This is a genomic window from Nostoc sp. NMS2 (assembly GCF_017115105.1).
Classification (GTDB): Bacteria; Cyanobacteriota; Cyanobacteriia; order Cyanobacteriales; family Nostocaceae; genus Nostoc.
Window position 1 is genome coordinate 57,672 of the sequence record NZ_JABXKH010000137.1, and the last position, 57,671, is coordinate 115,342.

The window sequence follows — 57,671 nt, forward strand, 5'->3', positions numbered from 1 at the left end:
CGGGTAACGTTGGCGGTGATGAACAATCTGGTCAGTTGCGGGTGAATAATTTTCCGGTGCAACTACTGAATAATGTTGTCAAACTGCCAGTTGGAATTACAGGGAATCTTAACGGTACAGCAGCTTTAGCAGGCAGCATTGCTAATCCCCAAGCTAGAGGGGAATTGCAAATCACAGAAGGATTATTGAATCAGAAAACAATAGAATCAGCAAGGGCAAGTTTTAGCTATGCCAACGGACGCTTAAACTTTGGCAGTACTGTAGCAGTTGCCGGGCCAAAACCTGTTGATATTACTGGCAGTATCCCTTATAAATTGCCTTTTGCAACCGTAGCACCAGACAGTGAGCAAATCAGTTTGGATATGAAGTTAGAAAACGAGGGATTGGGACTGTTAAACGCATTGACTAATCAAGTGGTATTTGAAAAAGGTGAAGGAGAAGTAGACCTGAAGGTACGCGGAACATTGCAAAAACCCCAAGTAGAGGGAATTGCTACTGTCAATAATGCTACTTTTTCAGCCCAGGCTTTACCAGGTAAGCTGAGAGATGTCACAGGTAGAGTGTTGTTTAATTTTGACAGCATCTTAGTAGAAAATCTTCAGGGTAGATTTAGCCGTGGGAAGGTGGAGGCTGCTGGAGAAATTCCCATTTTTAACAATGAGAACGCAACTATCAACAATCCTTTAACCGTTAACCTCGATAAGCTTGCGTTGAATCTCAAGGGACTTTACCTGGGAGGCGCTAGCGGCAATTTGCAGATTACTGGTTCTGCCCTTAGCCCGGTAATTGGCGGTAAAGTAAGTTTATTTGATGGTCAGGTATTGCTGGCAGAATCTACCGATGCGACTTCATCTGCAAATAGTAGTCTCGGTGTATCACCCACAAAAGAGAATAAGCAGAGTAAAGCTGAAATTGGAAATGGATTGGCTCAAGGCTTGCCGTCAGGTATTGCTAGATTTAATAATCTAGATTTAGAACTCGGTAAAAACGTCCAAATTACCCGTCCTCCTATTCTCAACTTCCGCGCCACTGGTAATCTCATCGTTAACGGCTCGATCAATCAGCCTGTACCCGATGGTACTATCCAGTTAGAACAAGGAGGGGTGAATTTATTTACTACCCAATTTAACCTTGCTCGTGGCTATAAACACACCGCAACTTTTAGTCCCTCTGAACCCCGCGACCCCAACTTAGATATTCGGCTATTTGCCAAAGTACTGGACGTAACTCAAAGTAATGACTTTGGTAAAGTAAATTCCACAGGTTTATCAGCCTTAGAGAGTGTTCGAGTCGAAGCCACTATCAACGGTCTAGCCAGCAAACTAAATGAAAATCTAGAATTAACAAGCAGTCCGTCACGTAGTCAAACCGAAATTGTTGCTCTTTTAGGAGGTGGATTTGTAGACACCCAAGGACGTGGTGACAGTACTTTGGGACTGATTAACATCGCAGGTTCGGCTGTGTTCAATAATTTTCAGTCTGCTTTTAACCAGATTGGCAGTACCTTTGGCTTAAGTGAACTGCGAATATTCCCTACCGTTATTTCTGAGAATCCCGAAGCTGGAAGGAGCAGTTCAACTTTGGAATTAGCAGCCGAGGCTGGGGTCGATATTTCTACCAAAATATCTGTTTCTAGTATTAAGATTTTGACAACAAATGACCCCTTTCAATGGGGTGTTAATTACCGAATAAATGATGAATTTCGGGTGCGTGCTTCTACTAATTTAACTGATGACAGTCGTGCAGTAGTGGAGTATCAAACGCGGTTTTAAATTTCTCAGGCAGAATTTTGGCGCAGCAAATACCAGATGCGTAAGTCATATAGCTATTTTCAATCTGGTGAGGTACGGGTATGCAAATAGACCGGGAGCATCCCAAATGTGCAAGTGTATTTTTATAGGGTATTTGGAATTAGACTAGGAATGAAATAACGAACCGCCAAGGACGCAAAGAACGCAAAGGAAAGATGTTTGTACAGGGTTTTTGTGCCAGTCCTGTGCCTTTTAGCAAAATTGGGATGCTCCCAATAGACCTAACCTCCAACCCGTTGCGGGAAGGGGGAACAATTCAAAGCCTCTCTCCTTTTAGGCTATGGTGTACACACAAGTCTTCTAACATTGCCCTACAATCTTTTGATCCCCCCAACCCCCCGATAAATTGGGGGGCAAAAGTCCTTCAAAGTCCCCCAATTTATCGGGGGATTTAGGGGGATCTTTAACGATTTTGGTAGCCTTTTAGGAGAGAGGAATGGAAGTGAGGTCAAAATTGTACTTCACTAGACCGAAAACCACTATCTCTTAAAAAGAATAAAGGCTTTGAAGAGCCGTAATGACATTTTTATATTCACTTTCTAGGTGATTAATCAGCCCAGAAATCTGATCTAATGATTGAGTTCTAGCAGCATTTTCTAAGGTTTCACAGATATTTCCCAGCTTAATGGCACCAATACTAACACTGGGCGATCGCAAAGCATGAGCTGCTTTTTGCAACTTTGCTAGGTCTTCAGCAGCAATGGCCTCTTTAATCGTCTGTATTCTAATAGCAGCATCTTCTAAGTAAATTTGGATCAGTTCAGCGACTAGATGCTCATCATCACTGCCTCCCATGTTTTGTATTTCTTGCAGAAAACGTTGGTCGATTGCCTCTTCTAGATAGGGATCTGAAGATGCAGAGAGGAATGCAGACTTAGGTAAATCAATCAGATCGGGAGACTCGGAATCTTGACATTGCTGAATATCAAACTTTTTCAGAACCGCTTCCAGCGCCTCAATCCGAATCGGCTTACTAATATAATCATCCATCCCGACCCTTAAGCACTCCTGACGATCTTCTAGGCGGGCATGGGCAGTCATGGCAGTTATCCAGGGTTGAGCATTAGGAGAGAATTCTTGGCGAATCCGAATAGTTGTTTCCCAGCCATCCATTTCCGGCATTTGGATATCCATAAACACAATATCGTAGCGTTGCCGTTGCAAGGCTTCTAGAGCTTCACCCCCATTATTAGCCACATCCGCCCGAAAACCCAACCGTTGCAGCATCTTCAGAGCAATTTTCTGGTTTACCAACACATCCTCAACTAAGAGAATCTTGAGTGACAAACTTTGGGCAAGCTGGACATCAATTGTTGGGAGATTTGGTGTAGGCAAACGGGAGTAAGAAGCAATGCTAATTTTAGAATCAACTCGTTGGGTAGACCAACTACCACGCACAATTTGTAAGAGCGTATTGTGTAACTGATACTGTCGCACAGGCTTATGCAAAAAGGCAGTAAACTCAGAGGCTAACTGCCTTACCTCTAAAGTTTGCTTGCCTTTAAAACTCAACATCACCAAAGGTAAATCCTGATGTCTGGGTATAGCCCGAATTTGAGCCGTCAAATCGAGGATATCCAGGTGGGGGCTATCGATATCCAATATAATTACGTCAAAGGCATGTTGTATTAAGCATGGGACGGCAGCACTTAATTCTACAGGTTGGACATTTACTCCCCAACTCTGAAGTTTGCCGGTTAAGCATTTTCTCAAATTGACGTTATCTGCTGCTAGCAGTAATCTCTTGCCGACAAGCTCTGGATAAGTACTCAAAGAATTATCAATGGCAGAAGAATCAATTTGCAACATTAGTGTGAAATAGAAAGTAGAACCTTTAACAGTTGAACTTTCCACCCACATTCTGCCCCCCATAATTTCGCTCAGGCGCTTGCTGATCGCTAATCCTAAGCCAGTACCGCCATAACGTCGAGTCATGGAGGCATCGACCTGGCTAAAGGGCTTAAACAGTCTATCTAGGCGATCGCTAGGTATACCAATACCTGTATCGCTCACCGCAAATAGAAATTCGTAATATACACAATCGGCAGTTGTGGCTTCCTGCTTGAGAACTTGCTGCTGTACAGCGATCGTCACAACGACTTCTCCAACATTCGTGAACTTGACAGCATTGCTCACTAAATTCCAGAGAATCTGGCGCAAGCGGGTAATATCACCAACGATCAGAGTTGGTGTATGTGGTTGCAATTCGTACATCAGTTCGATGCCTTTCAAAGCTGCTTGCGGAGCGAGCAAATCCAGAGCTTCTTCCACACAAACTTGCAAGTCAAAGGGTTGTTCTTCCAACTCTAAATTACCAGACTCAATCTTAGAAAAGTCGAGAATATCATTGATAATAGTCAATAATGCATCGCCACTGTTACGGATAGTCTCTACATAGTCGAGTTGCTCAGGTTTAAGGGGAGTATCCAAAAGTAATCCAGTCATGCCGATGACCGCATTCATCGGAGTCCGAATTTCATGGCTCATGGTGGCGAGGAAATTACTCTTAGCCATATTGGCAGCTTCGGCTGCTTGCTTGGCAAGGTTAAGCTCTTCATTTTGCTGTGCTAACAAATCGGCTTGACGGGTTTCCTTAGCCAGCAATTGTGCTTGAGTGAGAGCAATACCCATTTGATCTGCTAGGTGTTTAAGCAGATCCATTTCTAATTCAGTCCATTGCCTGGGGCAATTGTGCTGATGGAGAATTAATAATCCCCACAAATCTTTCCGCACCAAAATTGGTACGATCAGATTGGATTTTACCTGACACTGCTCCATTTCGCAGGGTTTAAATTCTGTTAGCCCTAAATCTGAAATGGCTGTAATCCGTCTGTCACGATACAAATCTAAGTATCTATCCTGAAGACAATCATCACAAATATCCTTGTTTAAAATCACTGACCATTCCGGGACTACTGCTTCCTGAACAACTTCACCAGAACCATCAGGTTTAATTTGGAAAATGAGAACGCGATCGGCTTGCAAAATACGCTTAACTTCCGTTACCGTTGTCTGGAGAATTTTGTCCAGTTGCAGAGACTGACGAATTTCTTCAGTAATTTGCTTGAGAAGAAGAGCGCGTTGGTACTGCTCCTGTAAAGCTTCTTCCGCTTTTTTGCGTTCGGTAATATCCAAATGAGTTCCTACTATTCTCAAGAATTTTCCTTGGGAATCACGGTTTACCAACTTACCGCGATCCAAAATCCACTTCCATTTTCCTGATTTTGTCAGAAAGCGTGCCTGCACCTCATAGTAAGGTGTTTTGCCCTTGAGGTGAGCTATCAGTCGTTGTTGCACCAAGCGTCGGTCATCTGGATGGATCAACTTATTAATAATTTTAATATTGTCGTCCAGTTCCTCTGGGTCATAACCCAGCATTGTGTACCAGCGTGGGCTACGATAAACTTCTCCAGTTGCTAAACTCCAGTCCCAAAGCCCTTCGTCTACTGCATCTAGCGCCAATTTTAACTGTTCTTCACTCGATCTCAGGGCATTTTCTGATTGTTTTCTGAGGGTAATGTCACGATATTTCCACAAATGACCGTAAAATTTCTGCTCAACCACAATAGGTACATAGTCTTGTTCAAAGATTCGTCCATCTTGAAGTTGCCATTCCTGATTGAGAACTATTTGTCCTTGGCTCAATATTTCATCTAAGCGCTGGATAAATCGTTCTGGCTCAACAAAAAGTTGTTTACTCAATCGGGATGCTTCCCGACAATCCAGTCGCTGTAAAGCTTCTGGAGCAGGGTGAATACCAAATAGGTTACAGAACTCTTGATTTGCCAAAACAACGTGTTGGTTCTCGTCTTCTAACAAAATACCAACCTGTAAACTTTCAATCAGCTTTGTCAGTCGAGAAGCTGTGGTTCTTAATTCTACCCGTTGTTCTGTGAGTTTCGCGGTTAGTTTTTTGGCATCTGCAAGAGCTGAATTTTTAGCTTGTAAGAGAAACAGATAATCTGAAACTGAATCATATAGAGGAAAATCATTAATGCTTAGTTCTAGCTTTTTGAGAGCGGTAATATCAGTAATCCAGGGAGAGCCAAGAAATACCAAATGATTGCCGTCCTCTAAATACACTATCTGTCCCTTTAGCTGCATTTCTTTGTGGTGGGATTGCAGGAGAAAGAGCGATCGCGTTTGCTGACAAATAGCTTCAAAACTAACTAGACAGTTGGGGCGATTGATGCGGAAATGTTCTTCTAAGGAACTATTGAGGATGTTAATAGGTTCTAAAATGCGCTGAAGCACTTCACCCGCCTGGACAATCTTCATCTCTCGATCGATGACCAGATGGAAGGGAAACAATGCTGCAAATTGGTCAGCACTAAGACTGAATTGCCTTGACCAGATAGCATTATTATTTGTCATCAGACTGAGAATCTTTATATTTAATAGAGAATATATCGTGAGTATCTCCCTGTTCACGAAAACTAATTTGGGTAACATCCACCTTTGTATCAAAGCGTTTTGCCAATCCGTGGAGTAGACCAATCACCATTGGAGATAATCCTTTCCGAGTAGATTGGTAGTGGAGATCCATAGATTTATCACTGTTGTGTTCACACTCAAAAGATGGGGGACGAAGTTCCGAAAAACTCAAACCCACCCGAGCATGAAGGTTGTCAAGATTCTCTATAAACTGGGGTAAGGAGTTTCCGGCGCTGGCTAAAAGCTCTCCATAGCCTTCTTCGGCAGTATAGGTAAGCCAATATTCTCCAAAGGCTTTCAGAATGTCGTGTGCGGGTATACTCAATACCTCACAAGCGGCTTCAACTAAACAATAGGTAACATCGTCAGGATAACCATCCATCCCAATAAAAAAGTCAATATCCTCAAGTGCAGCCTTTTGTTTAATAGTTTCCCAAGTATCCTCACCGTGGTATTTGCAAATCATGTCTTGAATTGCTTTGTTGACTAGACCGTACATCCTCTTAGCTCCTGTGTACAGAGAAAACAGCAAGTTACTTAGATATCCTTTTGATATTAAAAGTATTTTTATCAGATAAAAATTGAATATAGCCTATAATAAGCAATTTCTTAAAATTTATAACTTTTGCTCTTATGGTATAAAGAAAATTTTTTAAAGAGTTGTCAAGTTTCCTTTTGTCGGTTCGCGGACTAATTGAAATGTTTGTCTAACCCTAATTTTTTCGTAGTAAATTGCGATGGGCTACGCCCCACCGTAGCCCATCGCGTCCTAAACAAGTATTTTACTCAAGTCCAATCCAGTATGGATTTCGCGCCTTTTATCCCCAATTTGGTAGAAAATGTCAATTAGTCTTGATGCGCGTCGTTATGTGTATTGAATAGACTGGGCAGATGACAATTCAACAAGTATATTGTGTCACTTTCGTTTTTGCCACTTTAATATTTATCGGCGTTGCTGAATTAAGGGATGATTCTTGTAGGGTGGGCATCCTGCCCGCCCGGAAATACAAGGGACGCTCATGTTGCCCATCCCACAAAATAGTAAAATCATCCCGCAAATATGCAACGCCTATTTATCAAAACAGAATATATGCGTCATGCGTCAGTCGCCAGAATAATGCCTCCGACATCCGCGAACAGAATGAATTTTGAACGAAAAAGCGGATGAATCAAGGGGTTTAAGACCCCCACTAAAATAACTAAGAATGTAAATTTTTGTATCAGCTTTCAATATTTCTGAAATTAAGTAAATATCAGATTGTGATATTATCTCCCCCCTCTTGATTGATAACTAATCGCAAAATTGATAACCCTAAAATTATCAAAAATAGCACTAAACCAATTGTGCAAGCATAGCTAATTGCCAAGTTACCAAAAGCTTGCTCATATAGGTAATAAACAATCGTTTTTGAGCTACTGAGTGGCCCCCCTTGGGTCATAATGTATACTTCTTCAAAAACTTTGGTGGCAGAAATAGCCGAAATCACCGCTACTAATGCTAAATATGGCTTCATCAAAGGTATGGTAATATCCCAATGTTTGCTGATACCATCAGAACCATCGATCGCAGCAGCTTCATACACATCCGCAGGAATTGATTGCAACCCCGCTAAATAAATCACCATGTAGTAGCCTAGTCCCTTCCACACGGTGACAGCCATGACGCTGGCAAGAGAAATTGGTATAATTCCAAAAATTTTCGCTGGGCTAGTTAGCCAAGGAATCCCTTCTGGAAAAAGCCCCAAAGCTTTTAGTAGCTGATTCAGTAATCCGTTTTCTGCATACAGCCATTTCCAAGCTATTCCTGCAACCACCATTGAAATTACCACTGGGGTGTAGTAGGCTGCTCTAAACCAATTCATCCCCCGCAGTTTCTGATTTACCAAAATTGCCAGCAATAAGGGAGCAATTACTAAAATTGGGACTACACCTACAAGATATAAAAAAGTGTTTTCTAAGGTTTTCCAAAAAACTGCATCTTTCCAAAGTTTAAGAAAGTTGGCGAAACCTATCCATTGTGGCGGCTGGGCGATATCTTCATAGCTAGTAAAGCTGAGGTAAAATGCTTGCAGTGCAGGCAAAAAGACAGTTAACCCCAAAAGAACCAAGGCGGGTAGTAAAAATAGATAAGGGGTAAGGCGCTGTTTGATGAATATCCAATTTTTAGGTGTCAATTGATTCATATAAGGTCTAATAGTTGTTTTCGCTTTGTCAGCAAGAATTTGGGGATGTGAGTAGATTTAAGCTTCAATATTCTAAAGGCATATATTTGCGTAGCGCTAATTAATAACTCAGAGATAAACGACGATGGAAACTCAGCATAACCCGCCAATTGAACATCAAAATGTCCCCATAAACCACCGTGGACTACATGAATTTTTGTATAGTTCTGACGACGAACACAGCGCCATTGAGGTGAGTATAACTCCTGAACTGGCAAACGATGGTACTCAAATCATTGACCTTGAGGCTTGGAGTACATCTGCTCAGAACGCTAAAATTGCAGGTGTTTACGCAGTATTAGATGCAGAACGCCGCACACAGTACATCGGCTATTCCCGGAATGTATTACTTTCCCTAAACAGCCATGTCACCCAAAATGGTGGGCAAAAGTGTGCTTTTGTGCGCGTGCAAGCATTCAAGTTCCCCAAGCGTCAAGAAATGGAAGATTTGCGAGATGCGTGGATAGCAGAACTCGAAACCACACCACCTGGAAATGCTTCCAAAAGCGAAATGTGGGCTAGCACAGTAGGCGATGCTGCGAAGGCGGTAATGTCTGAGACGGAACGTCAAGCCTACGAGGAGAAAAAGCTAAAACTGCGGAAAGCAATGGCTGACACAACCCTCTCTAAAGAGTTAGAAACAATAGATGCGAGTATAGCCGAACGTCAGCGTCAACTTGAAGCTGCTGTGACAAATGATGACTGGAGTGTAATTATCGACGCGCAGACGCAAGAAACCAAGTCTTAGGATGAGTGTTCAGTCCTCTCGATATTTCCTACTTGGATAGCCCATCCTTTTACAGAATGGGCTATCCAAGTGTTTAGATGAATGTTTTTGCTGGCGCAGCTTTCGGGATCTAAAAGCGCAAACGCTGGTCAGACAAGTAATTGAGCCATCATGATACAGCAGAAATTGCACAAACTTGTAAACCCACAGGTGTGTGAATAATCACAGATTCTACACCAAATACTTGGGCGATCGCACTTGGTGTCAGAACTTCTTCAGGTTTGCCAACTTCCCAAAGATGACCTTGTTTTAATAAAGCAATGCGAGAACTATATCGTGCCGCTAGATTCAGTTCGTGTAGAACCGTAACAATAGTTAATTTTTGCTGTTGATTCAGATTTTTCAGTAGTTCTAATAGTTGTAATTGATAGTTGATATCTAAAAAAGTTGTAGGTTCATCTAATAGTAAAACTTTTGGTTCTTGTGCCAGTGCTAAAGCCAAAAAAGCGCGTTGCCTTTCACCACCGGAAAGTTCTTCAATTAAACGATCGCTCAATTTTTCTAGTTGCGTCTTTTTAATTGCAGCTTCTACTTTAACCCAATCTTGGGTATTTAATTCCCATTGCCACCAAGATTGATGTGGTGTGCGTCCTAAACTTACTAATTGTCGCACTGTTAAGCCCACGGGAACGGTTTGTTGTTGCGGTAATAATGCGAGTTTCTGGGCAACTAGATTTGGGGGTTGAGAGTGAATTGCTTTGCCATCAAGTAGAACTGTTCCCTGCTGTGGGGAGAGAATACGACTCAGCAATTTTAGTAAAGTAGATTTACCTGAGCCATTAGCACCAACTAAACTCAACCATTCTCCTGTTTGCAGAGTGAGGTTAATGTCTTGAACAATTGGGGCTGTGGTGTAACCGCCTGTGAGGTTTTGCAGTTCGAGTGGCATTTGCTGAAATTTAACAATAAGAAACTTAATTTTATAAGGTTTCCCCGATATCTGCATTAGAATTTACAAGCTTTGCGATCGCTAAACTCTCTCATCATACTTGCTGCGATCGCTCCAAATCTCCTATTAAGTATCATGATGCATCACTAGGAACATCTACTTTAATGCTCCTAGATTACATCTTTTTGCTGAAGTGGAATTCTACTTATTGCCGCACAATAAGCCAAACCGAATTAACCCACGCTCATAACCGCGACGCATTAATCCCAGTGATAATGCCCCTTGAATAGTAGTCCAACCAGCATTTAGTAAGCCCCAAAGCGCTTGGGGAGTGAATGCAGAATCAATTACCACATTCCAAAAGGGGGCGACAGCAGTTGACCAATCAGCAGTGCGGATATTATGTAATGGTAGTTGATGTGCGATCGCTTCATACTCTGGCAAAGAAATCACATAAGGCAAACAATATACTCGATAAATATCCTGCAAATGCTTTTCCTCATCTGCCGTTAGTGGAGACTCATCAGTTGGTCGATGACACCATGTCACCATAATTAACTTGCCACCAGGCTTCAATACTCGATAGCACTCCTGAAGAAACTTGGTTTTATCTGGCATGTGTTCACCGCTTTCCAGCGACCAAACCAAGTCAAAAGAATCGTCAGCAAAGGGCATTGCTTGAGCATTGGCGACTTGAAACTGTGTTCTCAGACTCAAATTAGCTTCCAAAGCGCGTTCCGTTGCTCTTGCGGCTTGTACAGGACTTAATGTAATCCCTGTAGCCTTAGCATTAAACTTTTGTGCAAGGTATAAAGAACTACCGCCAATTCCACAACCCACATCTAGGATATTTTCTGCTGCTTGTACCCCTGCCCAATTAAGCAATTCTTCAATTAAATCAATTTGAGCCTGACGGCGGTCTTTTGTCTGGGTACCATCAGCGCCGTAATAGCCGTGGTGCATGTGTTCGCCCCAAATCTGTTCCCACAGACTAGACGAAGCATCGTAAAATTGCTGAATTTGCTGGTAAAGTGTTGCACTCATGAAAAAAGTAGTATTGAGACGAAGTAGAATTCAAAAAAAAACATACTGGTAGACTACCATGTATGTTTTTAAGTGAACTATCCCGCCGTGTAGACGGACGGGACTTCCCACATCGGGAATAGCCTCCAGGACTCCGTAGTTCTATTGGTCTAACATCCCCTCCAAGGGCAGAAGTCCTGGTTCCCAAGACCGTACATTGTTCGCGTCATCGGACGCACCAGAAGGTGGGGACTTCCGCAATCCGTTGAATAAAGGTATTTTTGTTTCTATGGAAGACCAACCATGATGTATAATCCTTGGAAAAATTTCTCAGTTTTACCTTAATAAACTATTCTTACTGAAATTTATACCAATTCTCTCAAAAAGCATACATATACAAGAGTTAGAAACCCAGATAAAATCTAACTTTCCTAATTACGAATTACGAATTACGAACTACGAATTAATTATGACTGTTGCTCGTACAATTTGTTTGGGATTTTTGGCTGTAATTGCTGTAGGTACTATCCTGTTGATGATGCCTTTTTCAACTAGCAATGGTACTGCATGGAATAACCTGATTGTGGCACTATTCACCTCGACATCCGCAGTTTGCGTCACAGGTTTATCAGTAGTTGATCCTGGTATCTATTTTTCCTTTTGGGGTCAATTGTTTATTGCACTATTAGCTCAGATTGGTGGATTGGGCTACATGACAACTACCACATTTCTGATTTTGCTCATTGGCCGTAAGTTTGATATGCGACAAAAAATAGCAATTCAACAAGCTTTAGATCGACCGGGAATGAGTGGTAGTACCCAAGTGATCCGTTCAATTATTGCCACAACTTTAATTTTTGAAATTACAGGCACATTCTTACTTCTACCAGCTTTTGTTCCTGATTATGGATGGAGTAAAGGGCTTTGGTTAGCCATCTTTCATAGTATCAATGCTTGGAATAATGCTGGTTTTAGTTTATTTAAAGATAATTTAATTGGTTATCAGTCCTCTTTCTTAGTAGTTTTTACCATCACAACGTTAATTATCTTTGGGGGAATTGGCTATCAGGTAATTTTGGAAATGTACCTTTGGTTGCGCGGAGGCACAAAGCGACTTTTCGATAGACATCGACTTTTCAAAAGAACTCATAACCAAATATTTTCTCTAGATTTTAAAGTTGCAACCAGTACAACTATTATATTGTTAGTAATAGGGCTAATTGCCTTTTTTTGTATAGAGATCAGAAACCCGGAAACATTTGGCTCTCTAAATTTTCGTGACCAGATATTAGTAGCTTGGTTTCAATCAGTTACTCCTAGAACTGCTGGTTTTAATACCATCGATATTGGCAAAATGACCACTGCCGGTCTATTTATTACGATTGCACTAATGTTTATTGGTGCAAGTCCAGGTGGTACGGGAGGAGGGATGAAAACAACAACTCTCCGAGTTTTGACCAGTTGCACCAAAGCGATTCTCCAGGGGAAGGAAGAAGTTTTATTGTACGATCGCAAGATAGCAATATCTTTAATTTTGAAAGCCGTGGGTGTGTTGGTGGCTTCAGTAGCAACCGTGATTTTAGCTACGATTTTAATCAGCCTCACAGATCCAAAGTTAGATTTTATTCAAATTTTGTTTGAAGTGGTATCAGCCTTTGCCACCGTGGGTCTTTCTACAGGTATTACAGGAAGTATCTCTATAACAGCAAAGCTCATTTTAATTGTCACGATGTACGTTGGACGAGTAGGTGTTTTACTACTGATGTCCGCAGTACTAGGAGATCCACGTCCTACCAGAATTCACTATCCTGAAGAAAATCTCCTCGTGGGATAGTTAGGGAGTGGGGGAGGCAGGGGAGGCAGGGGAGGCAGGGGGAGAATAACTAATGACAAATGACAAATGACTAAACTGATAAAATATACATTGAAAGGCAAAAAATAAGATTTTTAATTCAAGCGGCATAACCGTTTTTTGCCCTAAATACAGGGAGCAATTATAAGGATAAAAAGGGTGAATCTGTCATCATTAAGTTTTTTTCGCAGTTTACGTAAAGATAACCAACAATTTGCTGTAGTTGGATTAGGTCGTTTTGGTAGATCCGTCTGTTCTACACTTCATAATTTCGGTTATCAGGTGCTGGCAACAGATATTGATGAAAAACGAGTTTCCGAAGCATTAACTGAGGGAATAGTTGGTCATGCTTTGCAATTAGATTCTACAGAACCAGCTGCACTAAAAGAAGCTGGGATTTTTGAATTTGATACTGTAATTGTAGCAATTGGCAACTACGTTCAAGAAAGCATTATAACCACCCTAAATGTTAAAGAGGCTGGTGTACCTCATGTAATCGCCAAAGCTTCTAGTGAAGTTCATCGTAAACTATTGCGGCGAGTAGGAGCAGATCATGTTGTTTTTCCTGAGTATGAAGCAGGTTGCGCCCTAGCGCGTACACTTACTAAACCAGCAATCTTAGATCGATTTGATCTAGACCCGGATAACAGTATTGTAGAGTTGATTGTGCCTGATGAATTTCACGGCAGAACAATCACCGAGCTTCAACTTCGTAACCGCTATGGTTTAAATTTGCTAGCGGTGAGCCAGGATGGTAGATTTCAAATTAATCCTGACCCTACCAAGCGTTTAGAACGTGGTTCTGCAATGGTAGTTATTGGCTGCAATAAAGATATCAATCGTTTGCCGATTTAAAAAATTTAAAAGCCATTCAATTTTAGATTTTAGATTTTGGATTTTAGATTTTTCTTTCAACGAAGAGGCAGGGGCAGGGGGCATGGAGAAGAAGCAGGGGAGCTCTTAGCTGGGGGCAAGGGAGAGAATACAAAATTACATGCTTTCTCCTCTGCCTCTTCCTTATCCCCCTCATCCCCCCTTTGCTTCTTGCTCCCTTGCCTCTTTTTCAATTTCCGGGACTCGTTGAAGTAGATTGTGGTTCAACTAAGACAGGGTTTTCTAGTTGATTTGGCGTTTGTGGCTCAGGTGTTTGTACTACATTACTTGTTTTGTCTGGAGTCTGAGAGGGAGTAGCTGTTTGAATGGCTTGAGGCTGTTGTTGCCCACTTTTCTGGGCAATTTGCTGCATTAGCTGTTCAATTTTTTCCGCTTGCTCAATGTTCCCTTGCTCACGATACTCGGTATGGGCACGTTTCAAGACTCCATTAGCTTTCTTGATATCGCCTTGATTATATAAAGTGACTCCCAAATTATAGTAAGCTGAAGGGTTTTTAGGATTTAGGCGAATAGCTTGCCGATAAACAGAAATAGCCTCAGAAGCTTGGCCTTGAATTGCTAGCAAATTTGCCATGTTGTTATAGGCTGTGGCATTTTGAGGATCTAGCTGCAAGGCTTGACGATAAGTTGCGATCGCTTGTTCTGTTTGACCATGTTGTTGCAAGGCGATCGCTAAGTTAAAATAAGCGTTGGCATTGCTGCTATCCAAATTAATTGCTTGCTGGTATGTTGCGATCGCATCCTCAAGCTGTCCTTGTTCATACAGCACCAAACCCAGATTATACAGCGCTGCTACCCTTGTCGGCTCTATCACAAGGCTTTGACGATAAGCCGTAATCGCTGCATCTTTTTCTCCTTGCCGATGCAACACTAACCCTAAGTTGTAATAAGCTTCACTAAAATTAGGATTAATCCTAATCGCCTCTGTATATTCTTGTAAAGCTACATCTAGGCGATTTTGCTCCATGAATATATTACCTAGATAATTTAGCGCAGCCCCAAGACTAGGATCTCGCTGCAATGCTTGACGAAAGGCATATTCCGCACCCTGTAAGTCTTTGCGGTTATAGCGGGTGACTCCCTGCTGGAAAAAGCTAGCTGCTTCAAGATTCTGAGAAATTGCGGTTTCTGCTAGCAGCTTACTTTCTGGAAAATTAGTAATTGTTGGTGCAGCTAAGACCAAAAACGCAGAACAGACACCGAGTGTCATCTGACAAAATAAATTTAAACAATGAGAAAATAGATATTTTTCAGACATAAATCACAGACCCGTACTTATTTTTTAACTCCTCATAAGTCAGAGTACCCATCACGAAAGAAAAAATTCCAAATTCTCAACTTTTAACTCTGCCAATTTTGGATTTTGGACTTCGGCTTACTTCGACTTCGCTCAGTACAAGTCACTCAGTCGAACGATTTTTAATTTTCGATTGAAGGAAAAATCTCAAATCTCAAATTGCATTACTCCCCACTCCCACAGCTTCCGGCAAAATTAGCATAGCATCACCAAAGGAATAGAAACGATACCCTGAAGCGATCGCTTCAGAGTATATATTCAATAACCTCTGTCTGCCAATTAGCGCACTTACCAACATCAGCAAACTGGAACGCGGTAGATGAAAATTGGTAATTAAACCATCCACCACCCGCCATTGGTAGCCAGGATAAATAAACAAGTCTGTTTTACCGCAAAATGGTTGTAAATTCCCAGATTTAGCCGCCCCTTCTAAAGCTCGTACTGCCGTTGTTCCCACAGCAATAATTCGACCGCCAGCAGCTTTGGTGGTGCGGATTTGCTCTACTGTGGCGGCGGGAACTTCAATCCATTCTTCATGCATCTGGTGGGTAGTTACGTCTTCCACTTCCACAGGGCGAAAAGTGCCGACACCAACGTGTAGCGTTACAAAAGCTTGATTGATATTGCGATCGCGCAGCTTTTGTAATAATTCTGGGGTAAAGTGTAATCCTGCCGTCGGTGCTGCGATCGCTCCTGGCTGTTCGGCATAAACTGTCTGATATTGCTCATCAGCAGCTGAAGAGGCAGTAATGTACGGTGGTAGCGGTACTTCACCAAATACCTCTAAAAGTTGCACCAAAGGCTTTCCCTCTGGCACATCAAATTGCAACAAACGTCCCCCGGTTGCTGTGTCTGTTTCTAAAACTGTAGCTGTGAGGGGATGAGGGGATGAGGGGGATGAGGAAGAATTTACTCCCTCATTTCCCCCTGCTCCCTTATCTCCCTCTGCTCCCTTCGCTTCAAAAATAATCTTCATTCCCTGTTTGAAGCTTTTTCCTGGCTTAACTAAAGCTAACCAACAGTTATACTGCCGTTCTTCCAACAGCAACACCTGGATTTTAGCACCAGTGGATTTATGACCATAAAGCCGCGCTGGAATAACTTTTGTATTGTTCATGACCAACAAATCACCAGAGCGTAGTAATGCAGGCAAATCATGGAAAATATGGTGACATGGTTCTGTTTTAGTGCCTGTAATCGGAGAATCAACTACCAGTAACCGGGAACTATCTCTAGGAACTGCTGGGTTTTGGGCAATGAGTTCTGGAGGTAATTTGTAGTCATAGCCTGCTACCGAGCAATCTAATTCAAAATCTTTTTCTTTGGGGCTAGATGTATCTTTCAACTTGGCTAGTACTAGTTTTTGCTTTATTTAGTATTTATACTCTCTTACAAAAAGCTGGTTTGCGCTTTCCCTTATATTGGAACTTTAAGGCATCTTTACTCAATTTTGTCGCTAGGCTATAAGATTGTTACTATTAAGTAACACGGAAAAGTTAACATAAAAATTGGGTAAACCTCCCCATCTAAAAACGGGGGCTTTTACCCTACCGGGAACAGGCACTGATTGACGAATATAGATATGTAGGATTGGCTTTGATCCCAAGCACCAACAAACATGGAATACTTGTACTATCTGGCAAACGCCAGTCTAACCCTGAGGGTCGTTCAACACCTGCATGCTAGACCCCAGACACCAGTTTCGTTCGTCACCGTAATTCATCAAATTGATGGCTGGGTGGTTAGGATCAAACTCAGAGGTCAAGTCTCGCCGCAAGAAGATGGCGACTTTCGCGCTTTTCTAAATGAATTAGGAATTAGCTACGAGCCACCAATGAGGGTGCAAATGGCACTTTGGAGTTTAGAAGCGGGACAATGCCCTGTGGACGTGATGCGTCGCTATCAAGTAGCGATCGTTTCTCATGGTAGCCCAGAGAGAGACGAAATCGAAGCTTTCCGACAACAGTTTGTTCGGGGCTTAGGCTACTGTCCAGAAACTTTGGCGTAATACCGTTTGGTTGTAACGCCAGTACAAAATTATCAAGAAAGAATTCAGGAGTCAGGAAGAGGTAGTGCGGTCTTGGGGTCTCCCCAAGTAGAGCAACTACCGTTCAGAATTCAGAATAAATCTATGAATTTTGTCCGACTGGCTAATGAATAAAGGGGTTTAACACCCCCACTAAAATATACTTTCTTTAGTGTTCTACCCTACGGGAACGCCAAGGGCGAACAATTAAGTGGCGGGTTTAAATCCCAACTAATTGATTATGACTGCTGAATTCTGTTAGCGGATAGCTAGGGTTTAGCCCCTTTTGAATTCTTCAACCATTACCAATTAACCATTATCAATTGAAGAGTCGAAAGCTGCCGGAATGTATTCTTGCAGCTTAAACTTGTATTCGGCTACTGATGAAGTAGCAAGAGCTTCCTGAGTTGCTATAATCGCAGTCTGATTTTTTGATATTCTTTGACAGTAGACAATAGCAACATCAAATCGGCAAGAATAATCTGCCTTCTCAGGGTACTGGGCTAGGAATATTCCAGCTGTCCGTGAGATTTTTGCTTGCTTTTGTAGGGTGATGGCGCTTCTTCCCCCTGCATCCCAACTCCCTGAACTGCGGGTTTTGACTTCAACAAATATCAGCATTGAGTGGGGAGTGGGGAAGGTGGGGCCCCCTCTGGGGATAAGGGGTAATGGGGAGTGGGGAGTGGGGTATTCTCCCGTGCTTTCCTGCTCTTTCCCCGTTACTCCATGATGTTGGGCGATGATATCGATTTCTCCATAACGGCTAGAAAAGCGACGATGCAGAATTATCCAACCTGTAGATTGCAACCATTGGGCAACTAGGTCTTCTCCAAAATGACCAATATCTGGATAATGAGAGGGAGGAAGGTTAGCCATTAACGAAAAATAGCATAAATTTTATGAATTCTAGGTTAAGCGATGCCTGCGGCGGGCTACGCCTACGCACAGCAGGTTCTAAACTCGACTCATCCCGAACACAATTCGGGTTGAAGCGTAAGACAGACTATCACTTTTGGACAAATATACTCAGCTTATTCTTGTGGGGAATAATTGGCATCACCGCAACGCTCGGTTTTGCTCCAACAGCTTTGGCACTCGAATATAACAAAGAGATTTTGGTCGAGGCTGATTTCTCAGGACGTGATTTAACAGACTCTAGCTTTACCAAAGCCAATCTGCGCCAGAGTAACTTCAGTCATGCTAATTTGAACGGTGTCAGTTTTTTTGCAGCAAATTTAGAGTCTGCAAATTTAGAGAGTTCTGATTTAAGAAATTCCACTTTAGACTCGGCTCGTTTAGTTAGAGCAAATTTGACAAATGCACTATTAGAGGGTGCGTTTGCCGCTAATGCCAGATTTGATGGTGCAATCATTGATGGAGCAGATTTTACCGATACGCTGCTGCGTTCCGATGAGCAAAAAAAATTGTGCAAACTTGCCAAAGGGACTAATCCAATCACAGGACGAGAGACGCGTGACACGTTGTTTTGTCCATAAGGAGTAGGGAGTGGGGAGTGGGGAGATGAGGGGGATGGGGAGCAGGGAGCAAGGGAGAAGAGTTTTCCCCCTGCCCCCTGCCCCCTGCCCCCTGCCCCTCTGCCTCTTTTCAATGCCCAATTCCCCATTCCCCACTTAACCTACCAACCAAGGGCCCCAATCTTTTGACAAACAATTTTCATCCCTTTGCCTGGTGAAGAATTTGCGACAAAAGGTATTTCTCCTTTCTCCTTATCCTCTTGAATTAGCTGTCCCTCTGAACCGTAAATGGCAATGCGATTCAGAAAAAGCCGCGATTCTGAACATGATGCATCGAATGTAGTCTCGAAGATGCCATCTCCGTACATTCCGTAAAGCTTGTATGTTGTGCCCTTAATAGTTTTTGTGTCCAGAGCTACGCTGTTTCCTAATTTATCATGCCCCACAGTAATATATCTTTGTGCATCTTCAGCAATTGCACCACCACTGCTCAATAAAATAGCGATCGCTCCCACTATACCGCCGATTTTAAAATACATACGCTTTCAAAATATCAGATTTCATATATTTTTACCCGCAATCAAAGTGGTTCTGACACGGTATAAGCACTTAAATAAATATATAGCAAGATTTTATAATAATTCGTAATTAAGACACCCAGCAATAACCCGACGACTTTCTCAAACTTGTCCAACAACAAAGTGCGAATTGTTTCTAGGGTGTCAATATCTGGACAGGTTTCAATTCTTCTGATGAGTTTGACACCTGGTATCGCTCTGAAATAGATGGGCATACTAAGTAGGGCTTGCTGAAAGATCGGCTAAGAAGCTCATGACCACCTCCCAGCAACTCTACCAAGTAACGGCATATCAACCCACTCAGCCGATGTCGTCCCGTGAGCAAGAGAAAGTCAATCGCAAGGAAAGTTTGCGATCGCTCTTAATTGTCTCGTTTATTCTACAAATCTTCACAGACATTGGGTTAACCAAGTTTGGGGGTTTAAGTCTCCTAGCTCTACAGGCAGAACGAATTGAACACCCAAGCTAAATCCCCGTCGCAAAACGTAATTACGAATTACGAACTTGTACTGAGCGAAGTCGAAGTATTACGAATTACGAATTATTTGATGCGCTACTTAAGAATGTGGAATGAAAACCGGGTTCAGCCAGAAACTCATTGAGGTCACGCACTGTGCATTTTATTCTACAAGCAACTAGACAGCTTCTCCTACCGTATCGGCATCTGCTAATTACAACGATTGGGATTGCCGTAGTTCATTATGGGCTGGCAACTATTTCTCAATCTGTTTCTTTCGAGAATGGAGCATCTGCGATTTGGCCTTCGTCAGGTTTCTATTTAGCAATTGTTCTATTGATAGGCAATCGTGTCGGGATTCCTATTCTTTTAAGTGAGCTAATCATAAACTCACTTGTATTCTATCGAGATGCACCAACCATTATTAGCATCTCCTTAATCGGGATGGTTGAACCATTGGTGACTGCATGGTTACTCAATCAATTTATTGATTACCGCAATTTGTTTGAACGATCGCTCAACGTTCTGAAATTTCTGCTCCTGATTTTGCCTAGTCCAGTTGTAACCACCAGCTTTGCAGTCGCAGTCCTATGCTTGACTGGAAAATTGCCGTGGGAGTTCTATGGAACAGTTTGGGCAACTTGGTCAATCAGCGTCATTACGGGCAGATTGATTGTAACCCCAGCAATTCTGGCATGGACAACTCGATTTTGGTGGCGAGAACGAATCAATTGGCAGTGGATGACGGAGTTTGTTGTTGTTTTGAGCCTGTTGGCTGGAATTGGTCGAGTCGCGTTTTGGCTGGGCTACCCTTTGGAATATATGATGATTCCACTTTTGCTCTGGTCTGCCTTCCGGTTTAGAGCTACAGAATCAACACTAATGGTAGTGATTATCTCTGCGATCGCTGTTTTTGGCACGGCTCGTGGCTTAAGTTCCTTTGCTAGATCCTCTGTAATTGAGTCCTTTTGGTCATTGCAATCTTTCATCTGTGTAATTGCCCTGACTACTTATCTGCTTCTGGCAGTTGTGAACGAGAATCGCAAAGCAGAATCTAGACTCAGACATACGAACGAAGCCTTAGAACAGCGTGTACAAAAACGCACTATTGAACTTCAAGTTGCTAAAGAATCGGCTGATGCTGCAAACCAAGCCAAGAGCGAATTCCTCGCCAACATGAGCCACGAACTTCGCACACCCCTGAACGGGATTTTGGGCTATGCTCAAATCCTCAATCGCTCCAAAGTGTTGCCAGCGAAAGAACGTCATGGGGTAGAAATCATTCACCAGTGCGGTTCTCATTTGCTGACGCTGATCAACGATGTGTTGGACTTGTCCAAAATTGAAGCCCGTAAACTAGAACTTGCACCGAAAGCAATTCACTTTCCTTCATTCCTCCAGGGTGTCGCGGAAATCTGCCGCATTCGTGCCGACCAAAAAGGCATTGACTTTGTTTACAATCCTGAGCCACAGTTGCCGGAAGGGATTTTTGCTGATGAAAAACGGCTACGTCAGGTCTTACTCAACTTGTTGGGAAATGCGATTAAATTCACCGACAAAGGTGCTGTCACCCTCAAGGTTGCCATCATTGAGAATCATGCTAATCCATCTACCCGCCGGATTAAATTTCAAGTCGAAGATACAGGCGTAGGAATTGCGCCTGACCAGTTGGATAAAATTTTCCAGGCTTTTGAACAAGTAGGCGATCGCCAGCACCAGTTTGAGAACCTTCTCGCGTTCTGATTGCGATCGCCCCATTCCTTGCAATATCCACGATGGCATTGACAGCAGATGATTCTCAAGCATCGCCTCAAAGCAAACGAATCTCGCCCAGAAATTGTAGCGATTACAGACTATGGTTCACTGCCACAAGTAGAATGCTTTGCCGGACAGATGAATCAGGTCTTTATGAATCTGCTAGCAAACGCGATCGATGCGTTGGATGAATCCAATCAAGGGCGCAGTTTTGCACAAATTCAAGCCAATCCTAATCAAATCACCATTAAAACAGAATTATCTCAAAATCAGCAACAGTGTGTAATCCGAATTCAGGATAATGGGATTGGGATGACGGATGTGGTGAAGCAAAAAATCTTTGAGCATTTGTTTACAACCAAAGGCGTGGGGCAAGGGACGGGGGTAGGATTGGCGATCGCCCGTCAAATTGTAGTCGAGAAACACGCTGGAACTCTAGAGGTGAACTCAACTTTCGGTCAAGGTACAGAGTTTGTGATTTCAATTCCGGTAAAGGCGCTCGCATCTGATGCCAAAATGGGAACCATAAGAAAATAAGCTGATACCACGCTTTGGTATAAAGCAGAAAAACGTAATACATCATACTAGATTGGTTTACCCATGTCTGACCAACAAGACCGTAATTCCGCTTTTAACGCTGCTGCCAACATTAACGTTCAACATGCTCAATTACAGGATTTATCCTTAAGTGCAGCCCGTAGATTATATAAAGGTGGGATTCGATCTGGTGATCCGATCAGAACCAGAGTGCAAGCCCAAGAAATGTTAGATAAAATCCCTCCATCTCAAAGAGCAGGGATTGATGGCAAATCTACTGATGTTAATACCCAAAAATATCTATCAGATAAACACGCTAGTCATATCAAAGCGCATAGCAAAGGCGGCTCAAATGATCCTAAAAATATCAAGTGGGAAAACGCCAAAGATAATTTAGCCCGTGGCGATAAACCCATGACTTCGCAGGAGCAAATGAGACTAGATGCTAAATGGCATTTTGATAATCTAACAGGTGCAGTTAAAGCAGGTGTTAAAGCAGCGCCTCTGGGGGCAGCCATTGGTGTAGCGACGACAGCACCATTTTCGTTACTAACCAACGCGCTGCGGGTAGTTCGGGGTGAAATTTCTGCACAAGAAGCCGCTATAGAAACATTGAAAGATACCGTAAAAGGCGGCACAGTTGGGGGTGTGACAGCGTTTGTAACCACAACAGTAGCAGCAGCTTGTCCACCAATTGCGATCGCTTTAACCGCAGCAGCACCAGTTTTAGCTGTTGTTGGAACTGCGGGTATGGTTTACGAGTTTTTCAAAATCCTCGATGACCATAAACAAACTGTGAAAATCTATTATGAATCTTTAACTCAGCAAGAATTAGAAAGATTACAAGCAATTGAAAATGAACTGATTTATGAACACCAGAAAAATCTAGAGTTTTTGGCTGAATCAGAAGCAATTAATCAAGAAATTACAAATCGTCCAATTGCACCGGGAATAGAAGGGGCTATGCAACGGTTACGTGAATCAGTTGCTATTGCTAAATCTCTAGGATTAACATCAGCAGATAGTAAATTGCTTGCTAGTTCTCAACTGCCTGATATTCTCACAGAACAATAGGGATTAAATTTTAGAGGATTACATAGTTTTTATGCTTCCTTTTGTTTTCGGCGCTCTTGGATTAGCTGTTGGAGCAGTTGTTGGTGCTTTTACTACTCATGCTGTTGGGGAAAGTGATAGACAAGCTGCCAAACATCATAGGACTGTTGCAAATGAACTAGCTGATAAATATACAAACTTGGAGCAAAAATACTATGAACTAGCTGATAAAAGCAAAAAGCAGATTCTTGGTTTAACTCGCCAGCACGCTTTAGATGAAGTTGAAAAAGATTGTTTGCGTTTAGCAGTTAGATTACAGCATAGTCTTATTTCTCTGATGTGGGATATTGATAGAGATCCAACAGAAGCGGCTTTGAAGGAATTTGTCAACGCAGTAGAACTTACAAATAATGTTCTCTGCAAAATAAATGAAGAGTTAATTTGTGTACCCAGTGACTATTATGCACGCAATCTTATTGCTGCTGTTCAACGCGAAATCATTGGGAAGCCAGTAGATTATCCAAATCCACCAAATATAAACAAGAAGGGAATTTCAATGAAATTAGAACCTAAAAATATGTCTGAACAAGAATTTCAAGAAACCCATAACAGAATTCGTGATACTGGCGATCAACTTTTAAAGTACTTGAAAGAACTTCGTGCTGGAAGATTCACAGAAGGAGATAGTACCCAAGGATTACAGAGCGTTGAAGATAATATTGCCAAAGCTTTAAAAGCCTTAGCCGAACAAAAATATCAGGTTGCTGTGATTGCAGCCATGAAAGCAGGTAAGAGTACCTTCTTGAATGCCATAATTGGTGCAGATGTCTTAGCAAGTGAATCAGAATCTTGTACAGTTTGTCGCACAGATATCCGTCCAATTGATGCCGGACAAACACCCAGACTTTTAGAATATCAAGCAGGTAAACGAGAACCTATAGTTTTAATAGAAGGTGAAGCAAGCGAAATTCGGCAAAGATTTTTAGAGCGTACCCATGAGATTAGAGCTAAAAAGAATGAAGATAATACTACACGCTTTGAATTAGAACATCCTATTGAAGCGATTAGTATAATGCCATCGCTGGCAGGTTTCACATTAGTTGATACTCCTGGCCCCAATGAGTGGGAGTCTGTCTCGTTTAACACAACTTCCTTAAAGCAGACTGCTTTAGAAGCTCTCCGAACCTGTGATGCCATATTATTTATTCTGGATTACACATCGTTTAGGGACAACACGAACTCAGAATTGCTTAAAGACTTAATTGAGCAGCGTAAAGAATTTTTAGCAGAGAATACAGGTAAGATTTACTTTATTCTTAATAAAGTAGATAGAAAAGCTGAGAGAGATAGACCTATTGCAGATGTTATAGAATCTTTAAGAATAAATTTAGTTGAATTTGGTATCCCAGAACCAATCATTTATTCAGTTAGTGGGTGGCAAGGGTTGTTATCCAAGCTTATTCAACAAGGCAAAGCAACTGATATTCATATTAAAGACTTTGAAGATTTTTTTAGTGCTAGATATGCCGAAAGAGATGAAAGAGGAAGACGCATCATTCCCTTACCAGAAGAAATTGCACCACAATCGTTAAATGATAGTGGTATTCCGAAAATTGAAGAAACAGTAGTTCAAACTATTACTCAAAATTCAGGATGGAATTTATTGAGTGATGTTTTAGATGAATTGAACAAAGCAGCCAAAGCTATTGACGAGACATTTATTACAGATATTCGAGGCTGGCAGTTAGAGTTTGAGGAACTACTACAAAAAATAGAAGAGTATAAAAAACACTCTGATTTAGCGAAAAATCAGGTGGCAACCGTAAAAAAGTCCGTAGAAGCACAAAAGCAAATTTTACTCAGTACATTCAGCCAAGGGATTAATAAATTTGCCGAAACTGCAAAAAAACGCATAGCATCAGAAATTGATAGAGTGGCTGACAATCAATTCAAAAAGGTTTCAAAGGACAAAAAAGGTCAAAATCTTGTCACATTTATATGGGATAAATTCAGTTCTATACTTGAAGAATCTTCCAGTTCTGATCCCTATAAAATCAAGGTTACAAACAAAAACGATGCTGAGAACATCGGTAAAACTATTAATAAGTACTGCACCCCTATCATACAAAGTTTTTGGTTGGATACTCAAGACAGACTAATTAGAGAGGCAACAATAATTCGTGAAGGTTTAGTTAAAAAAATCAAACTAGAAATACAGGCTATTTCTGATGAACTATCTGAATCTATTAAAAATGATTTGCAAGTAGAAATAGGTAATAATCCAATTCAATTTCCTGACTTTGAATTTTCTGGTATTGATGCTAAAATTCAACATCAGCAAGAAGTATTTACTAGAACTAAGAAAGAATCAAGGAAGAATAGCCGTTGCTGTGAATCAGATAAAGTGTATGAAGTAGATGTTTCGTATGAGGAAAAAGTATCTTACTATGAAATTGATTTACGACTGACCTCTCAAGGAATTCAGCAAAATATTGACTCACAAGTACAGAGAAACCTACAGTTGCTTCAGCGTGTTATTGAAAAACAAGTATCGGATGATTTTCGTGAAGGCGAAAAGCAAATCAATGACTACATTAATAGGTTTCAAGCTGAATTTGACTCTTTACTCAAACAACGGGCAACAAGGGAAGTAGAAGCTTCTGGGGTTATTGCTATTCTCGAAAGTCAAAGAATTAAAGTGAGTGAATATCTTAACGAATTAGTGTCTATTCGAGAAAATCTTGATAGTTGGAAACCAAGAAATCTATAGAATCCATTAAAAGGCTAAAGAATTATCTGAAGCCAATACTGAGTAACAGAAGTACATAGCATTAGCTTCAAGAACGCTTGTGGCATAGCTTTTTCAGCTTTGATACCACAAGCGTTTTTTACTTTTGATTTATTAAAATTATCAAAAATGACACGCCAAATCCTTACGGAGGCGATCGCACTCTACCAAATACAATGAGGGTAAAACTCTAGTTGTACCTCCAAATTTATCTCACACTCCTAAACCACTCAGTAATCCCCTGAGCGATCGCATCAGCCATTTTCTTCTGTTCCTCTGGGTTCACCACTTGCTCAAATTCATCGGGATTACTCATAAAACCCAATTCCAGCAACACCGATGGTGCAGCTGCTGGACGTGTCAGCGCTAGGTTATCCCAAAACACACCATAAGAAGGTTTGCCGAGTTTTTTAACAACATAAGTCTGTAAAAACATTGCCAGGTTATGCGCTTGGGGTTGATACCAAAAAGCGGCGAATCCCTTGGTTTTTTCGGCATCGCCATCATCGGGTAAAGAGTTGTGATGTATGGAAATAGCGATGCATGGTTCTTCTTGACTAATAATTGCCTGACGTTCTGCTAGCGAAACCTCTTTATCATCTTCCCGCGTCATCACTACCGTTGCTCCTCGCTTCACCAAATCGTCGCGCAGTAACTTAGATACCACCAAATTCACATCTTTTTCTAAATATCCAGTTGGGCCACTGGCACCAGATTCTTTACCGCCATGCCCTGGATCGAGTACAATCTTGAGATTAGCTAAAGGCCTGCGTCTTGTGTTCCCAATTTTAGGCGGATGACGCAAAGCCAAAACCAGGGTTGTACCGTCGTATCTCAGCTTATATCCCCACTGTTGAGCTTTTTTGAGGTTAAAGGTGTATTTTACTTGTTCTGGAGTCTCCTGTTGCCAATCTAGGCGAGAAATTAGGGGGTCATCATCCAGGCGAATAATGTCCGTTTGGGCAGTAGTATTGTAGAGAGTGAGAGCGACAGCTTTCTCACTTTGTTGCACGCTCACAGGTACGGGAACTTGTAAGGGGAAAAATATCTCTGTCGCACCAGGGAGTTGACGGTATCCGACACTGCGAATTATTGTCTGTGGCGGAATTGCACCAGGGAGAATGCGAGTTTCCTGACTATTAATCCAAGCGCCATAGTCTAGGCGCAACCATTCACCTTCCCTACCTGTTACTGTTGCGCGTGTGCCTTTAGGCAGTGGTGTGAGTCGAGAATAATCGGTGCTTGGGCCAGTGCGAGCAACGCCTGATTCTACTGTAACCTCAGAAACCGGCAACTCTGCTCTTGAGAGGATTTGAATTTTACCAGTTCCTGGTTGAGTTATTGTCTTGCCATTGAGTGTTAGTTGAAACTGAGGTTTTCCCAGATCGGCAGCTGTTGCCACTGTGGTACAACCTTTATAATTGCCTACGCTAGACTGGGCATGAGGCTGATTTTGCCCTGTTAGAGCTGCCAAATTGCTTGGTAGTTGTGCCTGTTGAGGTTGGGGTGAAAGGGCAATAGTTTGATTAGCCAGGGTTACAGAGACATTGGCGTTAGGGGGTGCTAACGCACTAAAACAAATTAGTTCTCCTGGTAGTCTGGCAATGTCAGCTGCGGGAGTCAGGGAATCTTTAGCAAAGGCTACCCCCTGTGGTAGTTCAGGGCTAGTGTTAAGCCTGATCACCTTAATCTTAAGTTCTTGATTCTGGCGACGCACAGTAAAAAGATTCTCCCCCAACTGCAAGGGGAAACTGGGGGAAAAATGACCAGCTTTGCTGCGGTTAATTGGCTTACTATTGATCAAAACCTCACCATCTGGTGGTGCAGTCCCCAGAAAAAAGATTTTTTGGGAACTCGTCTGGTAGTTTGTCTCGGGAAAAACGATTATAAGAGATGGATCTGCCAATGCTACGGAGGATGTGAGAATACAGCCTAATATTACTAATCCTAAAAGGTTTTTCACAGCAAATCACAGAAGATTACACCACAACAACTGTGGCACAATGACGGGATGTATTTTTAGAAGTTGTTAGAAATTCAAACTACTATGACTAAGTTTATCTTCGTAACTGGAGGCGTAGTTTCCAGTATTGGTAAGGGCATTGTAGCAGCAAGTCTAGGGCGTTTGCTCAAATCGCGCGGATATTCAGTGTCGATTCTCAAACTCGACCCTTATATCAATATCGATCCTGGCACGATGAGTCCCTTTCAGCATGGAGAAGTATTCGTTACCCAGGATGGTGCGGAGACAGATTTGGACTTGGGGCATTACGAACGCTTCACCGATACTTCAATGTCGCGCTTGAACTGTGTAACTACTGGCTCGATTTACCAGGCAGTCATCAATAAAGAGCGGCGCGGAGAGTACAATGGCGGGACTGTACAGGTTATTCCTCATATTACCAATGAAATAAAAGAGCGAATTCTGCGAGTTGCTAAAAGTACAAACCCATCTGTAGTAATTACAGAAATCGGCGGGACGGTGGGAGATATTGAATCACTGCCGTTTTTGGAAGCGATTCGCCAGTTTCGCAAAGAGGTGGGACGGCAACATGTACTCTATATGCATGTAACGCTGGTACCGTGGATTGCCTCTGCTGGTGAGATGAAAACTAAGCCAACACAGCATTCAGTTAAGGAACTGAGATCCATTGGGATTCAACCAGATATTTTAGTTTGTCGGAGCGATCGCCCCTTACCCAAGGGATTAAAGCAAAAATTGTCGGGATTTTGCGATGTGCCCGAAGAATGCGTCATCACTTCCCAAGATGCCAAAAGTATCTATGAAGTACCCCTGAATCTGGAACGGGAAGGAATGGCAGAACAAGTGCTGAAGTTGCTGCAAATGGAGCAACGCAAACCAGATTTGACACAGTGGCAAACCTTGGTACAACGGTTACATACTCCCAAGCACGAGCTAGAAATTGCCATTGTCGGCAAATATGTGCAGTTAAGTGATGCCTATCTATCTGTAGTGGAAGCATTAAACCATGCTGCAATTTCCACTTATGGCAAACTGCGCCTGCGTTGGGTGAACTCAGAAGATTTGGAAAATGAACCAGCCGAAACTCATCTTGAGGGTGTCGATGGCATAGTTGTACCAGGAGGTTTTGGTGTTCGGGGAGTGGATGGCAAAATTGCCGCCATTAAATACGCGCGCGATCGCCAAATTCCCTTTTTGGGTTTATGCCTGGGAATGCAATGTTCTGTAATTGAATGGGCTAGGCACATAGGGGGATTAACAGATGCTAATAGTGCTGAATTTGACCCCCATACAACGAATCCGGTAATTAATTTATTGCCAGGACAGCAGGAAGTTGTCGATTTAGGGGGTACAATGCGCTTGGGGCTATATCCTTGTCGTGTTCTTCCTGATACATTGGCTTTCAAGCTTTATCAAGAAGATGTAATTTATGAACGACATCGACATCGCTATGAGTTCAACAATGCTTACCGCGATCTTTTATTAAAGTCCGGCTATGTGATTAGTGGTACTTCTCCCGATGGACAGTTAGTTGAAATTGTGGAATTACCCAAGCACCCATTCTTTCTGGCTTGCCAATTTCATCCAGAATTTCAATCGCGTCCTAGTAGCCCTCATCCTTTATTTAAAGGGTTTATTCAAGCAGCGATCGCTCTTTCTCTGTCAACTTCAGGTACACCAACACCATTGGAGGTTTCTTAACAATTCGTAATTCGTAATTCGTAATTCGTAATTCAAAATTAATTTTTTAGATTTTGAATTAGTGCATAACAACATTAACTTAGGGCTTCAGTAGATTTGGATATACAGGGTGCATCATTCGTAAATTTCGGACTTGAGGAGATGTTGTGGCGTACTGGGTGAAAATCCTTTACGAGAGGAGAGAATATGTAGTGAATTTTGAACGTGTCCATGCTTTTTGTTATGAAGTAAATGGCAGGGTTACTTTTTGGCTACCCGATAGTGCCATTCCAATAGTAATTAATCCACAAAGTAACCTAGAAGATTATCAAAAGATTCTCGATTATTTAGAATGTGTGACAACTTTAGAATTAGACCATGCCCACTGGGTGAAAATCCTTTACGAAAAAAACGAATATGTAATTAATCTCAACTGCATCAGTTCCTTTTGTCATGAACAGAATGGCAGGATAACTTTCTGGTTGCCAGATGGCACTATCCCCATCATCATCAACCCTGTGAGTAATCCTGAATCATATCAAAAAGTTGTGCAATACGTTCACAAGGCAACGGGCTATTCTTTATCTTAAAATTTTAGATTTGGGATTTTAGATTTTAGATTGACTCCAGCAATCAAGTCATATCAAGTTCGGGTGATTACTTGTAATAAAATCTATCAATGTTAGGTTGGGTTGAACGGCAGGGAAACCCAACATGAACAAGGATACAATGTTGGGTTTCGTTCCTCAACCCAACCTACAGATACTATAAGTGTTTAACCGAACCTGATATCAGAAGCTTGTCATTTAATTTTAGATTTTCGACTTTCCTGTGGAACGCTACGCAAACGGTGTGAGGGTAGCTCGACTGAGCGATCGCAGAACGTCTCAGTCGAACGATTTTAGTAACTCAACAATTCCAGTTCCAATACTGCGTAGGTTTTGAGTCGATCCCCCCAACCCCCCGATAAATTGGGGGGCTAAAAATGCCTTATCTTCCCCCTTTTTAAGGGGAGCCACTGCGGTCTTGGGGTCTCCCCCGCCGCAGGATGCGCGAAGCGCTGTAGTGAAGCAAGTGGCGTGGACTAAGGGGGATCTCCAATGACTATCCATCTTAACCAAGAAGTATTGATTCCTGTTCCAATTACGAATTACGAACTTGTACTGAGCGTAGCCGAAGTATTACGAATTACGAATTCTGCTGAGACAAATCCATCAAATTTGCCAGCTTGTAAACTACCCGCGCTCCAACATTACCATCCCACTCCGCATCCCCGACTTCACAGATATCAAAGCCAATAATTTTTCTACCACTCTTGACTAATTCCCGGAAGAGAAAAAATGTTTGCTCTAATTCCAATCCACCCGGAACAGGAGTACCTGTACTGGGACAGAGTTTGGGATCTAGACCATCGACATCAAAGCTAATGTAAACAGACTCAGGTAAATGACTGATAATTTCTCGGCATAAATCAAGCCAAGTTGTTCCAGAGTAAAGCTTTTGTTTAATGGCTGGGTCGTAATATGCAATAATGCGACTATCAGATTGGTCAATCATTTGCACTTCATCATGACTAATATCACGCAAACCCACTTGCACTAACTTGGAAATTTGCGGTATTTTCATCGCATTAAACATAATCGAAGCATGAGAAAACTCAAATCCCTCGTAGGCATCGCGTAAATCTGCGTGGGCATCAATGTGCAAAATGCCATAGTTGGGGTAGTTAGCTGCTAATGCTTGGAAATAACCTAACGGCGAACTGTGATCTCCACCAATAACTGCAACTCGCTTACCCTTGTTAATTGCTTCTTGGCAATTTTCAAACAGCCATTGATTTACCCGTTGCCCAGCCTGATTAATTTCTGTGAGGACAGGTGTTAAATCTGGTGTATCTGAGAGTTCTTTACCTTGGGCTAATCGTTCAATAATTTTTGCTGCCAAGGCGCGGTAGTATGTATTCTTCTCTAAAATATCTTGGGGAATTTCCACCATGAAAATTCCCTGCTTCCAACCATTAGGGTTATCGAAATCGAACAAATCTAATTGAGTTGAAGCATCGAGAATTCGCTGGGGGCCGTTAGCTGTGCCTGAGCCATAAGAAACAGTGACTTCCCACGGCACACCAAAGACAATCAGGTTTGCAGACTCATAATCGCAGGGCAAACCTAAGAGGTTGCCATTTATTTCACCTACGCCGCTAGGATTGTAGTCTTGTAGTTGATTACTCATCGATTATCTTCTGGATTTACGTGGATAGACAGCACGCCGCCTAGTGGACATCTGCATTCTAATCAAAATTTTTCACAGGCGGTAAACTACAGCGCCTCTATTACTTGGTCAAAATTGCGGCGATACACCTGTTGGCAGTACTCTTGCCACTCTTTATCTGACGAGTGGGGCGATCGCTTTAATGTTGCCTCTTGGACGTATGCCATGAATGGGCGACGAAGACACTCATATTTATTAAAGGCTTTGGCTATAGCTTGCAGATCGTTCCAGTTATTCTCCTCAGCAATTTTAGCGATTAGTGTTGTAACTATTAGTGCATCTTCCAATCCTTGATTAGCTCCTTGAGCCATGAAGGGAGGCATTCCATGTGCGGCATCGCCAACTAAGACGATTCGCTCTCCACTCCAGGCTGGTGGAATTTTGGCAGGATTAGCTTCAATATTGAGGTCTGTTGGGTGAGAAACTTGTCGAGAATCCGAAATGGTAGCGCGGTGAATGTAGTATGGACGCTGCTGCATTTTGTCAGGAGAAGACATACGCACTAATTGCTTAATCGGATCGGGAAAGCCCGCTTTTTCCAATTCCTGCAAAGCTAAGTCAATTAAAGAACTTTCAGACTTTCCTTGCAACAATTCTAAAGGCAAAGCAAGATGTATTATGTACCCAACTTTACCAGTTGGTCTGCGAAATAATATTATCCTGATGTTATTTATATAAACAGAATTTCCAGTTATTTCATCATTAGTGATTGTTACAAGTGGTGAGTCTTGAAAGAAATCTTCTTCTAGTTTCGTGTATAATTCCTTTGGTACTTCAGCTATTTCCCTACAAAATATAGCTGCAAATCCAGAGTATTCAGGTCGGGCAAAATCATGATATTGAGTATCTGTGTAAAGCAGTCTACGAACTGTAGAATTAATCCCATCTGCTGCAACAATTAGTTTAGCTCTAATCGATTTTGTTACGATTTCTTGGGGGTCAATATCTGAGTTTTGGGGCTGCGGATCGTTATCTTTCTGCCCATCTGTCCAATATGCATAAGGGTTGGCTTCTATTCCTGTGTCACCTACACAATCTATGCGGACACAACCTTTTTCTGGCTCATTCACAACATTAATACAACGGTGATTAGCTTTAACTCGGTCTTGTGGAAGTAGCTGTCTAAGGGTTGTCTGCAAATTGTACCAAGAAATTGATACTCGACCCTCGCCATAATCTTTAAACCAGTCATCGAAACTAAGCGATATTGACTGAATTATCTCCCCCTGTAAATTTTTATAAGCCCATTGGGGTGAAGCTTTTGGGGGTTGTTGCTCTTGAGTCGATTTGACAGTTTTCCCATCATTAGACTGCTTGGGATTCAATAAACCAAGTCCAGTTTTTTTGACTTCTTCGTAAGCGTTGGGATCTAAATGTTTGAGAGATTGTAATCCATTAGGGAGAAGATCCAATGTTTGTCCAACTTGACGAAAGGCGCGAGTTTGATCGATGACAAGGAAATTTTCAATACCACGTTTACGTAAGCCAATGGCAGTTGCTAACCCAATAGGCCCAGCGCCAACCACTACAACATCGTAGATTTCTTGAGAGGTAGAAGAGGAGATAACAGATGCAGGTAAGGTATCAGCTTTGGTTGATGTGTTTGTATGTGGATGAGGACTTGATTGAGTTTCTGGCATATTTATACATTGGATAGAAGCTGGACAATGTGGAAAGCTATAGCCATCAAGTTACATAGGATTACACAACAATATTAGAATCAAATACAAAAAGTAAATATACCTGGCGATTAGAAAGCACGGCTATACAAACGAAGTCCGCCTACGCGGACTAATCAAAATCAAGGGTTCCTTAATCCACGTTCGCGTAGCGTTCCGTTCGCGCAGCGTCCCGTAGGGAAGGAAAGGTGGGTTTTGCCTGTGTAGACGCGGTTTCTAACCGACCTTTTAACTTGCGATGTCTACGACGAGCTACGCTAACGCACATTGCCTCAATGCAATCCTTGATAAAGGCTACATTATTAATTAGCTCAATTTCTCTGCTGCGCGTCCAGGCAGCAACTCGTCGTCAGGCATCGCCTCTGTAAAACCCGAAATGACTAACGAAGAACTGCTGCAAATCATTAAAAAAGCTGCCAGAGACAAAGCGACAACATTAAACCTTTCTGGCAGAAACTTAACGAGACTGCCAGCAGAGATTGGTCAACTCTCCAACCTCAGGGAGCTTTACCTCGACTCAAATCAACTGACGACGCTGCCAGCAGAGATTAGTCAACTCTCCAACCTTAACGAGCTTGACCTTAGCTCCAATCAACTGACGGGACTGCCAGCAGAGATTGGTCAACTCTCCAACCTCAACGAGTTTTACCTCTACTCAAATCAACTGACGACGCTGCCAGCAGAAATTGGTCAACTCTCCAACCTTAGCAAGCTTTACCTCTACTCCAATCAACTGACGACGCTGCCAGCAGAAATTGGTCAACTCTCCAACCTCAGCCAGCTTGACCTCAGCTACAATCAACTAACGACGCTGCCAGCAGAAATTGGTCAACTCTCCAACCTCAGCCAGCTTTACCTCAGGGACAATCAACTAACAACGCTACCAGCAGAGATTGGTCAACTCTCTAACTTCAGCGTGCTTTACCTCAACTCCAATCAACTAACAACGCTGCCAGCAGAGATTGGTCAACTCTCCAACCTCAGCCAGCTTTACCTCAGTTCCAATCAACTGAGGATGCTGCCAGCAGAGATTGGTCAACTCTCCAACCTCAGCGAGTTTTCTCTCAGGGACAATCAACTAACGACGCTGCCAGCAGAGATTGGTCAACTCTCCAACCTCAGGCAACTTCACCTTGACTTTAATCAATTGAGGACGCTGCCAGCAGAGATTGGTCAACTCTCTAACCTCAACGAGCTTTACCTTAGATCGAATCAATTGACGACGCTGCCAGTAGAGATTGGTCAACTCTCCAACCTAAAAACGCTAAGGCTTCATGGTAATCCAGTCCCAATTTCACCCGAAATTTTAAGTTCAGCTAATGCGAAAGAAATTCTAGATTTTTATTTTCGTGTGCAAGATCCAAAAGAGACTGAACTTTTATATGAAGCAAAATTGCTCATTGTGGGTGAAGGGGGAGCGGGTAAAACCTCTCTAGCCAAGAAAATTGCCAGCAAAGCTTATGAACTTCAACCAGATGAAAAATCAACTGAAGGCATTGATGTTATTCAGTGGAAATTCAGACTGCCTAATGGACAAGATTTTCGTGTCAATATTTGGGACTTTGGCGGACAAGAAATCTACCACCACACACACCAGTTTTTCCTTACCGAACGTTCTCTCTATGTATTAGTTGCTGATACTCGCCAAGAAAACACAGATTTTTCTTACTGGCTCAAGGTTGTGGAACTCTTGAGTGATAATAGCCCCGTCCTCATTATCAAAAATGAAAAACAAGACCGTCAGTGCGAAGTCAATGAGCGGCAATTGCGGGGAGAATTTACTAACCTCAAGGAAACTCTTGCAACTAATCTAGCCACCAATCGAGGTTTAGCCCAAATTAAAGACGTTATTGGGCAATACATAAGCAAGCTTCCCCATGTCGGTACTCCTTTACCAAAACTCTGGGTAAGAATTCGAGCCGCCCTAGAAAACTATTCTCGCAATTACATTAGCGTCGAAGAATATTACAACCTTTGCCGAATGAATAGTTTAAGCGATCGCAAAGATATGCTGCAACTCAGCCGCTATCTACATGACCTTGGGGTTTGTTTGCACTTTCAGGGCGATCCACTTTTAAAAAATACTGTTATTCTCAAACCAGAATGGGGCACTAGCGCCGTCTACAAAGTTCTGGACAATAAGCAAGTCATAGAAAATAAAGGTCGTTTTTCTAAGAATGATCTCGCAGATATTTGGCAAAACGTAGAGTATGCCGATATGCAAGACGAACTGCTACATTTGATGATGCGATTTAAGCTCTGCTATGAAATTCCAGGTAATCGGGAAAATTATATTGCACCTCACCTACTTTCTACCAATCAGCCTGATTTCAATTGGGATCAATCTAACAATCTAATTCTGCGCTACACTTATGAGTTCATGCCGAAAGGTATTCTTACCCGCTTTATTGTCGAAATGCATTCTTTAATTGAACAACAAACCCTTGTTTGGAAAACAGGCGTTGTTCTCAGTGAAGGTCAAACCCGCGCGAAAGTGATTGAAAACTACAATCAACGAGAAATAAAAGTTCGCGTAGCAGGAAATCGCAAGAAAGACTTGCTAATACGTATTACTCATGAACTAGATAAAATCCATAATTCTTACGAACGCCTGAGATATCAAACACTTGTTCCTTGCAACTGTGAAAACTGTAAGGCTAGTCAAACGCCTTATTTTCACCGCCGAGACGTGTTGTACAAATTCCGAGACAAAAATCGCTACCAAATCCAGTGCCAGGATAGCGGTGATATGGTAGATATCCGCAGACTAATCGACGATGTTTTACCGACTTCACCGAATTTAGAAATACATACGTCTGAACCCTTAACTAGAAATCAAGTGTTCATTAGCTATAGTCATCAAGATCAGGAGTGGCTTACTAAACTCCAGAAACACCTCAAACCAATAATTCGTAACCAAAGTATGCTGGTGTGGGACGATACTAAGATTCAACCTGGTGCTAAGTGGCGAAAAGAAATTGAAAATGCTTTAGTAGCAGCAAAAGTGGCAGTATTGTTGGTTAGCCCAGATTTTTTAGCATCAGACTTTATTGCTGATAATGAGTTACCCCCATTGTTGGATGCGGCTGAAGCTGAAGGACTCACGATTATTTGGATACCGTTGAGTTCTAGCGGCTATGACGAAACAGAAATTGAAAAGTATCAATCAGCGCACCCTCCCAATAAACCTTTAGACAGCCTGAACTTAGCACAACAGAATGAAGCTTGGGTGGCTATCTGTAAGAAGATTAAAGCAGCAGTTGCCCGGTAGAAGATGACTAAGATTTTTTCGTTGTGGTAATGCAATACGTTTGGGTTAAGGCTTGATAAATTTATATTACTAGCCCTGGCGACTAGAAGTCGCGCGCCAGGTGCTTCAAGTCGGGCATTGCCCGCCCAACGCACTGGCTTGGCTATACAGACAAAACCCACCTCCGTGGGTTAAGAGTATTTTTTTAATTGGAAGTTCCTAAAGTTTTGTTCTTTTACTAGAAGTGGTATATTGGCACTTGATCCGACCGAGTACAAACTATAGCGCTTCTCGAATGGAAGCAATACACTTTGACCTCACTTCCATTCCTCTCTCCTAAAAGGAGAGAGGCTTTGAATTTTACTCCCCTTCCCTTGTAGGGAAGGGGCTGGGGGTTAGGTCTGTATTCCATACAATTGAGAACCGCTATATGCATAAGCCCGCAGAACAGCGAAGTCAAGGTGTTGTACTCACTACTACAGGACAAGAAAGGAGAGTGGGCTTATGAACAAAAATATTGGGCAAAGTGGTGTTTTTCCCCTGTTTAAAGGTGTACCTTTACGTCGCATTCTCGTAGTGTTGTTTCTGCTGCAAATCTTGCTAGCTGTGGGATTGACTGCATACTTATCAATTCGCAATGGGCAAAAGGCAGTCAATGAGGTAGCTAGCGAATTGCGTTATGAAGTCGCTAATCGAGTAGAGCAAAATTTACAGGCTTATCTCTCTACCTCGCGTCAAGTACTGCGCGGTAATCAAAATGTCATTGACATCGGGTTGCTGAAGATGGAAAATCTGGCAACCTGGGAGTCATACTTAATCAAGCAGTTAGAGATTTTTCCTGATGCTGTAATTTTAACGGCAAGTAATGAACAGCAAGAACACTTAGCGGTAGAAAAGCTCAACGATCGCCAATATTTACTCAGAAAAGCTGATAAGTCAACTGGTTACGACCTCTACACCTACAAAATTGACTCTCTTGGTCAACGTACCCAGCTACCAGAGGTAATCAAAAACTATGATGCGCGATCGCGTCCTAATTATCAAGCAGCAGTTACCGCTAAACAATTCAGCTTTAGTCAGATTTTTCCATCCATCACCGAACCAACCCTTCTGATTAGTGGATCTCAACCTATACATAACTCCCAAGGTGAGTTACTCGGAGTCAACAGCACTCTAACTCATATATCACAAATCGGGGATTTACTGCAAAATATTAAAGTTGGCAAGTCTGGGCAAGTTTTTATTATCGAGCGATCGGGGCTATTAGTAGCAACTTCCACAACTGAAGAACCATTCCGCCTACAAAATGGTAAACCGGTTAGGTTGGCAGCTTCCCAAAGCGGGAATTCTTTTACTCAAGCAAGCGCTAAATATTTAGAAACTAAATTTAGTAACTTTGACCAAATTAAGAGTTTACAGCAACTAGATTTTTCTTTTGACGGCAAACGAAAATTTTTAGAAATTAGACCGTTGCAAGGCGAACCAAATGTCAATTGGTTAATTGTGGTAGCTGTCCCAGAAGCAGATTTTATGGGACAAATCGATCGCAACACTCAAACTACAATTTTTCTCTGTCTGGGAGCATTGGGATTAGCTACTTTACTCGGAATTATCACCGCCCGTTGGATAACTCAGCCAATTTTGTACTTCAGCACGGCGACAAAAGATTTAGCTGATTTCACCAATGGGGAAGACTCGGTAGTGATTGTACAAGGCATTAAAGAAGTAGAAATGCTGGGTAAATCTTTCAACGAGATGATTCAGCATTTACGTAAAACCTTTATTGCACAGATTACTAAAAATGAAGAGTTAGAATTGCAAGTTAAACAGCGAACTGAAGAATTACAGCAAGAGATTCAAAAAAGTATTAACAGTGAGCAAAAGCTAAAACAGCATAATCTGGCGTTGGCAGAACTGGCAAATCACAGGGCAATTTCAGAAGGAAATCTGGAAACAGCATTTAAAGTCATAACCGAGAAAGCAGCGAATGCTTTAGAAGTAGAGCGAGTGGGTGTATGGTTATTCAATAGCGATGCCGATGCTGGGCTGCGCCAAACCAAACTACAATGTATAAGTCTCTATGAACGTAGCAATCAGAAACATTCGGCAGGTTTAGAACGCAATCGTGCAGATTATCCCATCTACTTTAAATCCCTGACATCTGCCCGCATCATTGCTGTTACCGATACTCGCACCGATTTACGCATACAAGAATTATGGGATGAATTGCTAGAACGAAAGAATATTACATCCCTAATTAATACCTCCATTTGGGTTGGGGGCGAAGTGGTGGGAACAGTATTGTATGAACAGATTGATATTCCTTGGATATGGGAACTAAGCGAGCAAAACTTCGTTAGCTCAATAGCTGAATTTGTTGCTTTAACTTTAGAAGTCTGCGAGCGCAAAAATGCAGAATCCGCTTTGCGTGAGGCGAAAGAAGCTGCCGAAGTCGCCAATCGTGCCAAAAAAACCTTTTTAGGAAATATGAGCCATGAATTGAGGACTCCCTTAAGCTCTATTATTGAAATTGCAGAAGCACTCCAAGATGAAGTGTACGGTACTGTAACCGAAGAACAGCGTCAGTTCTTAAATACCCTCAAATCTAGCGGTAAAAACTTACTAGAATTAATTAATCAAATCCTTGAGCTTACCGATATTGAATCCAGCAAAATAGAACTGCAACTAGCGGCTACTTCGATCCTAGAATTATGTGACTCTAGTATTAGTTTCGTCAAAAATTTAGCGTTACAGAAAAATATCCAACTGAGTGTACAAATCCCTGAAGAACTCGAACCTATTGAAATTGACGAGCGCCGCATCCGCCAGGTATTTATCAACCTGTTGAGCAACGCTATCAAGTTTACTCACGACGGAGGCAAAGTTTGGATTGAAGTTCAGCCAAATTCTACAAACGAGTATATCTTTTTTAGCGTGGTAGATACGGGTATTGGTATGCTTTCCGATGACCTTTTCCGATTATTTCAACCTTTTATACAAGTTGAAAATCCCTCTACTCGTCGTTCCGCAGGTATGGGTTTAGGATTGGTGATGGTGCAAAAAATCGTCGAGTTGCATGGTGGTACTGTCCACGCCGAAAGTCAGTTAGGCAAAGGTAGTCGATTTACAGTTAAACTTCCGTGGAAAAAGACCGGGGAGTAAGGTGTAGGGAATAGGGAGTGGGCATTGGTGTCAACTTAAGTTCAAATTATCCCACAAGCATTTTACCGAAGAAGAATTCAGAATACATCCGCCTGAATCCAGAATGGATTCTGTGCGACTGGATGTCCAAGGGAGGTTTAAAGCCCCCGATTTTAAACGCGCGTGATATTAATTCTTTCCGTGGCTGTTACCCCTGACTTGACTGCTGGGGTATTCTGAATTCTGTCTTCTGACTCCTTCTCATCATTCCCCATTGCCCAACGAATTCAGAAAAAACAAATCTTGGTAGAGATTCTGGGATATCCTTAGATAAGTGAAAGATTTGCCAAAAATAGTAAGAATGAAGCTGGCAGCAAGAGTAAGTCAGGTAACACCTTCATTAACCTTAGCGATCGCAGCCAAGGCTAAGGCATTGAAGGCAGAAGGAATAGATGTTTGTAGTTTTAGCGCTGGAGAACCAGATTTTGATACCCCAGCGCATATTAAAGCCGCAGCAGTCAAAGCTTTGGAAGAAGGCAAAACCAAGTATGGTGCAGCCGCCGGAGAACCAAAGTTAAGGGAAGCGATCGCCCATAAGCTCAAAAATGATAACGGTCTTGATTACAAGTCGGAGAATGTCATCGTCACCAACGGCGGTAAGCATTCTCTGTACAACTTGATGGTGGCGCTAATTGACCCAGGTGATGAGGTAATTATTCCTGCACCCTACTGGCTAAGTTATCCCGAAATGGTGACTTTAGTCGGTGGAGTTTCAGTAATTGTGCCCACAGATGCTACGACGGGTTATAAAATTACTCCCGAACAACTCCGTAAAGCAATCACCCCGAAGACGAAGTTATTTATCCTCAACTCTCCATCTAATCCCACAGGGATGGTTTACACGCCAGACGAAATCAAAGCACTGGCGCAGGTAGTAGTTGATGCAGATATCTTTGTCGTCTCCGATGAGATTTACGAAAAGATTCTCTACGACGGTGCAGAACATATCAGCATCGGTTCTCTTGGGAAGGAAATTTTTGACCGCACTTTAATTAGTAATGGGTTTGCGAAGGCGTATTCCATGACTGGGTGGCGTATCGGTTATTTAGCGGGGCCAGTGGAAATCATTAAAGCAGCGAGTACCATCCAAGGGCATAGTACATCTAACGTGTGTACCTTTGCTCAATATGGTGCGATCGCAGCGCTACAAAGTTCTCAAGATTGCGTCGAAGAAATGCGCCAAGCCTTCGCCAAACGCCGACAGGTAATGCTAGACAGACTCAACGCCATTCCCGGATTGAGTACCGCCTCACCAGATGGCGCGTTTTATCTGTTCCCTGATATCAGCAAAACCGGTCTAAAATCCCTAGAATTTTGTGACGCTTTGCTAGAAAAACATCAAGTTGCAGTCATTCCCGGCATTGCTTTTGGCGCTGATGACAACATTCGCCTTTCATACGCCACAGATATGGCAACCATTGAAAAGGGAATGGATAGATTAGAGAAGTTTGTCAAGTCGCGTGTTTAGTCATTTGTCATTTGTCATTTGTGAGGAGAATTTATCAACTCTTCAACTTTTGAACTCCACCTTTTCAACTCAGAACGGGTGGAGTTCGTTTTCAAGCTTAATGTTCCGAGTTCTTTCCCTTTCCTCCACTTCCCCTCTTTCCATCCCTTCATAAGGCTAGAATATTAACAATTTCCTTGACCGATTCAATGAAAGCTTTTGTTGAAGAACAAGTCACCAAAGGTGGTTACAATTCGGTAAGTGAGTACCTTCAAGAGTTAATCTATCAAGACAAAAAACGCAAGGAGCAAGAACATTTAGAGTCACTTTTAATTGCCGGACTGGAAAGTGGAGAGGCTATCGAAGTAACTGATGAATGGTGGGAGCAAAAACGCACGAGTTAGGAGGCAGGGGGTTAGGAGTATCAATTAAAACTTTAGTTCTGGGTTAAAGTTAAATCACCATTAAGCTGAATTTTGCATCAAAGGGTATGGTTGAATTAAAATCTGTACCGGAATCCCCAATTGTTGATGTAAACCCCGAATCATCTCCAAGGTTAGCGCCTGCTTGCGATGCAAAATATCCGAAATTTCTGCTTGACTGCCAATAACAGGCTCTAATTCATCTACAGACAAGCCACGAGATTCGAGACAATATAAGATTGCTTCAATAGGATCTGGTGCTTCGATTGGGTAATGCCTTTGCTCGTATGCTTCCACAAGCGTAGTTAAAACTTCCAATCGGTCAGACTCTGGTGTATTTATTTCTGCATCAAACAATCTTTCAATTTCATCAAGTGCAGCACGATAATCAGCTTCGGTACGGATTGGACGGGTTTCAAGCATAGGTATTACTGTCTCAAATACTTGTTGCATCTACGTTATCGTATTCTTTATGCGTTCCCAGAAAACGAATAAAAATAATTCCAATATCATAACGAACGTGAACAATTAAGCGGTAATCATTACCTTTGATATTAAAAACAACACGGTTATTAGCAATAATACTAGCATTGCGATAAGTGCTTTTGATATTTGCCGGACTATCCCATTCTGCGCGAGATGCTTCATCAAACCAAGCCTTTAATGACTGTTCAGCATCGGGATATGCTTCCCAAAACTTTCGTAAAGCACTACGGGCAATGATTCGCATAATGAGATAATTACAGCGTTACGATACATAAATATACTTGAAACCTTTACCAATGACAAATGACAACTGAACGTCACCGTCCCCCGATACTTAAACCAAATGAATTCTACACATTCCGCAGCTATTTTCAAATGAAATTTGCTCCTGCTGATATTTTGCGGGAATTAGGAGTAACTTTAACTAAATCTTCAATCAATTTACCTGTAGCTGCTTCAGAATTACTGACTCGTTTACCAGACTTACACCAACGCCTAGAAGAAGCGATCGCTCGTGTTAGTCTAACTAGTGAAGCCGCTAGACGCGAAGTACTAATCGCACCCATTTTATTAGAAGTAGCGCACATCACAAAAGCAACAGTTAATATTGAGTACCCCATTGAAGTTAGTCAGTACCTCAGAGGTGACTTAGATTACTATCTGGAGTCAAAGCACAATGTCTTAGTAGTAGAAGCAAAACAGGCAGATTTAACACGGGGATTTACCCAGTTAGCAACGGAGTTGATTGCTTTAGATACGTGGGTAGAATCAGATGAGCCAATCTTGTATGGTGCTGTAACTACTGGGGATATTTGGCAGTTTGGTAATTTTGATCGTCAAGAGAGAAAAGTGAGTCAAGATTTAATGTTGTATCGAGTACCAACTGATTTAGAAATCTTGATGCAGATTTTAGTAGGAATTTTGATGCAAGGTTAAAAAGCCTAAAAGTTAGGCGTTCCCATCTGAAAGTTTTTGAACCCCATGCCCCATGCCCAATGCCCATCACCTCTACATCAACTCCATCTCCTGCAACCCCTGGCGTAGTCTCTTCGCTTCTTCGGGATTATATCTTTCATGAAGGGCGATCGCTTTTCTAAAAGCTGTTAAACTATCTTGATGATTGCCAGCTTTGAGCAATACTACCCCTAAATTTTGATACGCTTCAGCATAGTTGGGATTTAAGGCGATCGCATTTTGATAATATGCGATCGCATCTGTCAATAAACCCAAAGCCTTAAATGTCATCGCCAAATTATAATGTCCAAAAACAAAGTTAGGATCAATTTTCAAAGTTGTGGCGTAAGCAGCTTTCGCACCATTGAAATCTCCTGCTGCTTTGAGTAAGTTACCTAAGTTGTTGTATGCTCCTAATTTGAGCATGGGGTAAATTGGCAATTTGATAGCAGCTTTATAGTGAGAAATCGCCTGTGGAGATTTTTGCAAGCGACTGTAAGCAATGCCTAAATGATAGTGGAGTTCATATAAAATATCGTAGTTGTCTTCAGCAACGCTGATTCCATGTCTGAGCAACTCCATACCTTGAGTAATTTTCCCAGTTTCCACATACAATGCCCCTAATTTACTGCAAACATAAGGGTCATCGGGATGAGTAGCGAGAAACCCTTCCATCGCCGTAGCTGCTTTGGCATATTTGTTATTTTGAGCGATCGCACTTTTTTGATATCCTGTGTGTACAAGTGCAACCCCAGGTAAATAACCTATTTGCCAATGGGGTTCTTTAGTTAAAATTGCTGACACGCTATCATCCACTAAGGCATGATAAGGACGGTCAAAACGAATATCTGGATGATTGCGGAATAGCCTGGAAACCAAAGAATAGGGAGATTGTTCAGCACCTACTTCTTGGCGGACGAGGTTGATAAGCAGGTATTCATCTCTAGCGATCGCCTCTCGCAACTGCGGTACAATTGCTGGTGTCAGAGTTTCATCAGCATCTAAAACCAAAATCCAGTCACCAGTGACATATTTTAAAGCTGCATTTCGGGCAGCACTGAAGTCATTACACCATTTAAAATGATGAACTTTTGCACCCAGTTGTTGGGCGATATTGGGAGTGCGATCAATTGAGCCTGTGTCCAAGACTACCATTTCATCCACCACTTTTTTGACACTGTTTAGGCATTTAGGCAGTGTTGCGGCTTCGTTTTTCACAATCATGCACAGACTCAAACTCATAATTTAAAAATTGGGAATTGGGAATTGGGAATTGGGCATTGGGCATTGGGCACTTGTACTGAGCGACTTGTGCCGAGCCTGTCCTGAGCGTAGCCGAAGGGCGAAGTCGAGGTAAGTCGAAGTATTGGGCATTGGCAAGAAAATAAATTAAGTCCTCATTGCCCATGCCCCATTCCCCATTCAAATTTTGTGCAAAAATCAAGATTAACAAAATCAGTGAATTTAATGCAGGGTCAAACCATAGGTGGACGCTACCAAATTCTCACCCAACTGGGACAAGGGGGGTTTGGCACGACTTTCTTAGCTCAAGATATGCAAAGACCAGGGAATCCACAATGCGTTGTTAAGCATTTTAAACCACTCTCTACCGATGCATACACTTTACGAGAAGCTAAACGTCTGTTTAACCAGGAAGCATTAACCCTGGAAACATTAGGAAATCATGACCAAATTCCTCAACTATTGGCTCACTTTGAAGAGAATCAAGAATTTTATTTAGTTCAGGAATTTATTCCAGGTCACGATCTTACCAAAGAAATACCACCTGTATACAACCGATTGAGTGAGCCGGAGGTGATTAAACTGCTAAAAGATATTTTGTCAGTTTTAGCATTTGTCCATCAGCACAATGTGATTCACCGCGATATCAAGCCTGCTAATATTCGGCGGAGAACATCAGATAACAAAATACTACTAATTGACTTTGGGGCTGTCAAACAAATTAGTACTCAGATGGCTAATTCTCAAGGACAAACAACTTTTACCGTAGCCATTGGTACTCATGGTTATATGCCAAGTGAACAAGCTAATCGCACTCCCCAATTGAGCAGCGATATCTATGCAGTAGGAATTATTGGTATTCAAGCTTTGACAGGGATTAATCCTGCCGATTTTGGCGGTCAAGGACTGCCAAGAAACCCTAATACTGGCGAAATTGATTGGCGCAACCAAATACAAGTGAGCCGGCAGCTAGCAGAAATTTTAGACACAATGGTACGCTATGATTTCCGTCAGCGCTATTCGACAGCAGCATCGGCATTGCAAGCTTTAGAAATGCTGGATAAAGTACCAGATACTACTATTCAGAAACCCCTCCCATCTGCACGATCTAAGAAAGTTTTTATCGGTGTAGGAATAACCGCAGTAGTTGTTACTATAGGTCTATTGTTACTCAAATTACAAACTCCGACACAAAAGTTTTTGGCTTATGAAGATTCTAGTAATGGGATAAAGATAAAATATCCAGAAAGTTGGAAAATCCAAGATTCACCAAACCTGATAACTAAAGAATTAGTGACATTTTTATCGCCTAAGCAAAGTGATACAGATAATTTTCAAGACCTTTTGACTATAACTGTTGAAGATTTTTCTGGCACATTAAGCGAATCGCAAGACTTATTTATTAAAGAAGTCAAAGCCACTTTATCTGATGCAACTATTGTGAATACAAGTGAAACAACTTTAGCTAATAAACGAGCTAATAAATTGATTTACATTGGCAAAGATGGAAAAAAGAGTTTAAAAAATTTACAAGTTTGGACTTTAAAGGGTAATCAAGCATACGTCATCACCTATTCAGCAGCAACAGAGGATTACGATCGCTTCTTGCCAACAGCAGAGAAAATGATTGAATCATTTGAAATTAAGTAATGATTTTGTGATAGCTGAAAGTGCGATGGGCGAAGCCCCGCCGGAGGCGATCGCTATTGAGCATAGTAAGGCTAAAATTAAACGGGAGCATCCCAAATGTGCAAAAACCTTGATAGCCCTCATCCCCTAACCCCTTCTCCCAAAGATGGGAGAAGGGGAACTAGAGTTATGTCTCCCCTCTCCCATGTTTGCTACGGTGTACACACAAGTCTTCTAACATTGCCCTACAAGCTTTTGATCCCCTGGCTGCCAGAAAACTCGGAGGTACGCTACGAATTGCACGATGGGGTAATACCCCCTATTTTCCAGCTGTATCCTTTAAGAAGTCGGGGATCTTGTTTATCACGAATAATTTAGGATTGCTATGTTACAACTTATTTGCTTTCCTGCATCTTTCTGACTAGTTTAGTCACTAACTTCCTGGGAGTAAATCTTACGGATTCAGCGAGAAGCTTATTTTTAATTCCAGGAACCACAAGAGTTTTGTTTTCTAATAGACCACGATAGCCAATTTGGGCTACTGTTTCCGCAGTCATAATTTTTTTACCGCTTACCAGCTTTGAGTCTTCCATCGCGGCTCTTTGTTGGAAATCAGACTCAGTAGGCCCTGGACAAAGCGCCGTCACAGAGACACCTGTGCCTTCTAATTCATTTGCGATCGCTTCTGAGAAGGATAATACATAAGCTTTACTAGCGTAGTATACTGCCATCAGCGGCCCTGGTTGAAAAGCAGCAGTGGAGGCCACATTTAATATTTTTCCAAACCTCTGCTCAACCATACCTTTAAGGAATAACTTGGTTAAATGGGTGAGACATGAAATATTAACCTGTAGCAATTGTAGTTCAGTATTCAGGTCAATTTCGTTAAATAATCCATAGGTAGCAAAGCCAGCATTGTTTACCAGCACATCAACTGTGATAGATGCTTGTTCTAGCTCAGTGAAAATTTCTTCTGGGGCTGACGGGTTAGATAAATCCTTAGTAATAACCTTGACATCAATCCCAAATTTATTTTTAAATTCATCGGCAATTTTATTCAGCTTTTCCCCACTTCTAGCTACCAATACAAGATTGTAACCATTCTGAGCAAATAACTTAGCGAATTCATAACCGATGCCGCCAGATGCACCAGTAATAAGAGCCGTTTGTTTGCGATTATCTTGCATAATTTTTACGCTTTTACTCTAGACTAACAAGAGAACAGGGAATAGGTGTTTACTGAGTTTTGTCATGCAATCAAATATGAGTCCTTTTGTTATTTATCATTTGTTTAGACTTACCAATGTTCCATGCTCAATCACTGTTATCCTGATTCTTTAACAAACTTTGGCGGGTTTAAGTCCCCGGCAACAAGTAAGCCGTAAGTTTTGTGGCTCTTTCTAAATCCCCGTTACAAAACTGTACTTCCGACTTCTTTAATTATTCTGAATTCTGAATTCTTAGGTTTTCCGGTTATCTAGTCCTTTAAAATTGTAATTTTTAAACTGGTATTTTTCGAGTAACTCTTTTACTTGAGCGGCCACTAAAGGATGTGGATCTTTTTGTAACTGAGGGAGGATTTGCAGGAGGACGCGATGTGAAACCATGTTTAGATATGCGATCGCAGCTTCTCTAACAAAGCCTGTTGGATGACGCAAACTCACTAAAATCTCGGAACTTGTCAGTCTGATGCGAGTCACCTGAGCAAAATGGAAACAACAAGCTAGACACCAATCAGAAAGGAAGTTACCCAGCATCAGCAATCTGTGGAGGCGATCGCTAACTACCATATTCTCATATTCTACGATCTTGGCTTCTACAAGATGTTGCAATTTTTCTGACTGCGGTCGATTATCTAAAATATTCAGCAACACAGACTTTGAAGACAAAGTTACGGTATGCTCTAAGATTTCTAACCCCCGTGCTAAGTTTACCACTGAGAGCGATCGCAGATTAAATGCTGCTGCCTGCATCTTTTCTGGTGAGTAAAGCAGTCTGAGCAACAGTAGCAGCCGCTCTTTGACATCCAATTCCAATTCTAAAAGGGCGCGTTGCAGTAACTTAGAGACAATCACAATCCTCTCACTTGAATGATGATTTTCTTTTTCATCTAATATTTTCAAGTCTATATATGCGCCATAAATCTCGCCTAAAAACTTTAACTCCTGCTCAATTAAATTTTCTACCCGACTTTCATAAAACCGATCTACTAAACCTCTAATTCCTGGTTGTTTATGTATTTTTAGTAAGCTACGAAGAATATGATCTCTAGTTATACCCCAGGATGCCTCCAAGTTTTCCCATAAAGTCTCTAATGCTTCCTGAGTGCCGATTTGAGCAATAGTACGCCAAGCATACATCCGCACTACTTCTGGTTTGTAAATATTGGTAGCTAACCGCAACAGCATCTCTATAGCTTCATTTTCTAGTCGCACTAAGGATGACATTGCTGTAGTGCGGGTTGATTTGTAATAAAGGGCTGCAATCAGCGCCGAATAGTATTCCTCTAAATGGGTTGCTGCAATCATTTCTAATACGGCACAGCGCACCCGTAACGACTCATCTTGTAATAAATTCGGAATGTGAATCCGTAACGCCTGCAAATAAACTGCTTCTCTCAGCGCTCTGACTCCATTTACCCGTTCCCGTTCTTTCTTATGAGTCAACATCCGGCGCATAGTTTGAGTGGCTGCTACCTTTTGTATGGGCGTTCCCTGGCGTAAGACTAAAGCGGCGGCGGTAGCGCGGATGAGTGAGTTTTGGCGGGGGTTCAGATATTCTTCTAAAATGCTTAAATTGGGATTCGGTTCAGCTAGCCAAACGTAGCGTAGTGCTAGGGCGAAAACTTCGGGGTTAGTTTCTTGGGGTTGTTCTAACAAAGGACGGATGGCGGATAGATAAGCGGGATTTGCACCTGCTATCAGCATCACTTCCAAACTTTGGCGCTGCAAATCTGGGGTTAACTTCACTAATAGGGGTGCTAAAACCTCCGCAGCTCCTTGAGAGTCAATTTGGGCTAAAAGTTCAATACAAGAGCGTTTATCAGCCTCGCTGCCTTTTTCTGCTAAAGCTTTGACTACCCCCTGCTTAAAGAATCTTAAGCCGACATTGGTTGCACTCAAGTGACCCCGGGCCACACTCAAGACTAACAGTTCAACGTAGCGCGATCGCAATTCCCAAACTACTGTTAAACAGGTGCCAGCTATCAGCATTGTTTCTGCCACCAACACCCACTTTTGCATGGATACGGGTACAAAGCGCCCACAAAACAATAGAGTTGCAAAAATTAGCACTCCTGTCAAACCTGTAGCGATCGCTTCGGCAGTTCCACCAGATAAAGTCTGCATCCGGCTGCGAATTGACTCAGGAATCGGTTGGTACAGGATGGGGCCGCTACTCATGACAAAGGTGTAGCGCAAAAGTTCATCGCAAAATTTGACAATTATCAAACCCCAGAAAAAGCTTTGCGATTGGATAGCGGGAATTAAATTCAAAAATACCAGCACTCCTGGTAATGAAAAGCCGACGGTGATTGGTAAAAGTGTCGCTGTGAAAAATACCCCCATCCGTTCAATGAGTCGGCTGGAAATAAACCACTGCAATAACAACTCACACAGTCCCAATGTCCCACCAAAAAGACCCAAGAAGCTGGCGAGTTCCCTGTCGCCCAAATTCGATTGGAGTTCGCGCAGATATTGAAAATCTATTAACAACCCAATGACTTGCAACAGACCAACAAAAGCAAACAATTGCCAAACATAGCGCTTCAGTGGACTTTTAATAAAGCGCTCTCGTGAAGCTTGTTCTTCAGGAATTAGTCTTTGTGGGGTTTCAGGAAAAGCCGCTCGATAGTGATTAGTTAAATAGAATAAAATCGCCGAGCCTAATAAAATCACTACACAGGCGATGAAGATGATCTTATTCAGTGTGGTGTATTGCACTAGCCAAGGCAAACTAAAGCCACTAATCACATCTGCTACCAAAAGTCCACTACTCACCAGTGGGTAAGTGCGCTTAATCTCCCGAATGTTAAATATTTGGTTGGCAACGATGGAGGTGTTGAGATCGTTGACTACATAAAGGGCATCTACCCATAGCCGCAGCAGAAAAGCCGAAATAACTGCCAGGTAAGAAACATGAGATCCCCAACGTAATACAACTAATAGAAGTAATGGCATCAACATGCAAGGTGCGATCGCTACAATCACCCGGCGTAACGGAAAAATCCTTTGCAGCCAAGAGTATAAAAAAACCAATGCTGCGCTCATCACAGCACTGGCAATATACATCCACGGCAATAGATGAGTCCCATATTCATCCAAAAACAGCGCCACCGTACTGTCCTCTGCCCACCGCAATCCTACACACACAGTTGTGTAAAAAATAAACATTATCTGAGTTCGTTCACTCTCCTCTGGTCGGAGATTCACCCACTGTAGTAGTCGTGGTAAAACAACTTTATTTACAGCAAACCAGTGATTTTTCAGTTCCATGCAGTTTTATTTTCTGGTAGTGTCACCGTGGAGGAGGCAGGGGGCAGGGGCAGGGGGCAAGGGGCAGGGGGCAGGGGGCAGGGGGCAGGGGGCAGGGGTCAGGGGGCAGGGGGCAGGGGGAGCAGGGGAAGTCGGGGAAGAAAATACTTTTTTGTCCCCCTTGTCCTCCTTGTCTCCCTTGCTCCCTTGCTCCCCTTGCTCCCTTATCCCCCTCACCCCCCATTCCCTCATCCCTGGAAATAGCAAAAGTCCTGAGCAACTGAGTATTATGTTTCCCACTCAGCCTTCAAGACTATCGATTTGAGATAAATTTATAGGACTTACGCAAAATCACACACTGTAAGGGCAATTCATGAATTGCTCTAAGAAGAAAATCACGGTTTCAGCTAAAGTTTTGCGTAAGTCCTAATTTATAGCGGTTCTCAGTTGAGTGAAATACAGACCTAACCCCCAAGCCCTTCCCTTGTAGGGAAGGGGAGTAAGATTCAAAGCCTCTCTCCTCTTAGGAGCTACGTGTACACACAAGTCTTTGAGAGTTGCCTTACAGCGTTTAGATCCCCCCTAACCCCCCTTAAAAAAGGGGGAACCGGAGTCAAAGTCCCCCTTTTTAAGGGGAGCCTCCATTCGAGAACCGCTATAAATGACCTTAGAGCTTTGGATGCACAGATGTGCGCCCAAAGCACGTCTTACATCCAAACGAAAATTAAAGAGAGAACAGGAAAAACTATTCCCTATTCCCTATTCACCATTCCCCATTCCCTATTCCCTTTTTCGATGAAAAAAACCCCTGGCTAGAAGTCAGGGGTTTTTCAAACTTGGTCTATTAAAGAGTTAGAGGATTATTTTTTGGGCGAGATAAGCATCATCATGTTTCGCCCTTCTTTTTTAGGCGCTTGTTGAAGCTCACCAAAAGGCTCCAAATCCGTTGCCATTCGCTTGAGCAAATCTTCTGCTAGGTCGCTGTGTTGAATTTCTCGACCCCGGAACATCACAGTCGCTTTGACTTTATCGCCATCTTTCAAAAAGCGCTCTGCTTGTTTAACACGCACGTTGTAGTCATGTTCTTCTATTTTGTAACGCATCTTAACTTCTTTGACATCAGCCGTGTGCTGCTTTTTCCGGGCTTCCCGCGCCTTTTTCTCCTGTTCAAACTTATATTTACCGTAGTCCATAATCCGACAAACTGGCGGGTCAGCTTTATCACTTATAAGCACCAAATCTAACTCTTTCTCTTCTGCTAGTTGTAGTGCTTCCTGTGGGGGCATAATTCCCAGTTGGGCACCATCAGTATCAATGACCCGAATTTTCGGGAAGCGAATTCGTTCGTTAATTTGGGGCAGATCGCGAGTTCTTTTCTTCTCAATCACAGGCATTATGATTTGTGGGAGCTCTTAATGAAGGATTTGGTGTGGTCTTGATTGGTATGCCGTTAGAGGCAAAATACGGAAATAACTCAGAACTGAAAACATAGTCTACAGTTCTAGAGTAACTAATCCATAAAATAGTTGTGTCCTTGTATTTGTCATTTTACTAACTCTGAGAGAATTTCTCTGCAATAGTTAATCTAAATTACACAACCTAGACACATATTAAATATTATTACAACTTTTGCTCAATCATGTTGACGGTCGAGTTAAGCACTATATTTCCAGAATACCAAGCTTACGATGTAGATACATCTAGCAAGAATAATGTAACATATTATCTTACACGAAGTATTCTAGCATTTAAAAGGGCGGTTAGAAACCTTGGCTGCACTAGGTTTTACCCACCTGTGTGGGTTGCAAACCCTCAATTTTCCTTAGACTACCCGGCGAGAAGGCTTTGCTAACGTTTACATAGCTGCTCAGAGAACAACGTAGTAATCAGATTGACACTATCAGGTCTAAAGACACAAAGACACGCTCGATTCTCCAAGTTAAGTTTCCCTTCTCTCTTTAGCTTCGTGGGCATTCTCAAGGTTAGAAGAAAAGCCATAACGCGCAGGCGAACTACGTTTGGATGTAAGATGAACCGTGATTTCTAATCGCCAGGTATATTGATTTACAACGGTGAGGTGCTTTCATACATTTGTTTATGTTTGGCTAAAAGCTCTTGATATTTCTTATTTGTCTTTGCTTGTATCCACTTGGCTTTAAAAATTGCTGCTGACTCGGCTTTAATTGGGTCTTCTTCGTAGGGAAGAATCTCTTTTTTAGAACCTGAAGTTTCGGAATTTTGTTTATATTTTCTGCCAGTTTTATGATTGGCATAACGGCGAGAGCGAGTATAACCCATTTGGATAAACTTTCGTGCCATATCCGCGCCGATAAAATCATCTTGTTGTAGATAAACAAGAAACATTTCGTAAATTTTTTCACTTGACTCTCTAGCAATCTCAGGAGTTTTGAACCGCCAGTAAGGAAGAATTTCTGATTTGTATGGTTCTACCAAAAGTACTCCCTGCTCACCCTTGCCAACGCGATAGAGTTCAGGATGTTGGCGAAAATCGATATTTTTAAAGTCTAAAGAATAATCAAAAGGCATGATAGATTTTTATGAGGAATAATAAACTTTAAGTAAAAGGTTCAGCTTCTATCCTAGTAAGGAGATTTTCTTCTACTATGCTATCTAGCACTCAATCTGCGAACAGTGTTCTTGCGCCAGGAAATCTGCGTAAAGTGCATCACATTGCCCTTAATGTCCAGGATATGCAAGCTTCTCGCTACTTTTATGGCACAATTTTAGGTTTGCACGAACTCACAGGCGATGAAGTACCCGCAACCCTGACGGAACTTGTTGCATCGGGGAAAGTAGCCAACTTTATTACCCCGGATGGGATGATACTGGATTTATTTGGGGAACCGGAATTATCACCACCAGATCCCAATCCAGAGAAGACATTCACCAGAGCGTACCATCTAGCCTTTGATATCGATCCGCAGTTATTCGATCGCGCGGTGACAGCGATCAGAGACAATAAAATAGCGATCGCTCATGGCCCAGTCACTCGCCCTACTGGTAGAGGTGTGTATTTTTACGATCCAGATGGCTTTATGATTGAAATTCGTTGCGATCCAGAAGCTAGTAACGCTTTGCGTAATTCGTAATTCGTAATTCGTAATTCGTAATTACCGTTGCGTAAGGGTTTTAGACATTTCAAATGTTCTATTTATTTCCGCCGTACTGTACTAGTTAATTTAGGGGTAAAAACAAAAGTATCTACTATGACTGCGAAACTCATACAATTATTTAAAGTAATTGAAGACACAATCACAAAACCGCCAATTCCACACGAACCATACAAGCAATCATTGAAAGCTTGGGCGATGTATTGTTTGCGAGATAAAGGTTTTATAGTTGTTTATGCTCAAAATGCCGATTTTGCTATTGAAAGAAAAGGTGAGGAAAAACTATATTTTAAAGTTTCAAATAGTCCCAATGATTTAGATAATTCTGTTAGCTGGATTGTTTGGGATAGCACAATTAAAAGCGCGAGTCTCATTCCCCAAAAAATAGACTGATATCAAAAAAGCGCTATAGTCATAAAATTTTACTTCCCTTCCCTAGTAGCTACGGTGTACACACATCTCTCTACAAAACCAAAATGTTGTAGATCCTCCTAAATCCTCCTTAAAAAGGAGGACTTTGAGAGGTTTTTGCCCCCTTTTTTAAGGGGGGTTGGGGGGATCAAAAACTTGTGGGGCAACTCTCAAAGACTTGTGTGTACACCGTAGCCTTCCCTAGTGGGGGAGAGGCTGTTCTTGTTAGGTCTGTGCGCTATACAGCACTTACGGCAGCTATGAGGTACATTCCCAAATCTGAAAGCTTTGATAGGAGAGGGCAAGGAAAAAAACTGTATTGCATAATAGCCGGAAGCGCTGTATTTTCCTTAATCCGACAACTGCTGCACAAATATTTGATGTTCTGGCGAATTTAATCCCAACTGCAAGACAGACAATACTTGCTGCATATTGCCAGCAAGTAAATCTGACATTGACAACCACAAACCAGGAAATATTTGACTTTTGATAATTCCATCTGCGTCCACTTCTAGGGACAAATATTGCCCTTGTTGCAGGCTAAACCAATCTAATTTATTTTCAAATATTTGCCAAATAATGTATTCTTTTACCCCATTCCGACCATAGACTTTTTTCTTGTCATGTAAGTCAATAGCAACACTGCTAGCTGCTATCTCTATTACGAGTTCTGGCGCACCTTCTATGTAGTCATCATCACTTAAACGAGATTGTCCTTTAGCTGTTGGTGTGATTAATAACACTCCATCTGGCTGCGGTTCATTGTCTCGATCTAAGCGGACTGTTGGCTCAATTCCCAATCTCACACCAGGAGTTGATGCTTCATAAACTCCCAACCAAGTGATTGTATGACCGTGTGGTTCAGCATGACTTTCAAAGCGTAATGGGGATGCCAAGTATACAATTCCTTCAATTAATTCTGCCTTTTGATGACGGGACATTGCTTGATAGCGTCGTTCAAATTCGTAGCGAGTAAGGCGATCGCCATTTTCTAAAGGAGGAATTCGTTGCTTGAGTGATAAGTTGACCATGATTTTCTGCTCTGGCAAGGAGTCTTACTTTATTATGGCTTGAGACATATTTTTCTTGTGATGTACCGTCCAAGCCTCATCTTGTCAAAACATCGCTAGAATTAGGTTTCTCAAATACCATTAAATGCTGTTGAGGTAACAAGTTTTTAGTTTCACGCCAAACCAAACCAACAGCTTGCATTTCTTTGCGGACTTGCTTTTGAGTCATTTTATGCAGACCTTTAATCATAATAAAGGGATTTTCACCCCGATACTCAACCAGAACTACCCGACCACCTGGTTTTAGTGCTTTCACAATTCCTTGCATCACTTCTTGAGGATACTCAAGTTCATGATAAGCATCTACCATCAACGCCAAATCGATACTTTCAGATGGTAAATTTGGGTTACAAAGGGTTGCTAAAATAGGCTCAACATTGGTGATATTTTTCTCTTTTTTGAATAACTCAATTATTTCTAACATTTCTGGCTGAACATCTACAGCTAACACCTTACCTGCTGTTAATAACGGCGCGATACGAAAGCTTAAGTAACCTGTACCAGCGCCAATATCTGCCACCACATCATTAGGTTTCAGGTTGAGGACGTTGACTACCTTACTTGGCTGTTCCTCCCCCTCTCGACTTGGACGTTCTAGCCAGCCAGCGCCAGTGTATCCCATAACTTGGGCAATTTCTCGCCCCATATAATATTTGCCGATGCCATCTGGACTGTGGATTATCCGTTGTTCATAAACAGTGGTGGATGAAGTCGCGGCTTGTGCTGTCAGGGTTGGATTCAGCAGCAAGCAACTCAACATCACAACAAGAGTTACTATAAAGTGGAGAAAATTTGACATTTGGTTATGACTGATTTGGATAGTTATAAGCAGCAACTAAGAGAATTTTATGGTAGTAGAACTACTTATGACTATGAGGAAGGTACTCGCCATCCTCTAGAAGCCAAGATTTTACTTGAATTTGTGCCGCTAGAATTGGGACAGAAAATCCTTGATGTGGCGACTGGAACAGGTTTAGTTGCGATACCCGCAGCTGAAAAAGTTGGTTCAGAGGGTTATGTGATTGGGATTGATATGACCCCTGAAATGTTAGATCAAGCAAGACTTAAGATTGCCACATCAAGATTACAAAATATCGAGTTGATTGAGGCAGATGCAGAATATTTTAACTTTAGTGATAGTAGTTTTGATGTTGTCTTTTGCTGTGAGGCAATTGTACTTTTTCCTGATATCCTTGCTACTTTGCAAAAGTGGTATCGCTTCTTGAAACCTGGAGGATTTGTGGCATTTACCTGTCCTCCCGAAACTGCTTATATGGCATCTCTTCATCAGAGTATTTACACTAGAGTTTTGGGCGTATCACTACCATATATCCTTGAACCACTGGGGACTCCAGATAAATGTCGCGATTTACTCAATCAGGCAGGTTTTAGAGATATCGAAATTAAGATTGAACCATCAGGACGTTATCGCCATCTTCGGGATAACAGATTATCTAGGACAGCAATTAATATAAATTTTAAAGGTAATCCTCTGTTGTCAACATTATCACCAGAACAATTAAATCAGTTGCAAGTTGAGTACAAAGCTGAAATTGAGAAACTAGCAACCGATCAAGGTATTTGGGAAGACACTACAAAGTTGTTTGTTCGCGCTCGAAAATAAGTTGATGAGCGATTGAAAATCGCGGCTACACAAGACTTTACCCACCGATCTGGGTTAAAAACTGTTGATTTTCTCTTAGTCCACCTCCGTGGACTAAGTACAGCATTTCATTAATTCGTAGCGAATTAAATTTGGCAATACCCGACAATGTTAATGCATCGGCTTGCATTGTTAATGTATCGGCTTGCATTGTTAATGTATCGGCTTGCATTGTTAATGCATCGGCTTGCATTGTTAATGCATCGGCTTGCATTGTTAATGCGTTGGCTTGCATTAAAAACGCTACGCTTTTACGCAAAGCTGTACTAAACTTTGTGTAGCCACGACTTTTAGTCGCCTAATACTTTTCAAACAACCTCTTCGGGCGATCGCGCATGATAATCTTGCCGTTACTAATGACAACGAAAGTTTAATCTCCTAGACCGATGTGGAAGTAAACATTTTCAGGATTTACTTGAACAGCCCCTTGAAAAATTTGTAATCCAACCTTTGGACGCTTATATGCAAAACCTGTCCCTAATGTTAGTGCCTGTACTCGCTGCACAGAAAGTAGCAGGTGACGGTTTAATTAAACCTCTCGGTCATCATGAACTGCTGTTAGTGCTGGTGCAACTGTCACTATTGCTTCTCGTAGCGCGGGGATTAGGTGAGTTAATGCGCCGAATTAACCTCCCGCCTGTTGTTGGGGAATTACTGGCGGGTGTGCTGCTGGGCCCTTCTCTATTTGGTTTGCTCCTTCCAGACTTGCAAGCTCACATCTTTCCCAAAAGTCAAGAACAGTCTAATTTACTTTCGGTGATTTCTTGGTTAGGTGTGTTATTTTTGCTGATTGTAACTGGG

At 42.0% G+C, this 57,671-nt stretch carries 47 protein-coding genes and 1 pseudogene (2 of these 48 cut by a window edge); 25 read left to right on the forward strand and 23 right to left on the reverse strand.

All coding sequences use genetic code 11. The annotated features are described in order from the left end of the window. Window positions 1-1,772, forward strand: partial view of a translocation/assembly module TamB gene (locus HWQ36_RS24760; RefSeq protein WP_292707612.1) — the 3' end only. 4,213 nt of this gene lie to the left of the window's left edge; only the last 1,772 of its 5,985 coding nucleotides appear in the window; the start codon falls outside the window, past its left edge; it ends in the stop codon at window positions 1,770-1,772. 525 nt (window positions 1,773-2,297) lie between these two features. Here HWQ36_RS24760 and HWQ36_RS24765 read toward each other — a convergent pair. The 3 genes from HWQ36_RS24765 to HWQ36_RS24775 all read right to left on the reverse strand — a co-directional run bounded on the left by HWQ36_RS24765 (window position 2,298) and on the right by HWQ36_RS24775 (window position 8,428). Further along, window positions 2,298-6,185, reverse strand: coding sequence for a response regulator (locus tag HWQ36_RS24765; protein WP_292707615.1), 3,888 nt, complete (start codon window positions 6,183-6,185; stop codon window positions 2,298-2,300). Beyond that, entirely contained in the window at window positions 6,175-6,744 is a 570-nt protein-coding gene (locus HWQ36_RS24770; protein WP_292707618.1) for a heme NO-binding domain-containing protein, read from the reverse strand. Before HWQ36_RS24770 ends, HWQ36_RS24765 begins: the two co-directional genes overlap by 11 nt. A gap of 754 nt (window positions 6,745-7,498) precedes the next feature. Beyond that, window positions 7,499-8,428: a sugar ABC transporter permease gene (locus HWQ36_RS24775; protein ID WP_292707621.1), complete on the reverse strand. Its 930-nt coding sequence runs from the start codon at window positions 8,426-8,428 to the stop codon at window positions 7,499-7,501. 124 nt (window positions 8,429-8,552) lie between these two features. Between HWQ36_RS24775 and HWQ36_RS24780 the strand changes: the two genes are divergently transcribed. Next, entirely contained in the window at window positions 8,553-9,215 is a 663-nt protein-coding gene (locus HWQ36_RS24780) for a GIY-YIG nuclease family protein (protein WP_292707624.1), read from the forward strand. Between the two features lie 148 nt (window positions 9,216-9,363). On the opposite strand, the gene HWQ36_RS24785 is transcribed toward HWQ36_RS24780, so the two are convergent. Then, a complete protein-coding gene (locus HWQ36_RS24785) occupies window positions 9,364-10,143 on the reverse strand; it encodes an ABC transporter ATP-binding protein (protein WP_292707627.1) in 780 nt (259 codons plus the stop codon). 201 nt (window positions 10,144-10,344) lie between these two features. Beyond that, window positions 10,345-11,187 (reverse strand): methyltransferase domain-containing protein, encoded by an 843-nt coding sequence (locus HWQ36_RS24790; RefSeq protein ID WP_292707630.1) that lies wholly within the window; start codon window positions 11,185-11,187, stop codon window positions 10,345-10,347. A gap of 448 nt (window positions 11,188-11,635) precedes the next feature. On the opposite strand from HWQ36_RS24790, the gene HWQ36_RS24795 reads away from it, so the two are divergent. Together HWQ36_RS24795 and HWQ36_RS24800 are read left to right on the forward strand one after the other, a co-directional pair. After that, window positions 11,636-13,000 (forward strand): TrkH family potassium uptake protein, encoded by a 1,365-nt coding sequence (locus HWQ36_RS24795; RefSeq protein WP_292707632.1) that lies wholly within the window; start codon window positions 11,636-11,638, stop codon window positions 12,998-13,000. A gap of 177 nt (window positions 13,001-13,177) precedes the next feature. After that, on the forward strand, window positions 13,178-13,873 hold the full coding sequence (locus HWQ36_RS24800) for a TrkA family potassium uptake protein (protein ID WP_292707634.1): 696 nt from the start codon (window positions 13,178-13,180) through the stop codon (window positions 13,871-13,873). Window positions 13,874-14,081: 208 nt separating this feature from the next. On the opposite strand, the gene HWQ36_RS24805 is transcribed toward HWQ36_RS24800, so the two are convergent. Both HWQ36_RS24805 and queA read right to left on the reverse strand, forming a co-directional pair. After that, window positions 14,082-15,122 (reverse strand): tetratricopeptide repeat protein, encoded by a 1,041-nt coding sequence (locus tag HWQ36_RS24805; protein WP_292707746.1) that lies wholly within the window; start codon window positions 15,120-15,122, stop codon window positions 14,082-14,084. Between the two features lie 241 nt (window positions 15,123-15,363). Beyond that, window positions 15,364-16,581 carry a tRNA preQ1(34) S-adenosylmethionine ribosyltransferase-isomerase QueA gene (queA, locus tag HWQ36_RS24810; RefSeq protein WP_292707749.1) on the reverse strand — a complete coding sequence of 406 codons (1,218 nt, stop codon included), beginning with the start codon at window positions 16,579-16,581 and terminating at the stop codon, window positions 15,364-15,366. A 246-nt stretch (window positions 16,582-16,827) separates the two neighbouring features. On the opposite strand from queA, the gene HWQ36_RS24815 reads away from it, so the two are divergent. Then, the gene (locus HWQ36_RS24815; RefSeq protein ID WP_069068139.1) at window positions 16,828-17,217 is read left to right on the forward strand and encodes a hypothetical protein; all 390 of its coding nucleotides are present in this window, start codon (window positions 16,828-16,830) and stop codon (window positions 17,215-17,217) included. Window positions 17,218-17,544: 327 nt separating this feature from the next. Here the strand turns inward: HWQ36_RS24815 and HWQ36_RS24820 are convergent, their stop codons facing one another. After that, window positions 17,545-18,111, reverse strand: coding sequence for a YraN family protein (locus tag HWQ36_RS24820; RefSeq protein WP_292707643.1), 567 nt, complete (start codon window positions 18,109-18,111; stop codon window positions 17,545-17,547). Between the two features lie 23 nt (window positions 18,112-18,134). Here HWQ36_RS24820 and HWQ36_RS24825 point away from each other — a divergent pair, with 23 nt between their 5' ends. Further along, entirely contained in the window at window positions 18,135-18,731 is a 597-nt protein-coding gene (locus HWQ36_RS24825; RefSeq protein ID WP_292707646.1) for a pentapeptide repeat-containing protein, read from the forward strand. A 140-nt stretch (window positions 18,732-18,871) separates the two neighbouring features. Here HWQ36_RS24825 and HWQ36_RS24830 read toward each other — a convergent pair whose 3' ends face one another. Further along, entirely contained in the window at window positions 18,872-19,249 is a 378-nt protein-coding gene (locus HWQ36_RS24830; protein WP_292707649.1) for a hypothetical protein, read from the reverse strand. A gap of 41 nt (window positions 19,250-19,290) precedes the next feature. Beyond that, a complete protein-coding gene (locus HWQ36_RS24835) occupies window positions 19,291-19,503 on the reverse strand; it encodes a hypothetical protein (protein WP_292707652.1) in 213 nt (70 codons plus the stop codon). Between the two features lie 38 nt (window positions 19,504-19,541). On the opposite strand from HWQ36_RS24835, the gene HWQ36_RS24840 reads away from it, so the two are divergent. The 5 genes and pseudogenes from HWQ36_RS24840 to HWQ36_RS24860 all read left to right on the forward strand — a co-directional run bounded on the left by HWQ36_RS24840 (window position 19,542) and on the right by HWQ36_RS24860 (window position 25,860). After that, window positions 19,542-19,757, forward strand: coding sequence for a hypothetical protein (locus HWQ36_RS24840; protein ID WP_292707655.1), 216 nt, complete (start codon window positions 19,542-19,544; stop codon window positions 19,755-19,757). 144 nt (window positions 19,758-19,901) lie between these two features. Beyond that, window positions 19,902-21,488 carry an MASE1 domain-containing protein gene (locus tag HWQ36_RS24845; RefSeq protein ID WP_292707658.1) on the forward strand — a complete coding sequence of 529 codons (1,587 nt, stop codon included), beginning with the start codon at window positions 19,902-19,904 and terminating at the stop codon, window positions 21,486-21,488. Further along, a pseudogene (locus HWQ36_RS24850) lies at window positions 21,457-22,037 on the forward strand (ATP-binding protein); the annotation flags it as partial. The gene HWQ36_RS24845 and the pseudogene HWQ36_RS24850, both read left to right, overlap by 32 nt. A 63-nt stretch (window positions 22,038-22,100) precedes the next feature. Then, on the forward strand, window positions 22,101-23,111 hold the full coding sequence (locus HWQ36_RS24855) for a hypothetical protein (RefSeq protein WP_292707661.1): 1,011 nt from the start codon (window positions 22,101-22,103) through the stop codon (window positions 23,109-23,111). A gap of 31 nt (window positions 23,112-23,142) precedes the next feature. Next, the gene (locus HWQ36_RS24860; protein WP_292707663.1) at window positions 23,143-25,860 is read left to right on the forward strand and encodes a dynamin family protein; all 2,718 of its coding nucleotides are present in this window, start codon (window positions 23,143-23,145) and stop codon (window positions 25,858-25,860) included. A 226-nt stretch (window positions 25,861-26,086) separates the two neighbouring features. Here HWQ36_RS24860 and HWQ36_RS24865 read toward each other — a convergent pair whose 3' ends face one another. Then, window positions 26,087-27,841, reverse strand: a complete 1,755-nt coding sequence (locus HWQ36_RS24865) for an N-acetylmuramoyl-L-alanine amidase (protein WP_292707666.1) — start codon at window positions 27,839-27,841, stop codon at window positions 26,087-26,089. A gap of 84 nt (window positions 27,842-27,925) precedes the next feature. Here HWQ36_RS24865 and HWQ36_RS24870 point away from each other — a divergent pair, with 84 nt between their 5' ends. After that, on the forward strand, window positions 27,926-29,563 hold the full coding sequence (locus tag HWQ36_RS24870; protein WP_292707669.1) for a CTP synthase: 1,638 nt from the start codon (window positions 27,926-27,928) through the stop codon (window positions 29,561-29,563). A gap of 146 nt (window positions 29,564-29,709) precedes the next feature. Then, a complete protein-coding gene (locus HWQ36_RS24875) occupies window positions 29,710-30,132 on the forward strand; it encodes a hypothetical protein (protein ID WP_292707672.1) in 423 nt (140 codons plus the stop codon). 598 nt (window positions 30,133-30,730) lie between these two features. Here the strand turns inward: HWQ36_RS24875 and speB are convergent. Continuing rightward, window positions 30,731-31,774 (reverse strand): agmatinase SpeB, encoded by a 1,044-nt coding sequence (speB, locus tag HWQ36_RS24880; RefSeq protein ID WP_292707675.1) that lies wholly within the window; start codon window positions 31,772-31,774, stop codon window positions 30,731-30,733. A gap of 86 nt (window positions 31,775-31,860) precedes the next feature. Then, window positions 31,861-33,453 (reverse strand): NAD(P)/FAD-dependent oxidoreductase, encoded by a 1,593-nt coding sequence (locus tag HWQ36_RS24885; RefSeq protein ID WP_292707678.1) that lies wholly within the window; start codon window positions 33,451-33,453, stop codon window positions 31,861-31,863. Window positions 33,454-33,680: 227 nt separating this feature from the next. Between HWQ36_RS24885 and HWQ36_RS24890 the strand changes: the two genes are divergently transcribed. From HWQ36_RS24890 to HWQ36_RS24910, 5 genes are all read left to right on the forward strand, one after another. Next, on the forward strand, window positions 33,681-33,860 hold the full coding sequence (locus HWQ36_RS24890; protein WP_292707681.1) for a hypothetical protein: 180 nt from the start codon (window positions 33,681-33,683) through the stop codon (window positions 33,858-33,860). Between the two features lie 8 nt (window positions 33,861-33,868). Continuing rightward, complete coding sequence (locus HWQ36_RS24895; protein ID WP_292707683.1) at window positions 33,869-36,763, forward strand: COR domain-containing protein; 2,895 nt, start codon at window positions 33,869-33,871, stop codon at window positions 36,761-36,763. A 483-nt stretch (window positions 36,764-37,246) separates the two neighbouring features. Next, window positions 37,247-39,904, forward strand: a complete 2,658-nt coding sequence (locus HWQ36_RS24900) for an ATP-binding protein (RefSeq protein WP_292707686.1) — start codon at window positions 37,247-37,249, stop codon at window positions 39,902-39,904. Between the two features lie 340 nt (window positions 39,905-40,244). Further along, the gene (locus tag HWQ36_RS24905; protein ID WP_292707752.1) at window positions 40,245-41,411 is read left to right on the forward strand and encodes a pyridoxal phosphate-dependent aminotransferase; all 1,167 of its coding nucleotides are present in this window, start codon (window positions 40,245-40,247) and stop codon (window positions 41,409-41,411) included. Window positions 41,412-41,587: 176 nt separating this feature from the next. Next, a complete protein-coding gene (locus HWQ36_RS24910; protein WP_292707691.1) occupies window positions 41,588-41,794 on the forward strand; it encodes a type II toxin-antitoxin system ParD family antitoxin in 207 nt (68 codons plus the stop codon). Window positions 41,795-41,854: 60 nt separating this feature from the next. On the opposite strand, the gene HWQ36_RS24915 is transcribed toward HWQ36_RS24910, so the two are convergent. Both HWQ36_RS24915 and HWQ36_RS24920 read right to left on the reverse strand, forming a co-directional pair. Beyond that, the gene (locus tag HWQ36_RS24915) at window positions 41,855-42,235 is read right to left on the reverse strand and encodes a transcriptional regulator (RefSeq protein WP_292707694.1); all 381 of its coding nucleotides are present in this window, start codon (window positions 42,233-42,235) and stop codon (window positions 41,855-41,857) included. Between the two features lie 13 nt (window positions 42,236-42,248). Beyond that, window positions 42,249-42,542, reverse strand: coding sequence for a type II toxin-antitoxin system HigB family toxin (locus HWQ36_RS24920; protein WP_292707697.1), 294 nt, complete (start codon window positions 42,540-42,542; stop codon window positions 42,249-42,251). A gap of 59 nt (window positions 42,543-42,601) precedes the next feature. Between HWQ36_RS24920 and HWQ36_RS24925 the strand changes: the two genes are divergently transcribed. Further along, window positions 42,602-43,234 carry a hypothetical protein gene (locus HWQ36_RS24925; protein ID WP_292707699.1) on the forward strand — a complete coding sequence of 211 codons (633 nt, stop codon included), beginning with the start codon at window positions 42,602-42,604 and terminating at the stop codon, window positions 43,232-43,234. Window positions 43,235-43,306: 72 nt separating this feature from the next. Here the strand turns inward: HWQ36_RS24925 and HWQ36_RS24930 are convergent, their stop codons facing one another. Continuing rightward, entirely contained in the window at window positions 43,307-44,476 is a 1,170-nt protein-coding gene (locus tag HWQ36_RS24930; RefSeq protein WP_292707754.1) for a TPR domain-containing glycosyltransferase, read from the reverse strand. Between the two features lie 243 nt (window positions 44,477-44,719). Here HWQ36_RS24930 and HWQ36_RS24935 point away from each other — a divergent pair, with 243 nt between their 5' ends. Together HWQ36_RS24935 and HWQ36_RS24940 are read left to right on the forward strand one after the other, a co-directional pair. Next, the gene (locus tag HWQ36_RS24935; RefSeq protein WP_292707756.1) at window positions 44,720-46,144 is read left to right on the forward strand and encodes a serine/threonine-protein kinase; all 1,425 of its coding nucleotides are present in this window, start codon (window positions 44,720-44,722) and stop codon (window positions 46,142-46,144) included. 7 nt (window positions 46,145-46,151) lie between these two features. Further along, the gene (locus HWQ36_RS24940; protein ID WP_292707702.1) at window positions 46,152-46,274 is read left to right on the forward strand and encodes a hypothetical protein; all 123 of its coding nucleotides are present in this window, start codon (window positions 46,152-46,154) and stop codon (window positions 46,272-46,274) included. 244 nt (window positions 46,275-46,518) lie between these two features. Here HWQ36_RS24940 and HWQ36_RS24945 read toward each other — a convergent pair whose 3' ends face one another. The 4 genes from HWQ36_RS24945 to HWQ36_RS24960 form a co-directional block, all read right to left on the reverse strand. Beyond that, window positions 46,519-47,310 (reverse strand): SDR family oxidoreductase, encoded by a 792-nt coding sequence (locus tag HWQ36_RS24945; RefSeq protein WP_292707704.1) that lies wholly within the window; start codon window positions 47,308-47,310, stop codon window positions 46,519-46,521. Between the two features lie 273 nt (window positions 47,311-47,583). After that, on the reverse strand, window positions 47,584-50,616 hold the full coding sequence (locus HWQ36_RS24950) for an MFS transporter (RefSeq protein WP_292707706.1): 3,033 nt from the start codon (window positions 50,614-50,616) through the stop codon (window positions 47,584-47,586). Window positions 50,617-51,455: 839 nt separating this feature from the next. After that, complete coding sequence (infC, locus tag HWQ36_RS24955; RefSeq protein WP_012412604.1) at window positions 51,456-51,989, reverse strand: translation initiation factor IF-3; 534 nt, start codon at window positions 51,987-51,989, stop codon at window positions 51,456-51,458. Window positions 51,990-52,659: 670 nt separating this feature from the next. Next, window positions 52,660-53,142, reverse strand: a complete 483-nt coding sequence (locus tag HWQ36_RS24960; RefSeq protein ID WP_292707712.1) for a DUF4385 domain-containing protein — start codon at window positions 53,140-53,142, stop codon at window positions 52,660-52,662. A gap of 77 nt (window positions 53,143-53,219) precedes the next feature. Here HWQ36_RS24960 and HWQ36_RS24965 point away from each other — a divergent pair, with 77 nt between their 5' ends. After that, window positions 53,220-53,705, forward strand: a complete 486-nt coding sequence (locus HWQ36_RS24965) for a VOC family protein (protein ID WP_292707716.1) — start codon at window positions 53,220-53,222, stop codon at window positions 53,703-53,705. Window positions 53,706-53,837: 132 nt separating this feature from the next. Continuing rightward, window positions 53,838-54,119, forward strand: coding sequence for a hypothetical protein (locus tag HWQ36_RS24970; RefSeq protein ID WP_292707759.1), 282 nt, complete (start codon window positions 53,838-53,840; stop codon window positions 54,117-54,119). 368 nt (window positions 54,120-54,487) lie between these two features. On the opposite strand, the gene HWQ36_RS24975 is transcribed toward HWQ36_RS24970, so the two are convergent. Beyond that, window positions 54,488-55,168, reverse strand: coding sequence for a Uma2 family endonuclease (locus HWQ36_RS24975; RefSeq protein ID WP_292707718.1), 681 nt, complete (start codon window positions 55,166-55,168; stop codon window positions 54,488-54,490). Between the two features lie 76 nt (window positions 55,169-55,244). Further along, on the reverse strand, window positions 55,245-56,006 hold the full coding sequence (locus HWQ36_RS24980; RefSeq protein ID WP_292707721.1) for a class I SAM-dependent methyltransferase: 762 nt from the start codon (window positions 56,004-56,006) through the stop codon (window positions 55,245-55,247). Window positions 56,007-56,012: 6 nt separating this feature from the next. Here HWQ36_RS24980 and HWQ36_RS24985 point away from each other — a divergent pair, with 6 nt between their 5' ends. Next, window positions 56,013-56,831: a methyltransferase domain-containing protein gene (locus HWQ36_RS24985; protein ID WP_292707724.1), complete on the forward strand. Its 819-nt coding sequence runs from the start codon at window positions 56,013-56,015 to the stop codon at window positions 56,829-56,831. A gap of 37 nt (window positions 56,832-56,868) precedes the next feature. On the opposite strand, the gene HWQ36_RS24990 is transcribed toward HWQ36_RS24985, so the two are convergent. After that, on the reverse strand, window positions 56,869-57,129 hold the full coding sequence (locus HWQ36_RS24990; protein ID WP_292707726.1) for a hypothetical protein: 261 nt from the start codon (window positions 57,127-57,129) through the stop codon (window positions 56,869-56,871). Between the two features lie 203 nt (window positions 57,130-57,332). Between HWQ36_RS24990 and HWQ36_RS24995 the strand changes: the two genes are divergently transcribed. Next, window positions 57,333-57,671, forward strand: the beginning of a protein-coding gene (locus tag HWQ36_RS24995) for a cation:proton antiporter (protein ID WP_292707729.1). 1,923 nt of this gene lie beyond the right edge of the window; the window shows 339 of its 2,262 coding nt (coding positions 1-339); its start codon is at window positions 57,333-57,335; the stop codon falls past the right edge of the window.

Excerpts from the sequence above, each read along its gene's own strand:
- HWQ36_RS24765 (WP_292707615.1), bottom strand. The coding sequence starts at position 6,185 with ATGACAAATAATAATGCTATCTGGTCAAGGCAATTCAGTCTTAGTGCT.
- HWQ36_RS24770 (WP_292707618.1), bottom strand. The coding sequence starts at position 6,744 with ATGTACGGTCTAGTCAACAAAGCAATTCAAGACATGATTTGCAAATAC.
- HWQ36_RS24775 (WP_292707621.1), bottom strand. The coding sequence starts at position 8,428 with ATGAATCAATTGACACCTAAAAATTGGATATTCATCAAACAGCGCCTT.
- HWQ36_RS24780 (WP_292707624.1), top strand. The coding sequence starts at position 8,553 with ATGGAAACTCAGCATAACCCGCCAATTGAACATCAAAATGTCCCCATA.
- HWQ36_RS24785 (WP_292707627.1), bottom strand. The coding sequence starts at position 10,143 with ATGCCACTCGAACTGCAAAACCTCACAGGCGGTTACACCACAGCCCCA.
- HWQ36_RS24790 (WP_292707630.1), bottom strand. The coding sequence starts at position 11,187 with ATGAGTGCAACACTTTACCAGCAAATTCAGCAATTTTACGATGCTTCG.
- HWQ36_RS24795 (WP_292707632.1), top strand. The coding sequence starts at position 11,636 with ATGACTGTTGCTCGTACAATTTGTTTGGGATTTTTGGCTGTAATTGCT.
- HWQ36_RS24805 (WP_292707746.1), bottom strand. The coding sequence starts at position 15,122 with ATGACACTCGGTGTCTGTTCTGCGTTTTTGGTCTTAGCTGCACCAACA.
- HWQ36_RS24815 (WP_069068139.1), top strand. The coding sequence starts at position 16,828 with ATGGAATACTTGTACTATCTGGCAAACGCCAGTCTAACCCTGAGGGTC.
- HWQ36_RS24820 (WP_292707643.1), bottom strand. The coding sequence starts at position 18,111 with ATGGCTAACCTTCCTCCCTCTCATTATCCAGATATTGGTCATTTTGGA.
- HWQ36_RS24825 (WP_292707646.1), top strand. The coding sequence starts at position 18,135 with ATGAATTCTAGGTTAAGCGATGCCTGCGGCGGGCTACGCCTACGCACA.
- HWQ36_RS24830 (WP_292707649.1), bottom strand. The coding sequence starts at position 19,249 with ATGTATTTTAAAATCGGCGGTATAGTGGGAGCGATCGCTATTTTATTG.
- HWQ36_RS24835 (WP_292707652.1), bottom strand. The coding sequence starts at position 19,503 with ATGCCCATCTATTTCAGAGCGATACCAGGTGTCAAACTCATCAGAAGA.
- HWQ36_RS24840 (WP_292707655.1), top strand. The coding sequence starts at position 19,542 with ATGACCACCTCCCAGCAACTCTACCAAGTAACGGCATATCAACCCACT.
- HWQ36_RS24855 (WP_292707661.1), top strand. The coding sequence starts at position 22,101 with ATGTCTGACCAACAAGACCGTAATTCCGCTTTTAACGCTGCTGCCAAC.
- HWQ36_RS24860 (WP_292707663.1), top strand. The coding sequence starts at position 23,143 with ATGCTTCCTTTTGTTTTCGGCGCTCTTGGATTAGCTGTTGGAGCAGTT.
- HWQ36_RS24870 (WP_292707669.1), top strand. The coding sequence starts at position 27,926 with ATGACTAAGTTTATCTTCGTAACTGGAGGCGTAGTTTCCAGTATTGGT.
- speB (WP_292707675.1), bottom strand. The coding sequence starts at position 31,774 with ATGAGTAATCAACTACAAGACTACAATCCTAGCGGCGTAGGTGAAATA.
- HWQ36_RS24885 (WP_292707678.1), bottom strand. The coding sequence starts at position 33,453 with ATGCCAGAAACTCAATCAAGTCCTCATCCACATACAAACACATCAACC.
- HWQ36_RS24895 (WP_292707683.1), top strand. The coding sequence starts at position 33,869 with ATGACTAACGAAGAACTGCTGCAAATCATTAAAAAAGCTGCCAGAGAC.
- HWQ36_RS24900 (WP_292707686.1), top strand. The coding sequence starts at position 37,247 with ATGAACAAAAATATTGGGCAAAGTGGTGTTTTTCCCCTGTTTAAAGGT.
- HWQ36_RS24905 (WP_292707752.1), top strand. The coding sequence starts at position 40,245 with ATGAAGCTGGCAGCAAGAGTAAGTCAGGTAACACCTTCATTAACCTTA.
- HWQ36_RS24915 (WP_292707694.1), bottom strand. The coding sequence starts at position 42,235 with ATGCTTGAAACCCGTCCAATCCGTACCGAAGCTGATTATCGTGCTGCA.
- HWQ36_RS24920 (WP_292707697.1), bottom strand. The coding sequence starts at position 42,542 with ATGCGAATCATTGCCCGTAGTGCTTTACGAAAGTTTTGGGAAGCATAT.
- HWQ36_RS24925 (WP_292707699.1), top strand. The coding sequence starts at position 42,602 with ATGACAACTGAACGTCACCGTCCCCCGATACTTAAACCAAATGAATTC.
- HWQ36_RS24930 (WP_292707754.1), bottom strand. The coding sequence starts at position 44,476 with ATGATTGTGAAAAACGAAGCCGCAACACTGCCTAAATGCCTAAACAGT.
- HWQ36_RS24935 (WP_292707756.1), top strand. The coding sequence starts at position 44,720 with ATGCAGGGTCAAACCATAGGTGGACGCTACCAAATTCTCACCCAACTG.
- HWQ36_RS24945 (WP_292707704.1), bottom strand. The coding sequence starts at position 47,310 with ATGCAAGATAATCGCAAACAAACGGCTCTTATTACTGGTGCATCTGGC.
- HWQ36_RS24950 (WP_292707706.1), bottom strand. The coding sequence starts at position 50,616 with ATGGAACTGAAAAATCACTGGTTTGCTGTAAATAAAGTTGTTTTACCA.
- infC (WP_012412604.1), bottom strand. The coding sequence starts at position 51,989 with ATGCCTGTGATTGAGAAGAAAAGAACTCGCGATCTGCCCCAAATTAAC.
- HWQ36_RS24960 (WP_292707712.1), bottom strand. The coding sequence starts at position 53,142 with ATGCCTTTTGATTATTCTTTAGACTTTAAAAATATCGATTTTCGCCAA.
- HWQ36_RS24965 (WP_292707716.1), top strand. The coding sequence starts at position 53,220 with ATGCTATCTAGCACTCAATCTGCGAACAGTGTTCTTGCGCCAGGAAAT.
- HWQ36_RS24975 (WP_292707718.1), bottom strand. The coding sequence starts at position 55,168 with ATGGTCAACTTATCACTCAAGCAACGAATTCCTCCTTTAGAAAATGGC.
- HWQ36_RS24980 (WP_292707721.1), bottom strand. The coding sequence starts at position 56,006 with ATGTCAAATTTTCTCCACTTTATAGTAACTCTTGTTGTGATGTTGAGT.
- HWQ36_RS24985 (WP_292707724.1), top strand. The coding sequence starts at position 56,013 with ATGACTGATTTGGATAGTTATAAGCAGCAACTAAGAGAATTTTATGGT.